A 57671-nucleotide genomic window follows, 5' to 3' on the forward strand; every position below is an offset into this window, starting at 1 on the left:
ACTCGAGCATCCATTCCCGCAGCATCTTCCCCGGCATTCGCTCGTACAATAATCCCTGTCGTTCGTCCACCTCTACCAGCTCGAATACGCCGGGAGCGGGAACACCTGCCGCTTGAACCGCACTTCCAACCTTCGCTTCATAGCGAATCCAATCGAGCGGATAGCCTGGCTGGTACAGCTTCACCACCCGGTCCCGGTCCGGTCCCCACTCATACACTTCCGCGACTCTGCCTTCTCCGATTTTGGCTCCTAACATTTCGGACTCCTCTCCCGCAACTTGATCCGTCATTCCCTCGTCTAAAAAATAACAAGAGAGGGGGCGGTTCCATTGGCAATTCGTATGAAAATGTTACGCGCAATCAGTCTTATGGCGGTCCTGACCAGCGTGCTGGTCCTCCTGCTCACCGGATGCAACGATCGGCCCCCGATGCTTACGATCAAAGGCGGCAAGCAGTCCGTGCTCGTCAAGCAAGGCACATATAGCTGGCGTTACCTTACCCGACACGTCATCGCCGATTCGCCCGACCCGGCGAACATGATCAAGCTTCCGGACGAGGCGACTCGTCTAGCGCCTGGAACCGAGCTCAGCCTCCTGTTCGGGCGCCAGCCGAAGAAGATGATGCTTTCTCGCTGGGAGGGCCAAAAGGAGCTCGGCCAGGAGCCGCTCGACAAGAACTCCTACACTCTGCCGACGGAACCCGGCACTTATTTGTACTCCATTCGAGCCGAATGGAGACAAGGAAGCTCGATGTATGCTTTTGCGGTAAGGGTTGAATAACATGACATTCGTCGTCGCGCGTAGGGATTCCTTTTAATTTGTAGCATGCTGGCCCCAATGGCTTTAGTTTGATTTCGCCTACTTACATCCAGACCGATTCATTCAAGCCGGGCTGTAGTTCGATTCTGCCGAGTTAGAAGCCGAGTTGGCGGGATGGTTGTCACATAACAATCTTCCAATTAGGGAAAATTGAACTACGGGCATAAAAGCTACACTCGGGCATGTCTATAAGCTGGCAAAATGGAGTTGCATCCATCACACGAATGCTAGAAAGCCCACCAGCACCCATGCCAAAAATAAAAAGCCGCAATGCTCAGGGCATAAGCCCGCTTTGCGGCTGCTACTTTAGCTGGTATGCGATTAATTTTGCATGACGAAATCTTTGTCCACCGACGCCGTCTCATCGTCGAACATGCGCAGAATTTCGTAGCGCGTGTTGCGCTGCGCCGGAATTTTGCCCGCTTCGCGGATGAGCTGCAGCGTCGAGCCGATGTTGACCTTGTGCGTCGTCCCGGCGGCCGATACGACGTTCTCCTCGATCATCGTGCTGCCGAAGTCGTTGCAGCCGTAATGCAGCGACTGCTTGCCGACCTCCGGCCCCATCGTCACCCAGGACGACTGGAAGTTCGGGATGTTGTCGAGCATGAGGCGGCTGATGGCGACGGTTTTCAGATACGCCTCGGGTCCGAGCTTCTCTGCCTTCAGATTCGTATTGTCCGGCTGGAACGTCCAGGAGATGAACGCCAGGAAGCCCTTCGATGGATAGCCGTTCCGGATGCATGCGTCCTGCGCGTCGCGGATGCGGAGCATGTGCAGCACGCGCTCCTCCATCGATTCGCCGAAACCGATGACCATCGTGCCGGTCGTGTTCATCCCGATTTTGTGCGCGGTCGTCATCGCTTCCATCCAATCGGTCCAGGAGCCCTTCTGCCGGCTGATCTTGCGGCGCGTCCGGTCGTCCAGAATCTCGGCGCCGCCGCCCGGCAGCGAATCGAGTCCGGCCTCGTGCAGCTGACGGATGACTTCCTCTAGCGACAGGCCTTCGGACACGTCCTTCATCTTCCAGATCTCCGCCGGGGAGAACGAATGCATCGTAATGCCCGGGAACCGCTTCTTGATCTCCCGGAGCAAATTCGTATAGTAGCTGAACGGCAAGTCGGGGTTCGTCCCGCCCTGCATCAGAATCTCGGTCCCGCTGACATCGATCGTTTCCTGAATCTTCTGGAAAATAACCTCGTCCGGCAGCACGTACCCTTCTTTCGAGCCCGGAGGCCGATAGAACGCGCAAAACCGGCAGTACACGTCGCAAATATTCGTATAGTTCACATTCCGCCCGATCACGAACGTCGTCACCGGCTCCGGATGCCATTTCAGCATGATCTGGTTGGCCGCGGCCCCCAGCTTCTCGATCTGATCGCTCGCGTACAGCTCCAGCCCGTCCTCCAGGCTCAGCCGCTCGCCGGCTACCGCCCGCGCCAATATGCGGTCCACTTCACTCATCGTCGGTTCCTCCCTCGATCTCGTCTCATTCGTCTATCGTAACACAATCGCCCCCCCGGAGTCATTAGCGCAGGGAGCCGGGATATGACAGCATTGGTACAATTGGCGTAACGCGTCTCTTGCGAAGAGGCCGCGTTGTGGCTATAATAGCCTGTAATTGGAAATCCTACAAAGCATCGAAGAGAAAGAGTAGCGGGATCAGGGTCTTTCACCAGAGAGCTCCGGCAGGTGAGAAGGAGCAAAGTTCCGTCCGGCGAACATGGTCTCTAAGCTGTGCACCGAACCTTGCGCGAGCAGGCAGTAGGCTGCAACGGGCGCTCCCGTTACCGAGCTAGAGTATAACCGTGCTAGGAGGGGATTCCCTGCCTTGACGGCGTACTTGAAGAGGTCCATGCCGCGAGGCGTGGGCGAATGAAGGTGGTACCGCGTGAGTAATGCTCTCGTCCTTTTGTGGATGAGGGCTTTTTTGTTGTTCCCAAAAAAATGAACGGAGGGATGAGCAATGACGATTTTTATTGGCGGGGCTTGGCCCTATGCCAACGGTTCGCTGCACTTGGGCCGGGTGGCGAGCTTGCTGCCGGGGGATGTACTGGCGCGGTACTACCGGCTGAAGGGAGAAGAAGTTTTGTACGTGTCCGGCAGCGATTGCCACGGGACGCCGATCGCCATTCAAGCGGAACGGGAGGGCGTAACGCCCCAAGCGATCGCGGACCGGTACCACGAGGAGTTCGTCGACGGGTTCCGCCGGCTCGGTTTTACCTACGACCTGTATACGCGGACGGACGATCCACATCACCACGCGGTCGTGCAAGAGCTGTTCCTCGAGCTGCTGAACCGCGGCGTCCTGTACCGCAAATCCGTGGAGCAAACTTATTGCGAGTCGTGCACCCGCTTCCTGCCGGACCGCTATGTCGAGGGACAATGCCCGAATTGCGGGCAGCCGGCGCGGGGCGATCAATGCGACGCCTGCTCTACCCTGCTCGATCCGCTCGACCTGCTCCACCGGACGTGCAAGCTGTGCGGCCATCACCCGACCACCCGGGAGACGGAGCATTTGTTCCTCGCCCTGTCCCGGTTCCAAGAGCAGCTGGAGCGGGAGGTCGAGCAGGCGGCTCAGGCCGGCGGCTGGCGCGACAATGCTCTGCAGCTCACCCGCCGGTACCTAAGCGAGGGGCTGCAGGACCGGGCGGTGACCCGGGATTTGCCTTGGGGTGTCGATGTGCCGGTACAAGGCTTCGAAGGGAAGAAAATCTACGTCTGGTTTGAAGCCGTGTGCGGCTACTACTCCGCCAGCCGGAAGTGTGCGCTCGAGCGAGGCGAGCCGCAGGCGTGGGAGCGGTTCTGGTCGGACGATACGACCGCCTACTACGTGCACGGGAAGGACAATATCCCGTTCCATACGCTCATTTGGCCGGGCATCCTGCTCGGCGCAGGCGGCCTGCACCTGCCGGACCGGATCGTCTCGAGCGAGTATCTCACCCTGGAGGGCAGCAAGTTCTCGACGAGCCGCAACTGGGCCGTCTGGCTTCCCGATCTCCTGGAGCGGTACGACCCCGACTCAATCCGCTACTTCCTGCTCATCAACGCTCCGGAGAAACGGGACAGCGATTTCTCGTGGCGCGAGTTCATCTACAGCCACAATGGCGAGCTGCTCGGCGCGTTCGGCAACTTCGTAAACAGGAACCTAAAGTTCCTCGAGAAGTCATTCGGAAGCCAAGTCCCGGAGGGGCGCACGGACGAACGCATCTGGCAAGCGCTCGCGGACTTGTATGCCGAGGTCGGCGTCCTCATCGAGGCTGGCAAGCTGAAGGAAGCGCTCGAGCGTCTCTTCGCCTTCGTCCGCAGCGCCAACAAGTACTTCGACGAGCGCCAGCCGTGGGCGAAGCTGCACGAGGACCCTGCGCATTGTCGGGATACCTTGTACACCTGCGTGCAAATCATCGCCAATCTGGCGCAGCTGCTGGAGCCGTTCCTGCCGTTCGCCTGCGCGAAAATCCGCACGTATCTGGGCATCGCCGCGCCGTGTTGGGGCTTCGCCGAAGTCTCGTCCGGCACGCCGTTGGCGCCGTCGGCCCCGCTGTTCGAGCGGCTCGACGTCAGCCGGATCGAGGAGGAAGCCGCGCGGCTGCGCGCCGGGCCAGTGGGAGGCGAGTAAGCCTCATAGAAAAGGAGCTAAAGGGGAACGGCAATCCGCTATTCGTTCTAAAAGCAGGGGTTCGAGAACGTGAGCGGAACGTGGTTCCCTTAATCCCCTCCAATCCGGGGTAGTCGGCGCCGAATGTGTGTAATAAGGGAATGTGGTTCCCATCGCCTCTTGAAATCAGCCTTTATCCGAAAATAACGGATTCACGTTCCACTATAAGTAAACCCATTAAAAAATCCCTCGTCCGCACGTTTCCGTGCAGGCGAGGGATCTTCCGGTACAGCCTAATTTCTCGTCACAGCGAAATTATCGAAATACACATTGCCCGCCGACCGCTGGTTGAAGATGCGGAAGGCGCTGATCTTCGGGCTCGCGGCCGAGTACGACTCTTGAGCCATCTGAGTGAGCGTGCCGTTCTTCGGTCCTGAGCGGAACGTCACGGTATTCGTGGTGAAATCCAGATCGATCTCCAGCGTATACCACGTGTTCAGCTGAAACCCGGGGATCAGGTTGCGATAGGTGCTCGTCGTGCCCAGCCGGTATTTCAGACCATTCGCGGTATCCGTCTGGATCTCCAGGAAGTTCGAGCCGGTATAGAGCAGGAGCTTATCCCCGTTGAAGTTCGCCTCGCGCATGTAATCAAACTTGAAATGCGCCGTCGGCCCTTCGGCAAGGAAGTCGTAGACGAAGTTCCCCGCTGCTCCGTTAGGCACGCTCAAGCTAAGGTCCGGGCCGCCCGGGACCGCCGCGACCAGCCACGGCGTCGGCCAGGCATCGGGATAGGCCGAATACGGCTGCCCTACCGTGCCGTCGTTGAAATCGACGAACAAGTCCGAGGACGGGCCGCCGACCGTCACTTGCAAGGAGGCCGATAGCGGCGATTCGCCTTCCGCACTGACGGCGCTCACCTTGTAGTAATACGTAGTATCCGACAGGAGGCCTTTGTTCCTGAAGGATGTGCCTGTGATCGGACCGACTTCCAGCTTGCCATACGGCCCGTTCGGGCTGTCCGCCCGGTAGAGCGTGTAGGAAGCCGCTCCGGCGACCGGGCTCCAGCTGAGCGCCACTTCGTTCCGACGGGCGGTCGCGGTCACGCCGGACGGTTCCGCCGGCCCGTTCCAACCCGTGACGTTGTCGAAGTAGACATTGCCGCTCGACCGCTGGATGAAGACGCGGAGGGCGCTGATTTTCGGACTGGCCGCCGTATACGACTCCTGCGCCTGCACAGTCAGAGGCCCGTTCTTCGGCCCCGTTCGGAACGTGACCGTATTCGCGACGAAGTCCAAATCGATCGCCACCGTATACCACTCGTTCAATTGAAAGCCAGGAATGAGATTGCGGTATTCGGTCGTCGTGCCCAGGCGATAGCGTAATCCGTACACAGAGTCGGCGACCGACTCCAGGAAGTTCGTCCCCGTGTAGAACAACAGCTTATCGAGATTGAAGTTCGCCTCGCGCATATAGTCTAAGCGGAGATGCGCGGTCGTGCCCGAATTCGTGAAATCGTATGTGAACGTCCCGATCGCATTCGGCGCGACGCTGAGGCTCTTGTCCTCCGAGCTCGGCGTCGGCGACACAGTCCATGCCGTCGGCCACTCGGCCGGCGCGACATAAGGCTGCCCGTCGGTTCCATCGTTGAAATCGACGGAGATCGGCTGCAGCGGCGTCTTCGTCGATGCGATCGCATGCAGCGACAATGCCGACTCGCCGCCGGCCGTAACTGCGGTGACCTTGTAAGCATACTCGGTCGCGGCGATCAGCCCGTTGTTCGTGAAGGCGGAAGCCGTCAGCGCGGTTGTCGTCAGCTTCGTATATGCGCCGTTCGAGCTGGCCGCGCGATAGACGTGGTAACCGGTCGCGCCCGCTACGGGCGTCCAGTCGAGCCGGATCGAATCCCGGTCCAGCGCCTGCGCCCGTAGTCCGCTAGGCGCTCCGCTCACGGCAACCTTCGGCACCGCAGGTACGACTCCCTCCGGGAAAGTGCCGATCGTGAGCTCGTTCAAATATTTCTCCAAGTTCGTATAACCGTCTCCGGTGAAATCGGTTTTCCCGTCCAGCGGGCTGTTCGGATTCAACCCGTGCTCCCGCTCCCACACGTCCGGCATCCCATCTCCGTCCGTATCTGCAGGCACCTCACCCGTGTGGAGCACGGGCCATTGTAGTGTGACCTTCGTCGCATGCTTTTCATCCAGCAAAGCTTGCTCCTCGGCCGTCACGCTGTTCGCCGTATAAATGACGGTCCCCGTCCCATTGATGACGTCGTTCACGATAGCGCGGTCGACCTCATCCCGTTTGAGGCTGGCCCCGGCGTAGTCCAGCACCTTGCTGTACGCTGCGTCAGGGCTGTCCTGCGGCGAAGGGTTCGGCATCGCATACGGCGTCGAGACGAACAGCTGCGGGTTTTTCTTGATGCCGGCGAAGTTGTTCGGGTGGCTGGCGGCTGACAAGCTGCCGTCCCGGTGCACGCTCTTGTTGCCGGTCAGGGCGATGCTCGACCCGAGCTCCGCCTCGGCCATCCGGTCCTGGTCCTGGGTGCTGAGGCCGGCCTTGTAATAGTTGTTCACCATGTTCCCTTGCTGGTTCTCGCCGTACATACTCTTGTAGCCCCAGTCGTAGATCACGTTGTTGCGCACATCCATCGACTTGCCGGAAAACCGCGGGTTGCGGCTGTCGTTGTGGGCGAGCAGGTTGTAGTAATAGGTGGCGTTGTCGCCGCCCCAGATGCCTCCATAGCCGTGGAAGCCTTTGCCCGCCACGTTCGAGAACACGATCGTCTGGGCGATCGTGCTGTACTGCATCGTGAAGTCGGTGTTCTGATAAAACGAAGCCGACTCGTCGGTCCCCCAGCTCGCCGAGATATGGTCGAACATGAGCTGTTTGCGGAACCGCCCCGTAACGCCGTCCATGTCCACCCCGGCTTCGTCGCCGGTGCGGAATCGGAGGTATCGGGCGATTAGGTTATCGCCCTGGAACACGACGGTATGCTTCTTGAACGTAATCCCATCACCGGGCGCGGATTGACCGGCGATCGTCAGATTGGATGCCGTGACGAACAGCATGGATTGCAGCTCGATCGTCCCCGACACCTGGAACAGAATCGTCCGGTTGCTCTGGCTCACCGCGTCGCGCAACGAACCCGGCCCGGAATCGTTCAGATTCGTAACATAGTAGACGTCCTGACCGCGACCGCCGGTGGCGTACTTCCCGCCCCCTTCCGCTCCGGGAAAGGCGGGAATCGTGCCGGGCACGACTTCAGGCCGCAGCGGCGGCGGATCGAGCGGCGTGCCGACCGCCGGCCCGACCAGGACGGAATACATCTGGCCGAAGCCGATATGGCCCGTCGCATTGTTGCCGCCCAACGCAACGGTGCCGGCCTTGTACGTACGCGAGTAGACGCGATATACGTTCGTCGCCGTGACCGTGCCGTTCGCGTCCTTCACCTGCGCTTCGAGCGTATTCCCCGTGTATGTCCACCCATATTGAGGGGTCAGCCAAAAGTCAGCGGAGAACGGATCGGTAAACGCGTCGTCCGCGTGCATCGCGACGTAGATCGTCGCGTCCGTATCGATCGTGAATGTAAGGAACGGGTTGGTCGGCTCGTTCTTATGCTCCGTTCCGCCGCCGGTCTGGATATAGGACAAGCCGGCATAAGGCCCTACGTTGGTAAAGGTGGTGGCGGGATCGTTGACGTAGACTTGCCGGCCGGTCTGCAGATCGGAATACACGGCATACGTGACCGGAGCGAACCATTCGTTGTTCAACGTGAGGTTGCTGATGCCGATCGCCGACGCACGGGCGGGCATCGCGGGCAACAGCTGCAGCGCCAGCAATATGGCGAGCAGAAGAGCAATCGATTTCTTTTTCATCATGTTCCTCCTCCTATTTTTTGTGCCATCCTGGATCGTATGCATCTCATCCAACCGCGTCGTCTGCCATCCGGCCACCTCCTTTTCCACCGAAGGAGCGTTCTTGTAAACGCTTGCTTTTCGCCCCGTTGGTTTTGATCATACTCCCGCGCGATCGAGCGGTACCAGATCCATCTGCTTCGCCCACCGTACGATTTTTTAGAAAAGCCCTTCTCGTGCCTGGATTCTAAGGAATCGTACCCTCGTTATGAGGTGTACCTTGTACGTCCGAAGGGGCCTTTGTAAGATGTGGGTGAAGCGCTACCATAATCAGCGGAAGGAGAAGAGGCATTGGACGGAAGAAAACGAGGCGCTGTCGGAAGGAGACGTAACCCATGAACAACGCGGCGCCCCTTGTTAGCGATCGGGGGAGAGCACGAAGCAACTGGAGATCGGCGGTCCGAAAAGGGTGGGCGCGCTCGAAGTATCTGCATTTATTGGCGTTGCCGGGGGTCCTGTTCTATCTGATTTTTAATTATGTCCCGATGTATGGCGTCCTGATCGCGTTCCAAGATTTTCAACCCCTCAATGGGGTATGGGGCAGCCCATGGGTCGGCGTCGACCAATTCGTGAAGTTTTTCCAGCATATGTACTTTTGGCGGGTCATCCGCAACACGCTGCTGCTGAGCGTCCTGGAGCTGGTGTTCGTGTTCCCGCTGCAAATCCTGTTCGCCATCCTGCTGAACGAGGTGAGGAACCGCTTCTACAAACGGTTCGTACAGACGGTTAGCTACCTGCCGCACTTCATCTCGCTGCCGGCGATCGTGGGGATGCTGTTCATGTTCCTCTCGCCGCAGGACGGACCCTTGAACATGCTGCTGGTGAAGGTGTTCCATATGGAGCCGATCAACTTCATGGGCGTGTCCGAATGGTTCCGGCCGCTGTATATCCTGTCCGACATCTGGACGCAGCTCGGCTGGGGCGCGATCATCTACTTGGCGGCGCTCACGAACGTGAACCCGGACATGTACGAATCCGCCTCGCTCGACGGCGCGAGCCGGGTGAAGATGATCTGGCACATTACCTTGCCGGCCATCCAACCGACCGTCATGATCATGCTGCTGCTCCAGATCGGCAAGATGATGTCGCTCGGCGCGGACAAGGTGCTGCTCATGCAGTCGCCGGTCACCTACGAGGTGTCGGATGTGATCAGCACATTCGTGTACCGGCGCGGCCTGGAGTTCGGCGAATACAGCTTCGCCACGGCTGTCGGCTTTTTCAACTCGCTTATTAACATTTTCCTGCTGCTGACCGCGAACTGGATCGTCAAGAAGACGACCGACAACAGCTTGTTCTAAACAGCCCACCAAAGTGACGTATTGCTTCGATGCGCATTCCGAGTACTTTGGCGGGGACCCAAAATCTTTAACCCACCAAAGTCTTTGACGAAAGGAGGTGCCCCCATGATCCGAGACCGCTCGCTATCGTCGAAGCTGCTGGACGTCGTCGTGCACGCAGTGATGATTCTGGTGCTGATTGCTACGATATATCCTGTGCTATACGTGCTGTCCGCCTCACTCAGCAGCCCGACGGCTTATAATCTGGGCCAGGTGTCGATCTTCCCGGTAGATGTTACACTGAAGGCATACCGTCTTATCTGGGAAGCGAAAACCGTAGCCCGCTCCTTTCTGAACTCTGTGGTGTATACGATGCTCGGCACGGCGATCAGCATGGTGCTGACGACTTCGCTCGCTTATGCGATCTCCCGCAAGCGCTTGACGCTGCGAGGCTTCTACATGGTGTTCGTGCTGATCACGATGTATTTCAACGGCGGCATGATCGCGAATTTCTTGCTTGTGAAAAACTTGGGCCTGTACAATTCGATCTGGGCGATCGTTCTGCCCACGGCGGTGTCGACGTATTACCTCATCATCATGCGATCCTATTTTCAAGCCATTCCCGAGGAGCTGAATGAATCCGCTTACTTGGACGGGGCTAACGATCTGGTCATCTTCCTCCGCATCACCTTGCCCTTGTCGATGGCCGCGCTGGTCACGATCGGGCTGTTCTACGCGGTGAATTACTGGAACGCTTGGTTCTCCTCGCTGCTCTATCTGAAGGACCAGGACAAGTATCCGCTGCAGATGGTGCTGCGCCAGATCATCATTCGCTCGGAGCTGCTCATGCAGTCGATCCGGGCCGGGGAGGCGTCCGCCAGCGAGATGGCTTCCACGGACGTCACCTCCGTCAAGTACGCGACGCTCTTCGTCTCCATCGGGCCGATGATGATTTTGTATCCGTTTATTCAGAAATATTTTGTCAAAGGCGTCATGATCGGTTCGTTAAAGGGCTGATGCCTTCACATTAGAAATGGGGGAGTCCCAGTGTTCAAAAAACCGTTTGCACTCTTGATGTCCATCGTCCTGCCTGCCACCCTTGTAGTCGGGTGCTCGGACAGCGCCGATCCGGCCTCGCCGTCTCCGTCCTCCACGCCTACAGCCTCAGCCGGCACGAAGACGAGCGGCAAATACGACAAGGAATTGACGATTACGGTGTCCCGGGCCATTCTGGACGCTACGAACGTAAAGGAAGATTTGGAAGCGAAGATGCTGAAGGAGAAGTTCAATCTCGTGTTCAAGGCGGAGGACTACAGCCGCAACGATTGGCCGACCAAGACGACGCTCTTGCTCTCCACGGGAGACGGTCCCGAGTTCATCCCTTACTCCCGCGACCAGTGGAAATCGGTGGAGTGGATGTCTTCCGGCTTCCTCCGCCCTTTCGAGCTGGACGAGATCAAGACGAAGCTGCCTAATTACCTGAAAATCTGGACCGACGAAGAATGGGACACGGTGTACAAGTCGACCCGCTTCTCCGACGGCAAGCTGTACTTCCTGCCTTCCAAGCGGACGATTCCCGTTCAGACGGCGTGGCAGTACCGTAAGGATCTGTTCGACAAATACGGTTTGAAATTCCCGAAGACGCCGGACGAGATGCTCGCCGCGCTCAAGACGATCAAGGACAAGACCGGGCTGATCCCGTTCGTGTCGCCGGGCAACGCCTCGAGTCCGCTGTGGGCGGTCAGCACGTTTTTCCAGATGTTCGGCTTCCCCGATCTCTTGCTGAACTGGAACGCCTACGTCGATCCGGTCACGAAAGAATTCCACGCGTACCCGCTCGCTACCGACGAGAGCCGCGAGATGCTGGTGTTTTTGAACAAAATGTACAAAAACGGCTTGATGATGAAAGATTTCGCCACCGCCACGGCCGACCAGACGAATAAGCTGATCGCCCAGGGCAACAACGTCGTCATGCAGACGATCACCGAGCCTACCTACAACAACGGGCTGCAAAAAGCGGCCGCGCCGGACGTCAACTGGGCCTGGGTCGACAACTACGACCATCCGTCGAACAATCCGCAGAAGACGATCTACAAGAAGGAAGCGTATTATTCGTTCTGGGGACCGGCGATCAAGAAAGGCACGAGTCAAGAGAAGGTCGACCGCCTGTTGGATTACTTGAACTGGGCGGCGTCTGAGGAAGGCCAACTGTGGTATACGTACGGCAAGGAAGGGGTAACGTACGAGAAAAAGGACGGCTTCCCGACCTACCTGCCGACGATGAGCACACCGATCAACGCCCAAGGCGACAAGCTGCCGACCTACGGCATCAACATCGGGCTGATTGGGCTGGGCGGCTTCATGACGCTGCACAAGGCGTTCGACGAAACGTTCAATAAGGCGAAGCTGGACATGAGCAAGGTCATCCCGAGCAAGCCGAACTACTACGGGCCGATCGAGCCGATCTTCCAGTTCAACGAAGCGGACCGCAAGAAGCTCGTCGGGCTGGAGACGAACCTGAACGGCGTTCGGGACGAATATTGGCTGAAATTCATCACCGGGGCGCTCGACCCGACCAACGATTCGGACTGGAAGAAGTTCATGGACGCGGCGAACAAAGCCGGGCTGCCGGAAGTCGTGAAGCTGCGGACCGACGCGTACAACAAAGCGAAGTAAAGCTGCAGCGCGTAGGCGCTACAGCTGCTTGTAGGACGATGGGGATACCCCCATCGTCCTTTTGAACGCCCGGCGGAAGGAGTGCGTGCTGTTGTACCCGGCCTGCGCCGCGATGCTGTCAATGGACAGCGTGTCCTCGGCGATCAGCCGGCACGCGAGCGAGATGCGGAGCTTCTCCAGATATGAGCTGAACGTCTCGCCGGACTGCTCTTTGAAAAACTGGGACAAGTAGGATTCCGACAAATTGAAGTGGGACGCGATCGCATACAGGCTGAGGTTAGCATCCTGAAAATGCTCGTCGATGTACCCCACGATCTTGTCCATAAGCCGCGTATTGCGGCTTTTCTTGTTCCTCTCGATCGACCGGCAGAGCTGGAGGAAGGGCAGGAACACGTCGTGCAAGTCTTGGTCGAGACCGATGAATGCAAGTATCGGCCCATGCTCAGCCGCTTCTTCGGGCAGCTGGCGGCCGAGCTCGTCCTTCAGCTTGCGCTCCGTCGCCTGGAGATCGGCCAGCAAGTGCTGCTTCGTGACGGTGGAGAGCGACCGGACCACGAAGTTCTCGTGATGCAGATGCTGCAGGATATGCTCGAGTTCGGCGGCGTTGCCCGCCTTGACCACGTTCATGAGGCGGATCTCCACCTCCGTCGGGTAATAGTAGCCGGTATGCCGCTTCTTCATGTGCGCGTACCATACCACGGCCGGTTCGTCCCCGCCCACCGCCTGGCTGTCGGTCACGGCCTGCTTCGCTTCCTGGAACGAATAGTGCACGTCGAACAGCTCGTCGTAGATCTCCCCGACGCCGATCATCGGCGCGATGACGTACCGCTCCCGAATTTGCTCACTGATCCGATGGAAGAGCGCTTCAAGGGCGGCGGCGAACGCCGGCTTGTCCGCGAGGTCCGACCGGATGAGGATGGCGAGCTCGTTCTCATGCATTGTATGAAGATAGCCGTTCCCCTGCAGGTGCTCGCGGACGACTCCCTCCATCAGCGCCCGGAGGATGCTCTGCTCCTCCAGGCTCTCGGGGTTGAGCGCTGCATTGTGCTTGTAGATGTGCAGCACGGCGATGGCGAAGCCGCTCCCCCGCAGCTCGAGCCCGACGTGGGCGAGCATGGCCTGCATCTGGGCGCGGTCCTCGAACTCGCCCTTGAACAGCCGCTCGATGAACACGGTCTTCAGCGTGTCCGCCTGCCGCTGCAGCGCCTGCTGCATCGACTGGTTGTTGTCGATCAGCCGCGCGATGCTCTTCTGGAGGTAATCGACCTCGTTCGGCTTGTCCGGAAGCCCTGCCAGCTCCGGTTTGCCGCCTTGGTCGTTGCCCCAGAACGTTCTTAGTACGGAGACGATTTCCTTCCACGGCTTGGAGTGCCGGTACGCCATCCATAGCGAGATCACCGTGCCGACGACGAGCGTGCCGGCGGCGACGGACAGGGCGATCGTCCGGATGTAGTAGACATTGCCCATCACTTGCTCGATCGGCACGGAGGCGACGTAGGTCCAGTTGTTGTTGCCCGACCGGGTATAGACGAAGAGGTGGTCCTCTCCCGCGATTTGCGCATGCATGTAGCCGTGCCGGTCTGTCGCGCTGCGGATCGCCGCCGGGATGGGTACGTTCGCGTCGCCGGTGAGCACGGTCCCTTTATCGTCCAGGATCGAGAATGTATGGCCGTTCTCTCCGTCGATGCCCGCGAGCTTCAGAATGTCCTTGTCTTCGATCGCGAATACGACCACAGCTTGACTCTCCTGATTGGCACCTAACGGCAGCGAAGTCATGTAGGTGATCACCGATGTGTCGACCCCGTTGATGCGGGCTGGGCGGGACGGGAGCACCTCGCGGAGATGCGACTTGTCGAACAGGAGGGCATGCCATTCCTCGTACGACATCCGGTCGTAGTGGAACACGTCGTTATAAAACTCGCGCGTCGAATCGGTCGTCTGGACCTTGGAGAAGACTAGATCGCTGTTCTTCAGCGCGATGAACACCGTGTTAGTGAATGCGCTTCCAGTCAAGGCCAAGGAACGAAAGTCCTTGTAATAGTTCCAGACGTCGAACAGCACCGGCGAGTTGTCGAGCGGCGCCTGCACGTTATAGAGCCCGATCAGCCGGGAATCGAAGGAGAGCTGGATCGAGGCTTCGTCCATGTCGTTCCACTGCTTGTCGAGCATATCGCGGGTTTGCTCCAGCACGGACAGCTTGGCCTCTCGGGATTGCGTCTCCACGATGTTGACCGCTTCGTAGTATGTGAAGCTCGACAGCCCGATCGGGATGATCAGCATGAGCAGGAACGAGACCAGAAAGCGCTTGAAAATGTTGCTTTTATTGGGCTTCCCGGGCAACCGCATCCGAACCACCTCAGTGTTGTAAGTTGCTCCCATGCTAATTTATCGGTGCGGGCTTGTCAAGGGTTTCGCTCGGGCCATCCGCCCCGCCTCCCGGCCAGTAACACGATTTATCGGCCTTTCAGGCGGTGCGGACGGGAATGTGGGCTGGCCGCCTGTGTGCAGGTAGGTGGGCCAGTGGCTGGCGTGGGCTGGTGGGTGGCGCAGGCGGTATCTGCGATGGCTGCATCCGTGCTGGCGGCAACAGAAGCCGGGTCTTGTTAGGCAAAGTTAACTATTAAGCTAACCTGCCTTACAATTATTGGACCGAAATCGTACATTTCGCCGTCCTAGTAAGTTAAACTTAACTATTAAGGAGGGTGACATTCACTATTAACGAAGCTTTGCCTTACAAACCGGCAGAAATGGCACAATGGACGTACAAACTTGTAAGGTTACCCAGCTTAATTGTAAGCTTTGCCTTACAACACGCTTTCCGCAACTTCCCCTACTCATCCAACGTACTCGGCAAACCGTGCAAGTACATCTCCAGGCAATTCGACGCTTGGACAAGCGCCTCCATCGTCGCCGGATGGGGATGCGTATAAATCGTCGGATAGTCGACCTCGTCGTAGTGGCTTCGAATGGGAAATGCCAAACGCTCGGTGTCCGTGGAAAATTGTGCGTCTACACCGTCTTTGTTGCCCCGCGCGTCCAGCCGCACCCATCGGTCGAGCGAGCGGAGGTACACCGCATTAAGCGCATGGATGACGTAGCCCGTGTCCGGCGTGTCGCCCAGCGTCAATCGCTGGTAGCAAAAACCGGCCGGAACGCCTTCCCGCCGCAGCAGCGCGCAAAGCAGATTGGACTTGGCGTAGCAAATCCCTTCCCGCGCCGCCAGTACATCCGAGGCGATCCGGGTGACCCGCGGGCTCTGGATATCCCACGAGTGCGACACTTGATCGCGCACGAATTCAAAGGCCGCTTGGACATAAGCCAGTTCGTCCGGCGCCTGCTTGCGAAGCACATCGGCTATGGCGCCGATCGACGGATGCGAGTAGTTCACATCCTCGCTCTCAAGCAAATAATCCGCATGATTCTCGGATGCAAGCCGCAGATTCACTGCCCATCACTCCCCTCTACTTGTCTCGGTACACTAAAGCCTTCCAGGCAAACCGGGGCAGCAGCAGCTGCCGCCGCCAACGCGAAGGCTGGTTCAGCAGCCGGAACAGCCATTCGATGTTCAGCTTCCGCCAGACCATGGGCGCCCTCGGGACCGTCCCCGCTACCACATCGAGGCTGCCGCCGACACCGATGGCGATCTTGGCGTGCAGGACCCCCTTGTACTTGTGAATCCACCGTTCCGCATAAGGGGCCCCTAGCGCTACTACCAGTACATCCGGCTTTAGAACCCTGATCTCTTCGACGAGCTCACCTTCTTCCTCTTGCTTGAAGAACCCGTGGTGCCGCCCAAGGATCGAGACGTTCGGGTAATCCCGCCGGATCACGTCCGCGGCCAGTGCGCTGGTCGTTTCGTTCGCTCCCAGCAGGTAGAAGGACCAGCCCTTCTCATTGCCCCGCTCGAGCAGCCGGTACAGCATATCGCACCCGGTGACGCGCTCGGGCAGAGGCGTTCCGCGCAGCCGAGACACCATGACGATGCCGATCCCGTCGGCCGTCAGTAAGCCCGCCTCATCGACAATCGTCCGGAGCGATGCATCATGCTGGCAAGCCATCGCAATTTCCGGATTCAGCGTAATGACGTGGCACAGCTCCTGACCGTCCTGTTCGATCATTTGCTCGACCCGTTCGATCGAGCGGTCCATCGTGAGCTTCGGCACCGGAATGCCCAAAATGTTGACATGCGTATCCATTGTGACCCACCCCACCTCTTTATGTATCAGTTCAAATAGTCCAAGATTCGTTCCAGGATCGCGCCGATGTTTTCGACCGTATCCACGATCAACTCCCCTTCTACCGGATCGATGCTCAGATCCCCGTAATGCCGTTTCAGCTCCTCGAAATCGGTAATCAGCTGATTGGGCCGGGGAGCGAGCTTTCGCGCTTCGAATCGCTCGGCCCAGATCCTTTCGTCCGAGCACACGCACAGAATCGACCTCAGCGATATGCCCTGCTCCCTTACCCACTCATCGAACCGCCTCATATCCTCAGCGCGATTGAACGGGAAGTCCAAGATGACTCGGCCGTGGAGCAGCCGGTTCGTTTCCAGCATGTTGTATAAAATGTCGTACGACATTCGATTCCGCAGCTCATGACTATCGTTGTAGCCCGCTACCGCGTCGTAAATGTCGTCCTTGCGAATGATCGGGACATGAAGACAGGCTTGCAGGCCGTTGGAAACCGTCGTTTTGCCCACACCCGGGCGTCCCCTCAGCAGGATAACCTCAGCCATAATCGAGCCTTCCTTTCAGTTAGGTTATGTGGGTTTTTCCTTATGTCAAAGTGATGATCTCGGTATCAAAAAACCGTTCTTGGAATTCAATGAGTGCACTTATTTGTTCAATTGAATAATACTTATTGGAAACAACAAGCTTGTCTTCGAAGTCATTTTTTCTCTTTACAACGGCGATTACTTTTCCTTCGTATGTTTCTATTGGTTCAAATTCACCGAGGATACTTGTTTATTGAGGTAACTCTCTAACATGCAATGTGCCCCCTACCCATGACTAATCCCTCTATGTTAAAAAGAGAGTAGCATACACAAACCCGACTGCCAAGAGGCAGCCGGGTTCGCCTAGATCCGGATTATGCATAGATCTCGCTAATAGGTATCTTCCGCACCTTCAGCCTTGCGAGGCAGATGCCGTCCTCCGCCTCCCCCGCACAATACGCGAGCAGCACATAGTCGCGGGTCGCGTGGATCGCGGTGTAGCAGCAGCCGTTGCCGTCCTCCTCGCGCTCGACGGCGAAGTGGCCGCTCCAGGTCCGACCTTCGTCGCGGCTGATCGCCCCGATAAGCGGCGTGCGCCCCCAGCTGTGCTTCTCTAACCGGCGGGTATTGTAGGCGGGGATCGGGTTCCACACCGCGAACAAGTCGCCGCTCTCCGGCAGCCGCTTCATCGAAAGGGGCGAGCAAGGCGAGGTGAACGCGGAAGGCATCGGCGCACTCCACGACTCTCCGCCGTCATGCGAAAACGTCTCGTACTGGAAGCCGAGGTCGGTGCGTGCCCACCCCCACAATGCGCCGCTACGCAGCTCGATCACGCCTGGCTCTTGCATGTCGCTCTTCGAGTTCGGGGCGCCGATGGTGAGGAAATTACGCGCCTCTCGCCAAGTGACACCGTCATCATCCGAGTAGAAGAAGAACGTAATCGCCCGCCCGTCGAACGAGCCCCACTCCGTCTTGCTGCTCGTCTTCATCCGGTGCAGCCCGGCCGGGATCAGCAGGCGTCCCGAGGACAGCCGGATCACCCGGTCGTTGTTCGTCACATAGTATCCCATGCCCGGGACGCAGCAGACCGGGTCCCCCCATGTATTCCCTTCGTCAGCCGACCGGCGCAGATGCAGCCGCATATCGTGCCAGCCGTAGCGGATCAAGTAGAACAGACCGAGATCGCCGTTATTCAACCGCAGCAGCGAGACGCTCATAATATTGATCGCATCGTGATCCTCCGGCCGGGCGACAATCGTATCATCGGACCACGTCTCCCCTCCATCGGACGAATAGCGGACCGCAATACACGCCTTGGCATCATCGTGGGCCGAATCTCCGATGAAACGGCTGTACGCAAACATCGTCCGCCCGTCCCGCAGCTCGAAGAACGCGCCCTCGCTATTCCTCGGATTCCCTTCCACCGGGGGTAAATCCAGCACGATCTTTCCCTTTTGCTCCATGTTTCTTCTCCCTCTCCTTCTTTTCTACTCCTCCCCCACAGACGGGCGAGTTAAAGGTTTTGACCCGATTCATTCGAAGAGCGGTGGGCAAGGGAATGGTACGGAAAGTTTACGGCCGCCTTTGAAATCAAGTTGAAACATTATCAATTCTGATTAAATCAACTTGATTTCAACAGCGGTGGAGTACCATCCCTTGCCCGTAGTGATTAGAATGACGCTTCTTTTAACCTTTGAGCGAGCCCGTCAACACACCCTTAACAAAATGCTTCTGCAAAAAAGGGTACACACACAAAATCGGCAGCGTCGTGACGACGATCATCGCCCCCCGCAGGCTCTGAGCCGTCGGCTTGTGAGCCACCCCGTTCAACATCTCCGCATCCAGATCCTGACTCGAGAACGAGAGTACGATACGGCGGAGCAGCACCTGCACCGGCATCAGCTTGGAGTCGTTGATGTAGATCGTGGCGTCGAACCAGGCGTTCCAGTGGCCGACCGCGTAGAACAAGCCGATCGTCGCGAAGGTCGGCAGACTGAGCGGGAATACGATGCGGGCCAAGATCGTGAGCGGCCGGGCTCCGTCAATCGTGGCGGACTCGATCAGGCTTTCCGGGATTTGGCCAAAAAAGTTTTTCATGATCAGCAAGTTCCAGGCACTAATCAAGCTTGGGATGATCATCACCCAGAACGTATTGATCAGATGCATGTACTTCAGCAACAAGTACGTCGGGATAAGCCCGCCGCCGAACAGCATCGTGATGAACACGAGCGTGATGAGCGTATTGCGCCCGGGCAAATCTCTACGCGATAGGCCATACGCCAGCATAGCGGTGAAAAGCAGGTTCAGCGCGGTCCCCACGACCACCCGCAGAACGGTGATGCCATAGGCGTGGTACAACAGCGACCCTTCCGACAGCAGCACGCGATAGGCGGTGAAATCGAGCTGTTCGGGGATCAGGATGAAGTTCCCCCGGCGGATCAGTTCGTTCTCTCCCACGAACGAAGTCGACACGATCGCCAGGAAGGGCGCGATGAACGACAGAGACAGCAGCGTGAGCAGCGTGTAATTGAACAGCTGGAATGTCATCTCGCCTCCGCTCATGCGGGACCGGATTTTGTGCACGGCAGCCATCGTTACCAGATCCCCTCCTGTCCAAGCTTCTTGGCGATATAGTTGGCCCCGATCACGAGAATGAACGCGATAACCGACTTGAACAGCCCGACCGCGGCCGCGAACGAGTAGTTGACCTCGACTAGCCCCTTCCGGTACACATACGTGTCGAGAATATCCGCGACTCCATAGACCGGCGGAGAGTACAACAGGAAGATTTGCTCGAACCCGGCATCCATGATGTGACCGATCGACAAGATGAGCAAGATCACGGCAATGTGGCTGATCCCCGGAAGGGTAATGTGCCAAATTTGCCGGAACCGCCCGGCCCCGTCCACCTTCGCCGCTTCATACAACTGCTGATCGACGCTGGCGATGGCGGCCAGATAGATGATCGTGCTCCAGCCCACCTCTTTCCAAATCCCGGAGACGACGAGCACCGAGCGAAAATACGCCTGATCGGTCAAAAAGGGGATCGGCTCCACGCCCAACCGCAGCAGCAGCCCTTTGACGAAACCGTCATCCACGCTGAGCAGAGCCGTCATAAGTCCGGCCACGATCACCATGGACAAGAAGTGCGGCAAGTAGGAGATCGTCTGGACCACTCTTTTGAAAATCGTATGCCGAACCTCATTAAGCAGCAGAGCCAGGATGATCGGGGCCGGGAACCCGAAGACGATCCGATAGAAGCTGATGGCGAGCGTATTGCCCATAATGTCCCAGAAGTAATAAGAGTGGATGAAATTGCGAAAATGCTTCAGCCCCACCCAATCGGCCGTCAGCATCCCGTGAAGCCCGTCGAACGGCGCCACTTGTTTGAACGCTATGATAACCCCGTACATCGGACCGTAATGGAACACAAGAAAATAGAGCATGCCCGGGATGACGAGTGCATAATGCAGCTTGTGCTTGCGGAATCGAGAGAAAATACTGACATGCATGACTGAATCACTCCGTTTCGTCTTGCCGGACCGGATAACTCCGGCCGCGAGAGGCGCTCATGAGGCGCCTCCCGGCCGGAGCGGGCGCTATTTGGTGCCTTTCACCCGGTTATATTCCGCCGTGTAAGCTTCGATCCATTTGTCCAGGCCGGCCTTATTCAGCTCGTCGAGGAACTTGCCGTATTCCTCCATAGGCCTTGCGCCGGTGATGAACTTGATCGTCTCCTGCTCGATCATCCGGGTAATATCGCCCGAGGTCGGCACCTTCTCGTTGATTGCTTTCGTGTCGAAGCGGAATTCCACATCGGCCAGCGCGGACTTCTTCACCCGGTCCATGTTCGTAATATACTTGCGGATGTAATCGAACTGCGGCCCGAACGACGGGTCGTTCTTCTCATACTGCACGGTGTAGGCGAACGTCAGGCCCGGAATCAGATCGCCCATGTAGTCGGTGTTCAAGCCTTCGATAATGCGCTTACTCTTGTCCGTATACTTCCAATGCTTGCCTTCAATCCCGAAGAACAAGAGGAAGTAGTTCTCGATATCGGAATGCACCCAATCGATCAGCTTCATAGCAGCTTCCGGGTTCTTGGCGTTTTTGTTGATCATGATGCCGCTAGTGCCGACCGCTCCGAGCGAAGTGATGTGGCCGGCCGGGCCTTTCAGATCGGCTGCCACCGTGTATTTGGCTTCCGGTACGTTTTGCCGGAGCAAGTATTCGTTGGCGGTCACCGTCGTATTCCACAGCACGCCGCTCGCCACCCGGTTCTGCTTCACGAGCTCGATCTGGCGGGTCCGGTTGGAGGAGAACGCTTCTTTGAAAATGTAGCCCTTTTTGTACCAATCCGCCATCTTCGCGACGAAATCGCGGTAGCCCGGATGTAGCTGAGGCGGCTTCACTTTGCCGTCCTTGTCGAGCCAATTGCCGTAGCCTACGTCCATAAACCCGGCGGCGAACCCGCCATGCAGCGAGGCGAGGTCGGTCAGGAGCGGAATCGTCTGCCCGGAGCCGGCCGGATCCTGATCTTTGAAAGCTTTGAGTACCGCCTCATACTCGTCGATCGTCTTGGGCATCGACAGATTCAGCTTCTTCAGCCAATCCTCGCGGACGAGCACCGTGTTACCCGCAACCGGCGCACCCGTCGGAATGCCCCATATTTTCCCGTCCGACGTAGTGAGCGCATCCCAAGCCATCTTCCAATCGTTCGGCCACAGCTTGCGGATGTTAGGGCCGTACTTATCGAGCAGATCGCCGATCGGACGGACGGCGCCATTCGCCTGATGAACGCCCATGCTGCCGGCGAAAATATCGAGCGGCTCGTTTGAACCTAGCAGCACGTTCAGCTTGTCGGCCTCCGATCCCTTCGGCGGAATAATCGGGACGATCTCGATGCCGATCTTGTCCATGACGACCTTCTTGACTTCTTCCACCGCCTCGGGCTTGCTCACCGTATTATTGTTGGCGAGGTTGCCGAAGTTGGCGTAGACGTACACCTTCTCGATCTTTTTGGCTGCGCTCGCCTCCGGCTTGGCCGAGGTCGTCGCGGGTTTCGTTCCGTCTCCCGACGAGCAGCCGGCGACCGCTCCGGCCAGTGCGATCGCTGCGGCGGAGGTGATGCCGATTTTTCTAAGAATCATGCCCTTTGCCCCTTTCGAAAACGTTCTCAAGTTTGCAGGGACTGCGTGTCGCGACACCGCACCATGCCCTGCAGCTTCAGTATGAGAGCAGGGGGGCGATACCGGAATGCCGGGTTGATGCCTTGCATCCCTCAGCGATGACATATCGCAACAGTGTGGTATCCGGTTCATGGTTGTGGTATCGGGGGTCAGGCCGGTTACAGCTCGCTGCGCGCCTTGCGGTATTCGCCGGGCGTCATGCCGATGCATTCGCGGAACAGCTTGATGAAATAATCGCTTTTCAAGTAGCCGACGCGCTCGCCGATTTCTTTGATTTTCAAATCCGTCTCAAGGAGCAGCGCTTTTCCTTTCTCCATCCGGACCTGCGTCAAATAATCGGAGAACGAGGAGCCGCAATGCTCCTTGAAAATCCGGCTCAAGTACGAGGGACTCAGCTGCAGCCGGTCCGCCAGCTCCACAAGCGACAGCGGCCGTTCCAGCTCGCGATGAATGATCGACATCGCTTGCTCCACGTAGCGATTGTTCTTCTCGCGGAAGGCCGTGCCGAAGCCAGAGGCAAGTCCCTGCACCAATCCGCGCAGCCATTGGACCGCGTCGTGCAGATCGTCCTTGTGGAGCAAGGCGGCATATAAGCTTCGCTTCTCTCCCGCGATCACGGCCAGATCGAGGTTCATCCGCTCGGAGGTTGCAACGAGGCTGCCCAGGAGCCGCATAAGGGCGTATTGGATTTGCCGCACGTGTACCCGGCCTCTCTCCCCGCCGAGTTCCCTCACGATCTGATCGAGCAGCCGGAGCGCTTGCTCGGCGTCACCGTTTAAGATATACGTATTCAGCGACTCCTCCTTATCGGACGGGTAGCGGAAAACGGCCGTTCCGTCCAGGAGAACGTCCTCGATATAGATCACTTGGCCGGAGCCCACGATCCCCCGGTAGCGGAGCGCTTCCAGCGCTTCCTCGTAAGCCCGCCCGAGTTCGCCCGCATTCAGGCAGTGCCGGCCGATGCCGATCGAGCAGCCGATGGCGAGCCGCTCGTCGAGCGTGCCGATCAGCCGTTCTGCGGCGGCGAATAAGGCAGAGAGGTCCTGTGCATCCACATTCACGATCACGACGAGCGCATCGTCCGTCGTCTCCGCCATCATTCGTTTCCAGCGGTCCGGCAGCACCTCCGCGATCGTATCCGCCAGATGGACTTTGGCCAAGCTCTCGCTCTCCGCATCGGCCGGACTCTCCGAGGATCGTTCCCAGGCGAGGACCATCAGCGTCAAATGCTCCCAGTCTATGTCGAAGCCGAGGTAGTGCAATCGTTCTTCGATATAAGCCCGATCATAGCCATGCTGCCGCAGCAAGGAGCGTACGAAAGTGTCCTTATACGCGGGCAGGCTCTCCTTCAGCCGGTGGCGCAAGCTCCACCGATCCTCGAACGCGTCCTCCAGACTGCGCCGGATGACGTGCCATTCCCCCTTGGGCGATCCGCCATAGCGCTCGTCCGCGCTCTTGATGAACTGCAGCACGCGGCGGATCGGGGCATAGAGATGCCGGGCGAGCAGCAGGGCGAGCAAGCACCCGGCCGCGGCGAGGACGAAGCAATACCAGAGGATCGTGTTCCGAACGCCGGCGACGCTCTTGTACAATTCGGTGAGCGGGGTCGCGAACACGAACGTCCACCCCAGCGTCTCCGACCGAACCCAGGTCACGAAGAGACGCTCTCCGCCTGCCTCCGCTTCGAGCGAGCCCTGCGGTTCCAGCTCCGGCCGTTGCCACATCGGGCTGCCGCCGATCTCCCGGTTCACCGGATTGGCGTCGTCGTACAGCATCGGCGTACCGCGGGAGGACATCACAATGAAGGGGCGGTCTCCGATCCGATTGCCGCCGATATGGACCGGTTTCCGGACGAAGCTCTCGTAGATTCGATCCGCGTCGAGATTGATGACGAGCACGTTGCCTTCTATCGAGGTCTTGTACACGAGCGGGATGACGTTCAGGGACGTGCCATCCGGTGTTTTTGCCGAACGCATATCCAGGATCATCGGCAGCGCCGGGTCGCCCTGGGGGAACCGGTTCCAGCCTTCGTCGTAGAATCGATCCGGCTCGTAGACGAGCAGATCGGACGTCATGATCAATCGTTTGCCGCTGTCGAAGTAATAGACCGAATGGATGAAATCATTGGACAGCTTCAGAGCGCGCATGTTGTTCAGCGCCTGTTTTTTCCCCCGCAAGTACGATTCCAGCATCGGCAAATCCTCGTCCCTCAGCTCCCCACTCAGCGTCTCGTAATACGAGCCCCGGGGGAACAGCTCAAACTGGCGCATCGTAGCGCCCTCCAGGGTCAACTGCCGGAAGCTGCTGCCGATCTGATCGATCATAAGCTCCATGGCGTTGGCCGTTTGGTTCAAGTAATTGCCGTTCGCCTCCCGCAGCTCCTCCTGAATCGTCGTTTTGGCATTCTGGTAGTAGACGAGACTGGAGGCCAACACAGGGAGGAGGCACAGGATGAGAGCCACTACGATGACCTTGAAGTAAAAATGCCGTGTTCGCACAGTACGGAACCAGTTCATGATGGGCATCACCTCATACAAAGGATGGGAGGGGGAAAGGACCGGAACAGTAGGGAAAGAACGACAGGATGGATGGATAAACAAATGGAACGCAAGGTACCACTTAGAACGGTTAGATGGGTGAAATGGATAGAACGCATGGTACGCCTTGCACATAGAGCGAATGGTGCGGCATAGATCGAATGGTACGGGATAGAACGCATAGAACAACAACCTCATAGAACACAACCGCACGGAACACAACTGCAGAGAACGCAGAGAACACATAATACGGACAGTACGCGTAGGACGCATAGGACGCTTACAAACTCTTAGGACGGACAGTACGCATATTACGCATAGAACGCATGAAGCGCATTGAACGGATGCAGGGGAAACACGGATAAAACGCTCCCGTTCGTGAAAACGATTACAAAAAGTTGAAGCACTATATGCATATGATGGTTCGACCAAATTGACGACTGATTTTAGAGTAGCCGATTCCGCCGAAACGTGCAACCGGTTTAGGGGCCCCCGTGTTGGAGAGGGTGGATCACCATTCGCCTCACAAGGCTCGGCTCCATCTACCTACACCACCCACAGACACTTCACGGCTCTTCTCATTTTACATCCGCCCCATATCGGCTATACTCCCTTCCCATCCGCCCCATACCGGCTCGGCTCCATTCACACCCCGTCTTGCACCGGCTTTACTCCCTTCTCATCCGTCCCATTTCGGCTCGACTCCTTCCACATCTCCGAATTTAGTTTCGTTTTGCCTGCTTAGAGTCGAGCTCGAACCGTTCTGAGCTGTGCAGTTCGATTTTGGCGACTTGGAGTATCGCATCGACCGAGCAAGGTTCCGAATCACCGCTCCAATTGGGCGAATTCGAACTGCAGTTTCTTTTTGCTCCTCCAGTGGGTATGTAAGTTGGCATAATCAAACTGCGGAAAGGGGCTATTGCCCAAGCTAAGCGTGGGGAGCGGTACTTGAAGCAGGCTGTAAGGCTAAGTAACCTATTAAGCTAACCCCCTTTACAATCGAGAAGCAAAAGTGGCTCTCCCGGCCGTCATTGTAAAGCAAACTTCACTATTAGAGACGGTCGCCTTCACTATTAACGTAACTTTGCCTTACAAAACGGCTCTATAGTGAGGAAATGGAATGGATTTTGTAAGGTTACCCCTCTTAACTGTAAGCTTTGCCTTACAAGCAAAAAACCGCCCGGAGTTATCCGGACGGCTTCTCACTTGAAGCGAACAACTGCTTGGCGTACGCCAAATCCTCCGCAACGTAGCGGTCCACGTGCGCCTCCTCATCGTACTCGGCGGTCAGGCACACGACACCGCTGTAGCTACGCGCCTGGAGATACGCCGCCACCGCGGGCCAGGAAGCCATCCCTTCGCGGCCGGTCGTGAACCGGAGCTTCCACTCCGCATGCGGCGCATCCGGACGGTCGGCCCGGACGTAGCACGCGTTCTTGAGGTTGACCATACAGAGATGCAACCAGACCATGTCAAGCCCGATCTCCGGCCCTTCCCCGCGCAGCCCGTCGTGCCCCGCGTCCCAGATCGCCCCAAAGCGGAGCGGATCGGTGTGTTCCAGGAAGCGAAGCAAGCCGGCGGACGTTTTCACGCGGGTACGCCCGACGTGCTGCTGGATGCCGACCTTCACCCCGTACCGCTCACAAAGCGGGTGAAGACCCTCCAGATACGCCCGGATGCGCTTCTCCGATTCCCAGTAGCCTTCCCGGAAATCGATGTCCAGCATGATGCGGATGACAGGGATGCCTGCCTCCGCGCAGGCGGCAAACACCGGCTCGTCGGTCGGCCCGGCGATGCTGTAGATCCGCAGCCCCGCGTCCGCGAACTCGCGACTCCAGGCGGGGAGCAGCTGCATGACTTTCGAAGGCTCCACCTGGAAGCCGTCTCTCACGGGCAGCTCAATACCGTCGAATCCGAATGCGTGCACTTTCTCCGCCAACCGAGCCGCCGGTTCCGACGGCCACGGCTTGGTGAAAACCGAAAACTCAACTCGGCTTCGCTGCCGCTCCATCGTTCTTCGCCTCCTCCGTCCATTCGATCTCGTCCCAATCCCGCTCGGCCACCGGCTCCAACAATGGTCCATAGGCTCGCGTATTGCGGGTCTTGAGCAGATAAGGCTTGATCATCTCGCAGCCGCCCTTCACCGCCCGGATATTCGTCAGCACCGGCCGGTCTAGGTCGACCTCGACGACGCGATGTGTGCCGTATTCCTCGACTTTGCACAGCACTTCTCCGTCCGGCGCGATTAGGCCCGTATAGACGAAGTAATCTCCATGTACGGGGGAATGTAGGCAACACGGGGCAACATAAACGGAATTGTCCAGCGCACGGGCTCGCGTCTTGATCTCCCACCCGGGATTCAGCGTATCGCCGAACAGCGGGTACAGGATAAGCTCCGCCCCGCGCAGCGCCAAGATCCGGGCCGTCTCCGCATAGTAATTGTCGAAGCAGATCATAATGCCCACGCGGCCGAAATCCAGGTCGAACACGGGAAAGTCCGTGCCCGCCGTCAGCTTCTCCTTCTCCCGCCGCGTCAGGTGCACCTTCCGATACCGGCCGATCTCCTGCCCGCTCCGGTCCAGAATATATGAGGTGTTGTACAGGTTGCCGGCTTCATCCACCTCGTTGTCCCACGGGACGACATAGGCGGCGTACTTGCGGGCCAGCTCGGCACACCGTTGCTTATACACCTCCGAATACCGGGCCACGAGCTCCCGCCTCGGAATATGCCGCACATTCTTGTATTGGTACGTCTCCGGCATAAACACGAGATCCGCCCCGTCGCGCAGGCAGCGCTCCGCAAGCTCCAGCAGCTCCTCCAGGCAGGACTCGACTGTCACCTCAGGGCCGTACTGGGCATCGACTTGAATGAGTCCGAGCTTCACCTTGCGGCCGCCAGAACGTTCCGATTGACTACGCATCGCTCTCCCTCTCCTTTGTCAGCGGAGCCTAAGCCATTACGGCCCAGGCTTGCGCTTTGATTTCGTATCTCGTCGTCTCGCCCCGCTCTGCGCGCAGCACGTCCAGCAGCACTTCCTCCATCAGGCTGAGGCACCCTTCCACGGTCATGCCGGCGATATGCGGAGTGAGCAGCACATGGTCCAACCCGAACAGCGGATGATCCGGCTGAGGTGGCTCCTGCTGAAGCACATCAAGCGCCGCAACGAAGCGACCTGTGGCGAGCTCCGCCGTCAGCGCGGCCTCGTCCAGCACCGCTCCCCGCGAGGAGTTGATGAAGATCGCGCCGTCCGGAATGAGGCGCAGCAGCTCGGCGGTCAGGAGACCTTTCGTCTCCGGCAGCGAAGGCGCGTGCACCGAAATGATAGGGCACTGCATCACGTCCTCGAGCGACACGATCACGACCCCCAGCTGCTCGGCCGCAGCGGGGGACAAAAACGGATCATACACCCGAATGTGCACACCAAACGGCTGAAGCAGATCGATGAACGCCCGGGCGGTAGAGCTCGCCGACACGATGCCGACAGTCTGGTCCCGCAGCTCCCGGCCGAGTGCGCCGTTCTTCCAGAGGCCGCTCCGTACCTGGGCGTCCATCTGCGGGAACCGCCACAGCAAGTGCAGGAGGGCCGCCAGACAGTACTCGCCCACGGACCGGGCGATACGCGGCGCCGCCGAGAACAGGCGCACCCGCCCCGACTCGAGGACGTTGTCCGGCACGCGGCGCTTGAGTGTCCCGGCCGCATGTGCGATGTACCGCAGCCGTGGAGCCTCTCGCAGCAGCTCCTCGGTCAGCAACGGCGAGCCCCAGCTGGTAAGAATCAGCTCCGCGTCGGAGAGCAGGGGAGAGAGCTGCTCCGGCGTATAATCGGCGCCGGTCTCGTTCCAGACCGGATCGCACTCCTGTTCCAGCAAGCGGCGGCAAGCCGTCGAACAAACCATATCCAGCCTGGCAGCAGGCGGCAGAACTAAGGCTTTCAGCTTCCGACTCATCGAGCGTCACTCTCCTTTTTCACTGTAGGTCTCAAGGTCAGGCGGTAAATCACCACATCCCGGCCGGATACCGTCACCGGCAGGCTCTTGCTTCCGGCATGCGGTCCCGGCACGACTGCCGTAGCATTTCCGCCAGTCACATTGACAACCGAATCCACCTGCATAGAGGCGTCGGTCCATTCAACCTCGGAGCGGATTTCCGCGTCGGTGTAGTTGAAGACGAAGAGCAGCAGGCCGTCCTCGCCCCTGAGCGTGCAGGCCTTCAACTCAGGATGATTGACGGAGTAGCGGGAGAGACCCAGCTCCTCGTTCAGCCCGCGCAGCCACTGCAGCACACCCGGTTTAGGCTCCCGATAGTAGCCGTACCAGAGCATGGTTGAGATGTAGATAATCCGCCCTCGGCCCACAGGGGAGATGAGCACGGCCGGATCTCCGTCGCTATAACGCCCTCGGACCTCGACCTCGGGGCTTTCCAGCTTCAGCAGCTTTCGTTCAAAGAAGCCCGCCAGCTCGCCGCCGTCGGCTTCGCCACCCTCCGAATCCAGCGTAATGTCCAGCCCCAGAGGATCGATATCAATCAGCCGATAGCCGAGCTGCGCGTTCAGCGCCCCGCCGGGCGAGTTCTCGTTCAACCAGCCGTCCTCACGTAGCTCGCCGAACTTGCCGTCCGCCACGACCGTGCCGCCCTGCTCGGCATAACGCTGCAGTGCTGCGGCAAGCTCGGGCCCGACCGCCAGCTGATTCGTGAGGAACAGGGCGCGATACGCGTCCGCCCGCCCATCAATTACGTCTTCAGGCGTCACATATTTGACCGCGATATTCAGCTCATACAGGCACTCGAACAAGCCCGCCAGCGAGTCCAGGTAGATGCCGGCTTCGTGCGGAACCGAAAGCGTGAAGGCTTTGGTGAAATCGTGCGTCAGCTTGTCATACACGATGGCGACACGCGGCACTTCCGGCTCGTAGGAGGTAAACGCATCCTCGTGGGCCTCAAGCACCCGCGCGATTTCCTCGGCCGCATGCGCGCGGGGAGTTGGCCGCCCTGCTGCATCCACCAACCCTCGGCCGGCGGTTTGAAGGCCCTTGAGGAACGGATCCCATTTCCAATAAATGAGTCCCTTCGCTCCATGGGAGATCGCTTCCCAGGTCCACCATTTGAGCTCATGCGGGTACACGAGGCTGTTCGGATTGAACATATTGCGGTGATGGCTCTGCAGCTCGGAGATCCAGAACCGGCCGGACTTCACGGCCGAGTGGACGCCGACGAACGTTTGCCAGCGCTTGTAGGCCGGGGTGCCGGCCAAATTCTCTTTGGGATAAAAGGAAATGCCGTACTCGTCCACATTCGCCGCCGCATTCCAGTCGTCGTGAGGGCGGGAGTAGAACTGGTCGGTAGCCAGCATCGAATTGATGTTATCCGCGATGGTCGGCCGGTCCGGATCCTCCTCCTTTACATAGCCGCGCCATTCGTTCAGGATCATGCCGACATTCGCTTTGCGGAACTGCTGCCAATCGACGAGAGGCATGACGCTCGGCCACAGCCAAGTGGTGTACTCCACCTGCTCCCAGCCCTCATACGCGCGATCCCATACCTCGTTCAGCCGCTCAAGACTGCCGTACTTGCTCCGCAGCCAGTCCCGGAACACCTGCAGCGTGAAGCGGTCATAAGAAGTGAACATCGTTTCATTCCAAATATCATAGCCGTACAGGGCCGGATAGCTCTTGTACGCGCGGGCGATCGAAGTAAAGTTGCGGCGGATGAGCGTCTTCACATCCGGGTGGTTGTAGTTCAAATATTCGAACACGACACTATCGCGCTTGGCGGTGCCGTCCGCTTTCCGGGCGTAGTACTCTTCCCGCATCAGGAAATCCGGAGCGTATTCAAGCGCGGTGATTTGCCCCGCCAGCTCCATGATCACCTTCATCCCGAGCGACTCCGCATGCTTCAGGATGTCGATCCCGGTCTGGAACGGATAATTCGCATTCGCCTTGCTCTCCCACCAAAAAACCGCCGGCCAGACGACGACGAAATTCATGCCGCAAGCATGCATCGCCTCCAGCTTGGACCGAATGTCCTCCGGGGTGAACTCCCGTTGAATTTTTAACACCGCTCCATAAGGAAATGAGTTCATGTTTGTGCTCCTTCTGTAAGTCTCCTGGATGTCCAAAGTCCGAATCAAGTCAAAATCGTCCAAAGCCGCGCCATCGCAATCGCCGGATTGTGGCCCGAATAATCGCGGCACGGCACATTGTAATCGGTATACGGCTTGCGCTGCAGCTCGAGCTGCTCGCCCCGATGCGGGTGGTAAAACTCCCAGACCGTACCGGTCCGGTCGTACTGCTCGGCGGTGGCGTCGAGCGCCTTCTCCAGCAGCTTCACGGCAGCGTCACGACGCCCATATCGGGCACATCCGCGGGCAGCCCAATACGTCATGCTGTTCCAGGTCGGGCCGCGCCACATCCGCAGCTCGAAGCCCGGGTCCTCCAGACTGACGGCCGGAATCGGGTGCTCGGTGAAAAAGCGGCGCGGATTCAGCAGATGCTCGTCAATGACGGCATTCGCCTGCTCGGCGCGGGCCGCACCCACGACGACCGGCCACATGCCGTCCATCGTCTGGCGGCGCAGCTCAGGCGCCCGCACCGACCAGCTGTCGTAGAAGAAGCCTGCATCCGGCGCATACAGCTCCTCGCGGATGAACGCCCCGAGCTTCTCCGCCCGCACGGTCCAGCGTTCCGCCTCTTCTCGGCGTCCCAGCAGCTCCGCCCATAACCCGGCATACCGGTACATCTGATACACATGACAGGTGGCGTCAATGCAGGCGAACGCACCGGTGCGGATCGAATCGTAGCGCACCCCGTCGTCGATGCCGCTCTCCCACGAATGATTCAGAATATCGGTATAATAATAACCTTCGCCCTCCGCCTTGCGCTTCGTTTCGAACCAGCCGATCTGACGGATCAGCGGCTCGTAGCAAGCCTCGATCAGCGTCCGATCACCGTGAAGCTCATAATGATCGTGCACGGCCAGCGGCCACACAGGCGGATTGCCCACCGTCGTGCTCCACCGAACCTGATTCTGCCACAGCCAGATCGTGCCGGGCACGTGCCCGTCCGCTCCCTGCAGCGCCAAATTGTTCAACAGCTGGTGCCCGGCATGCTCCGGCTCGTAGGGCAAGGAATCGAGCACTTGGTGGATCAGATCCCAATGCCCGAAGGCCGGACTGGCAAAATAACCGATCCCGATCTCCTCCCACGGATACGGGAACGGGGCGCTGGCCGGATGCGTGTTCCTCTCGTGCAGCTCCGCCGCATACCGCAGCATCGGTCGCCATTCCGGCTTGCCCAGCCGGGCCGTCTCTCGAATCAATTGTTGCATCGTACCCTCCGTATAGACCCGGCAAGAGGAGGACCCGCGGCGCTTCGCGCGGATCCTCCTGCCGGTTGATCTTAGTGCCCTCGACCGAGCTTGATGGCCACGAGGGTGACATCCTTGTGATCGACCACGAGATCGCCGTTCACATCGGCCGCCTTCACGGTCTCCCAGTTCGGGTTGGTGCTGGTCTTGCCTAGGTTCGAGACGACCTGGAGCAGATCCGTTACATTCACCTTGCCGTCGCCGTTCACATCTTCCGGAAGACGCTCGATGAGCCGGTCTTCGAACGCGGCCACGGCAGCCTGCAGGGTCGCGACGGCGGCGTCGATCTGCGCTTGAGTCGCAGCCGGATCGTCCGCCACCGCCTGTGCGGCGGCGATTGCCGTCTGCAGCGCGCTCTTGGCGCCCGCCTCGTATTGCCCCGGCAGCGTGCCTTCCACCGCCGCGTCGTACTTGGCCTGGGCGTCGGCGATCGCCGCCACCAGCGCCGTCTTGCTGATCACAGCCACCGTGAACGTGGTGACCGCCGGAGTGCCGATGCCGCCGTCATACACGGAGGCGGTCACGGTATACGTGCCGTTCGTGAACGGGACGCCAGCGATCGGCAGCGACCATGTGTCGTCGACGGGGTTGAAGTTGAAATACGCGCTCCCGTAGGCCGGCGCGGAAGACTCGAACCGGTTCGTCGCCGGATTCAAGTACTTCTGCGTCGCCTGCTGCAGAATCGACACCCGGATATCGGCGATCGCCGCATTGTTCGAGTCGGCGTCGACCGCCGTGCCGGAGACGACCGCCGGCAGCTCCGTCAGGACAGCGCCGTCCGCCGGTGCCGTGATCGCCGCCTTCCCGTTGCCAAGCGTCGGGACGGCCTTGATGATCGGGAGGTACAGCACATTCACAGTGTTCCCGTTCGGGCCGAGCGTCACCGTCGAGCCGGCCGGGTAGCGGCGGTGGAACAAGCTGTACGTGATGATCGACGGGCTCGACACCGTGAGGTCTTCACCCGTGTCGGTCCAGTCTGCGAGCAGCCAAGCCGGCTTCACGGTCATCCGGTCGTCGAACGCCAGGTACACGTCGGACTCGACGGCCACCTTGAAGCTGGACAGCGGATTGCCCGTAAACGTCTTGGAATTGTTCGCCACCATGATCCAGTCGCTGCCGACGATATCGGCCGGGATCGTCTCGAACCGGAAAGCTCGGTCCGTATACGTCAGATCGCCGGGCTGCAGGTTGGACATAATAGCCCATGTCGCGGCACCCGAAGCGCCCGGAGCGACGGTCAGCTCCGAAACGTTCTTGGACGGCACCGGCACCGGAGCCGGTTCTTCCTCCGGTTCGCCGTCCTCCGGCGCGATGAGCGGCGGCTCGGCGCCGCGCCCTTCCACGTAAGCGGCGTAGGACTCGAGCCATTCCTCCAAGTTGGTGTAGCCGTCCCCGTCCGCATCCGCGCCCGGGTTCTTGGGGATCACGAGCTTCCGCTCATGGAACGGGACAACCGGCCAGCCGCCGATCTCGGCGAGCGAATCGACCACCTTGCCCGTGCCGTTCCTGGCGTTCTCGACGATCCGCGTCTCGTAGGGCAGACGGTCGGCCGGCCTCGCTCCGGCGGACGCCAGCACCCAGTCCATCACTTGATCGACCGGCTTGACGACGAGGCCCTCGTTCCAAGCCGGCTTCGAGGAAGCCTGAACGGACGACAGCGGCACCGAGGACTTGTTCGTCGTCAGGTCCCATTGCGAGCTTTCTTGGAAGCCCAGCAGCTTGTTGTTCTCGAGATACACTTGCCCGCCGGAGACGAACGTGTTGGAGATTTCAATAACCCCGCGCTCGGAAGCCCAGCTGGCCAAGGAAGGCCCGTTCCTGAAAACATTGCCGATCAGCGTATTTTTCGTGGGCAATCCCCGCTGGGCGGCGAGCCGGTTGAACGTGTTGATCCGGTCGTAGAATACGTTGTTGACCTCGACGTACTCCTCCGACATTGCATAGGGGAGGCGACCCTCGGCATGGCTGAACAAGCTGCCGTACATCGTTACGCGTGAGCCCGCCTGGTTGTCGAACACCGGACCGAACCCGTGAGGCGCCGGCTCCGTCGCTCCCTCGTCGATATGGATCGAATCGTTGAGCGGTTCGGCGCCGATTACATTCTTAAACGTAATGTTCCCCGTCGGTCCCCAGGCCTCGAACAGCTCGTCGACTGACCATGTGAACGTGCAATGGTCGATCACGATGTTGTCGGGGAAGCCGCCGGCCGCACTGCTGATCTGCAACCCGTCGCGGTTGTTGGACGGAACCGGGCCCGGCTGATCGCCCGGCGCGGCCCGCAGGTGCTGCAGCAGCACGTCGTGAGTCAGAATGCGGATCGTCGCCCCGCGCAGGAAAATGCCCGGCGATGGGGCCGTCTGACCGGCGATCGTGACGTACGGATTCGAGATGTCCAAGTAATTGTTCACCTCGATCGTGCCGGACACGTCGAAGATGATCGTCCTCGGCTCGGTCTGGTTGATTGCGTAGCGCAGCGTGCCGGGCGTATTCGTATCCGCCAGGCTCGTCACGCGATAAACCTTGCCCCCGCGTCCCGCCGGGGTATCGGTCCCATACCCGGCCGTGTTCGGCAGCACCGGGAGGGCGTAGACGGGGACACAGAGCAGGAGCAGGGTTGCGCTCACGAGCATAATCACCGATATTCTTCTAACGGCTTGAAGATAAGAGAGCTTCAACTGTGTCACCCCATCGATAGGATTATTTCACGGCAATGATGTATTGCGCGAAGGAAGTGTGCCCGTTGTTGCCGAGCGACACCGTCGAGCCGGCCGTAAAAGATTTGCGGTACAAGCTGTACGTCACCCCGTTGCCGGCGATTTCCAGCCCGGTATCGGTCCAAGTCGACAGCCACGACGGCTTGGTCGTAATCGCGTCATTGTGGGCCACATACACATCCGCATTGGCCGTCACCTGGAAGGAGACGAGCGTCGTCCCGGTGTAAGTTTTGGAATCCTGAGCCGGACGGATCCATTCGCTTCCCGCTACACTGGCATCGACCGCCGAGAAGACGGTCGTCCGGTCGCCGTAGGACAAATCGTTCACCTGCAAATTCGTCTGCAAGGACCAGTCGGCGGCGTTCGCCGTGTCGTTTACGGTCAGTCCGCTGATTTTGGATACCGGCTTCACGATCACCACATATTGCGCGTACGAAGTATGGCCGTTGTTGCCCAGCGACACGGTGGAGCCGGCGGCAAACGTCTTTTTGTACAAGCTGTACGTCACCCCGTTACCCGCTACGTCCGTCCCCGTATCGGTCCAAGTCGACATCCACGAAGGCTTCGTCGTGATCGCGTCGTTATGGGCCACATACACGTCCGACGCGGTGTTCACCTTGAACGACACGAGAGTCGTGCCCGTGTAGGCTTTGGAGTCTTGAGCCGGCCTCAGCCAATACTGGCCCGCTACGCCGGGAGCCACGGAGGAGAAGGTCGTCGTCCGGTCGCCGTAGGTCAATTGGCCGGTTTGCAGATTGCTTTGAACGGACCAATCGGCGATGTTCGCCGTATCGTTCATTTGAATGTCGCTGATCGGTCCGCCCGAAGGAATCGTCGTCCGCCCCTCCACCTCGGCCGCCATTTGATCGAGCCATTCCTCGAGATTCGTATAGCCGTCGCCGTCATCGTCCGCGGTGCTGCTCGGCACCGTCAGCGCCCGGGTGTTGTTCGCCACGACCGGCCAGCCGCCCGCTTCCGTCACCGTGTCGACGATCGTGCCCGTTCCGGTTACCGCCTGGTTAATGATCCGGGTTTCGTACGGCAGGCGATCCGCCGGCCTGGCTCCGGCATTGGCCGCCACATAGCTCATCACGTCGCCGACCGGCATCGCCGTCAAGCCTGTCGGCCATACGCCCGGCGTCGACGCCTGCAGCTGGGCTTGGGTCAAGCTCGTGTTGTTTTCGACCAAATCCCACTGGGAGCTGATGGAGAAGGAGTGATTGACAATCGCGTTGTCCGACAGGTATAACTTGCCGCCAGACTTAAACGTATTGACGATATCCAGCGGCTTTTTCCCTACCGCCCAGGCCGGCAGAGAAGGCCCGTTTTTGAACACGTTGCCCACGATGACGTTTTGCGTTGGGATGGTCACGTCAGTGCGGTGCGAATTGAACCGGTTGAACGTATTGCCCCGGTCATAAAAAACGTTGTTAACCTCCACGTACCCGTCCGACTCCGAATAAGGCATCCGGCCCTCGGCATGACTGATCAGGCTGCCATATAGCAAGGTGTCGGAATTCACCCGATTGTCGAACAGCGGGCCGAAGCCGTGCGGTCCCTCGGGATGGATCGAATCGTGAAGCGGCTCGGAGGCGATGATGTTACGGAACGTAATATTGCCGTAGTCGTTGTACGTCTCGACGAGTTCATCCACCGACCAGGTGAAGGTGCAGTGGTCGATAACGACGTTTTCGACGCGTCCGTTCAGGCCGTTGATGGAGATCGCATCCCGCGATGTCGGCGCGACCCCGGTAGCGGAGTCGCCCGGAGCGGAGCGGATATGCTGCATCAGCACATCGTGGGTCAAAATCCGGATGACCGCTCCGCGCAGGAAAATACCGGGGGAAGGCGCGGTTTGCCCGGCAATGGTGACATAGGGGTTCTCGATGTCCAAATAGCCGTCCACGACGATCGTCCCCGACACCTCGAACACGATCGTCCGCGGTCCGCTCTGTTCAAGCGCATACTTGAGCGTGCCCGGCGTATTCGTATTGGCCAGGCTGTTCACTTTGTACACCGTCCCGCCCCGGCCGGCGGGCGTGTCCATCCCGAAGCCTGAAGCCCCCGGGATGACCGGCAAGGCGAAGGCGGAAGCGGCGGAGAAGAGCAGAAGCATCAGGGCAAAAATGCCGGCCACTGTCCATTTGGATAGCAGTCGGGTTGTTAGTGCGGTCCAGGGTGTCAGCTTGGCGGCTACAGGTCGTTTCGTCATGGTTTCCATCGTTCTGTCCATTGTTCTTTCCATCATTTCACCTCATTGGAAGAATGGTTTAGATCGGGAAGACTGACCGGTTGTGCATACGCTTTCAACAAGCTGTCATTTTTGCGGGCCGCTTAAACCTTTCACCCCCTTTCCGCGTACTTGTCCCCTGCCTACATCAACCTCTCCAGGAAAAAAATCGTAAACGTAACGCTCAACATGCTTGCTATTGTGGAGAACAAGACCGCATGGGCGGAGAAATCCGCCTCGTTGTCGTACTCGATGGCGATCAGGGCGCTGATCAATGAGGTGGGGGCGGCGCAGGATAAGACAAGCGCCTTGGCGATATCCCCTTCGAAGTCCATCAGCTTGACAAGTGCGAGCCCGATCAGCGGTCCGGCCAGCAGCCGCAGCACGCCGGAGATGGCCACATCCTTGAGCCGGATGTTCAGATTCAGCGCAGCGAGCTGAACGCCGAGGGTAATCAGCGCGAGCGCGACCGTACCTTGCGAGATGTACTGGAACGGCAGCAGCAGCGTCTCCGGCAGCTGCAGACCGGTAACGCGAATACACACGGCGGCCGCTACCGCGAAGATGCCGGGATAGAGCAGCACGGTGCGGATCGCCGCCCAGCCGGTGCCTTTGCCTGCATTCACACTGTAGATGCCGTATGTGCCGGGCAGCACATTCTGCACGACCGACACAATGATTTGCACCGCGAGCGTATTCGGATTGCCGGCGAAGACGAGCTGGTTGAGCGGGATCATGTAGTTGCCGCTGTTGTAGAACAAGACGCTGTTGCGCATCGCGCTGCCCATGCCGCGCCCATACCCGCGCAGCCGGATGACGAGCTCGGCGAGCAGTCCGGAGAGGATGACGAACAGCAGGGTGAAGGCGATCACCTTCAGCACGATCCCCCAAGCGATCGTGACATCGAGCAGCATGACGAACATGAAGGCCGGCATGAACAGATTGAACACGAGCTTGGAGAGCGTCTGCGCGTGGAAGGCGTACCGTTTGCCCATCCCGAAGCCGATGGCGATCATGATGCCGACCGGGATGACGTTGGCGAACAAAATATGAAAAAAGTAGCTCATCGCTGATGATTCCTTTTGCGTTTGTGTGTTCCCGTTTGCGTGTTCCGAAAAGGCGCTTAGAGGATAAAGCCTCCTTCTATGGAATTCCAGGCATCGTTATATTCGCGCCCGGAGAAGACGAGCACGAACTCCCAGCCGTCGTTATCCCACCATTTAGGGGAAAAGCTCAAGTATGAGACGAGCTTGCACGGCCATTCGTCCGGTACGAAGCAATCGGAATAATAAATCGTCCGCCACGGCCCCCAAGGCTCCTCGGCCTCGTAGATGCCCCAGCCATAATTGCGGGCGGTATGCTGAGCCGTCAGAATATAGCGCTTCAGGCCGGGATTGAACACCGCATTGACTCGCATCGTGCCGTTGGCATCGTAGAAAACCGGGCGGCGGCGTTCGGGGTCGGACGTCCAGACCGGGGCATACGCCTTGTCGAGGCCGGCGAAAAACTCATAGTGCTGCCTCGAGCCCAGCTTATCCTTCGGCACTCGCAAGAGCGATATTTCTCCCGGCACCTGCAGCTCCCAGACGAGGCTCTTCACCTCGGGGGCATAAATGTACACGTACTCGTCTCTGGCCCCGTTGTAGTCTTGGCCGAACTGCAGAAAGGTGGGGACGAAAAAGCCTCTCGAGCGGTCGAAGGAGTCGACGTCGAACCGGACCTCAGTCGCTTCCCAAGCAGCGCCCCGATCGTGCGACCGGTACAGCTGCTGGAATTCGAAGCAATCCTCGGAGGCTTCGCCACTGCGCCACATGTAGAACGTGCCGTCGATCGAGATCAACCCCCAGGACTTTCCGGTGAAGGTCGCCGGATTTTCGGCTTCGACGCCGCCCCAGACGTTCGCCGTCTTGTAGTCCTTGCGGCCGCCTTCAATACGGGCTACCCCCATGCTGACGCGTCCCTCGGCATTGGTTCCGCCGAAGCCGCCGCCGTCTCCGAAGACGGTATACTGATGGCCGTCGTCCGCCCAAGTGAGCGGCCAATTATCGCTTCCCGGCGCGAGCCGGATGCGGCTCGACCAGTCGAACGTGATGCCCTTGATGAACTTGCTCCGCGGATAAGGCGGATATAGCTTGCCGGCCGGCATGGCGGTTCGCCTCCCTCGTCTAGAATCGGACCAGGCTGTCGATCCGGACAGGCTGTCCAGTGCGGATCGAGTGATTGCCGGCGATGCCCGTCAAGATGGACATCGCGCCGTCGATATGGGAGGCGGCGCGCCGGAAGCGGTCGGGCGGCGGATCGCCGAACAAATCGCGAGTCAGCACCGGATCGGCGCCGTCATGGCCGCCGTCTCCCTCCTCGAATGGGACCTCGTACGGAGCCGCATGCAGCGGGAACACCGTGATCGTCTTGCGGGGCGGCGTATCGTCCTCGGAGCCGTCCGGACGCAGGTACGAGCGCTCGAACGCCTTGACCTCGAGCCGGCCCTTGCTGCCGTTGAAGCTGACCGTGAAGCCCTCCCAAGGCAAATAAGCGTTTAGCGCATAGGTCAGGATGGCCCGGTTCCGGTAACGCACCATGACACCCATCGTGTCTTCGATGGTGATGCCTTCGCCGAAGACGCTTTGATCGCGTTGATAGCCGTCCTCCGGCTCCGCGTCCAGGTACAGCTCCTTATAAAACGGATCCTGGTCCAGGTGCAGCGCGAACGGATCGCCTTTGGCCGCTTCGCTGCCGTAGGCCCGGTCGTAGAACTGGGTAATGCCGCGCTTCTGTGCATTTTCTTTGCCGTAGAAGCGGAGATCGCCCATCGCAAACACCGATTCGGGGTGGGTATCCAGCCAGAAGTTCACCAGGTCGAAGTGGTGCGTGGACTTGTGGACGAGCAGCCCGCCGCTGTTCGTTTTATCCCGGTGCCACCGGCGGAAGTAATCGGCTCCGTGCACGGCGTTCAGCAAATATTCGAAGTGAACGGAATGCACTTCTCCGATCGTGCCGTCCATCAGCACCTCGCGGATTTTCGTATTAAACGGCGAGTAGCGATAATTGAAGGCCACACGCAGCCGGCGGCCGGTCCGTTTGACCGCGTCGATAATCGCCTGGCACTTCTCTTCGTCGACGGTCATCGGCTTTTCGCTGATGACGTCGCAGCCGAGCTCCATCGCGCGGATGATATACGTATGGTGCGTATAGTCGACTGTAGTGACGATGATGCAATCCGGCTTCTCCCGGCGAATCATGTCCTCAAACTGCTCCGCCTTGTAGGCGGGAATCGCCGGATGGTCGAACCTGTCGGTCAGCTGCCGGTTCGCATAGTCCATGCGGATCCGATTCGTGTCGCAGAAGGCGACGAGCTCCGTCGTCTCCCGGTAATCCCGGGCGAGCGAGCCGTAGAAGAAGATGGCGCGGTGGCCGGTGCCGATCAGGGCATATCTGGTTTTACGCATGCAATTCCCTGCTTTCCTCGGGGTTCTCTGTCCGTGCTTTGCAAGCCTCCACAAAAGCGCGGAACAGCTGGAGTGCGGCCGGATCGCCGGCACTCAGGTTCTCGGGGTGCCACTGGACGCCCAAGACGAACCGGTGCGCCGGGCTTTCGATGCCTTCGATGATGCCGTCTCCGGCGACGGCGTTGATCCGGTACCCGGGCGCCGCCTGCCGGACCGCCTGGTGGTGGAAGCTGTTCACGGGGATGGCGGCGCTGCCCAGTATCCGCTCCAGCAGCGTGCCGCTCGCAATGTTGACGCGATGCGACAGGTGGGCGCGCGGCGCGAGCTGCTTGTGCTGCAGCGCGCCTTCGTGCTGCCGCTCGATATCTTGCAGCAGCGTGCCGCCTTCGATGGCGTTCAGCAGTTGCAAGCCGCGGCATATGGCGAAAATCGGCTTGTCGGCCGCCAGAAACCGGCGCGCCAGCTCCGCTTCCACGAAGTCACGCTCCGGAGAGAGCGTGCCGAGGCCGGGCAGCGGCTCTTCTCCGTATACGTTCGGATCGACGTCTTCCCCGCCGCTCAGCAGCAAACCGTCGGCCAGTTCGGCTACCCGGTCGAGCCAGTCGGGAGAAGACAAGGCCGGTACGGCCAGCGGCAGCCCCCCCGCCCGGATCACCGAATCCGTGTAGTCCCGGTGCAGGAATGTGTGCCCGTTGTCGAACAAGGAAGTGACCGCAATCAGGGGCAAACTCACGATTCCGCCTCCTTCGCGAGCTCCAGCGTCATTTCGCGGACGCACATCGCATCGTAATCGATCGTTTTAAACCTGCGGCCGGAAAAGACGAGGTACAGCTGCTTGCCGTTCTCACGGATCCACTTGGTGGGGAAGCGGTACGCATGCGTTTTGCCAAGCCCCCAATAATCGGTGAAATAAACGGTGCTCCAAGGGCCGTAAGGCGTCGGCGAATCGAAAATGCCCCAGCCGCCTTCGTGATTGCAGGCGGAGACGAGCCAATAGCGCTTCGTAGCTTCGTGGTAAATCGCTTCGAGCCGGTGGCAGTGGTTCGGGAAGGTGAATACCGGTCCGCGCGCCTCTACATCGGGCGTCCAGATCGGCGCGCCATCCTTCGTCAGCCCTTGGAAATACTCGTACGCAGTTAGCTCGCGAATCCGTCTGCGGTCGACGCGTGCGAGTACGATGTGGTCATATTCTTCATAAGCGCTGCTGCCATCTGGAGAATAGACGTACACATAATCGTCCGGCGCCCCTGCATAGTTCGGACCGTAGTTCACGAAGGTCGGGCAGCCGAAGCTCGTTGTGAATGTGAAGCCCCACTCCCACGTTATGCCCTTGTCCTCCGACCAGGCGAGCTGCGAGTTGCCGGCGTTCCGCGCTAGCATATAGAGCACGGCGTCCACCATGACCAGCCCGCTCGCCTTAGGCCCGGAGGCGCCGTCGCCCTCGCGTTCGCCGGTTTCGGTGCGCAGGTTGACGCCTTCGAATTCCTTGGGCTCACCGTGAATGGTGGCGAAGCCGAGGCTGAGCTTCTTTTCGGTATGCGGCAGGAAGCCGTACCCGTCGCCGTAGGAGGTGTACATCTCGCCGTCTTCCGCCCAAGTGCAAGGCCAGTTGTCACTGTCTTCTCCCCGGATGCGAATCCGCTCGGCCGGCTCGAACCGGACGTTCCGTACGGCATCGCTCGCCGGGTACGGACTCTGGTGGAGCAGCAGCCCTTGAATCGGATCGCACAGCTCCTCTTTGATCGCGAGCCAAAAGTCGTCGTCCGTAGGCGGTCCGCTCAGCATGAAATCGCCCAGCCGGACTATGACCAGGTCGAGGCTCGGGATAACGAGGAGCACCTGGTGACCGGCTCCGGCTCCGAAGAAGGCACAATCCGGGATGCTCGGGAAGACGGCGCAATGATTGGAGAATCCGCCCACCGATGGAGTCGGCAGGAACGCCTCCGGGAAGCCCGGCTGCGTGATGGAGTGGAACGTGCAGGCGAGTACCGGCTTCAACACCTGCGGCTTAATCAGCGATTTTCCGTTCCACTGCCCCTTGTGCAGCAGCAGCTGACCGATCCGTCCTACCGCTCGGGCCGTGTATTCGCCGCCGCCCCAAGCGGCATAGACGTTCAAGCCGTCGATCGTGAACGGCTTGCCGTAGCCGATGCTCCACTCGGAGTCGTCAATCCCAAGCGGCTTCATAATCCGTTCCTGCAGCAGTTCCCGGGTATCGGAGTAGGGCGATCCTTGAAGCGCGGCGGAGATGCAGTAGGACAGCGCGGCTATGCCCGGATTGCTGTAGATGTAGCGCTTGCCCGGCACTTCCAGCATCGGCGCGAGGTCCAGCGCGCACGTAATCGGATCTAGTGCATCCGGACTCGGGTCTTTCTGCCAAAACATCCGCTGCCAGTCCCCGACCGCGTCTCGCATGGAGCTGTCCGCGAGTCCGGACGTATGCGTAGCGAGCTGGCGGAGCGTGATCTGCGACTTCAACGGATCGTCCTTCCATCGCTCGATGTACTGGCACGCCAAATCGTTGTAAGCCATATAGCCCTCGCTGACCGATACGGCCAGCGCCATGCCGCCGACCAGCGTCTTGGCGAGCGAAGCCGAGTAATGGCGCCGCTCCGCCCCGAAGTCTTGGGCGTACCACTCCTTGATGATCTTGTCATGCCGGATGACGAGCACGGCTCTCGAGCGGCACTCCGCCAGCCGGTTCACGTACCGGTCCAGCATGGAGGCGTCGATGCCCAGCTCTTCCGGCTGCTCATACTCCCATGGTTTCATTGGTCTATGCTCCTCCCCTTGCCGTCACTTGGTGCGCAGCAAGCGGTTCAATGTCGTTTCGATTGCGGACGATTGGGCCTTCACCTGCAGGTCCACCGGATACTGCGGCCGATTCGTAACGACCTCGGTGCTAATCCGGTACATCCGCTTGTGAATGTCGCTGAAATTTTTGCGGAAATATTCCTTCTGAACATCGGTGTACGGCGTGCTGATCGGCCTGGCCGCGGCATATCCGCGCCGGAGCCAATCCTCCGTAATTTCGTTGCCCCATTCGTCGTCCACCGCTTTGACCTCAGGCGGACAAATATCGGCATAGGGCAGGAACACCTGACAGGTGTAGCCGGTATCGACCATCTGATTGCTGACGAACATCATCTGATGCAGATCAAGCCAGTACTTGTAGCGGAACTGCGCATCCAATCGATGAAACAGCTTGAAATAGGAGGACAGCTGGCTCCGGTTCGGCTCGACGTAACGGTATTCGTCGATCGGTTCATAGACGATGCCGATCGGATTCGGGATATGGGCTTCCTCTCGCGCATCCCACAGATCGACGCGCTTCCAAGAGCGGCCAGGCTGCTCCGGGTCTTCGCCGAAGATCAGGCATCGGAACTCGGCCGGGGAGTAGCGGGAGCCGTCATAATACAGCTCGGGGGAATTCTCCCGCCCGAACGGGTTGGCAATCGGATTGAACGTGACGATCGTCTCGGCGAGCACCCGCTCCCGGTCGAACGTGCAGGCGTTCCCCTCGAGATCGTACCCGGTCAGCAGCTGCTCGAGCATGTCCGCCATGCCCGCCGTCGTTCCCGGCTCATGAGCGTGGGGCTGCGAGACGTAGAGCGCCTGCTTGCCCTCGCGCGGACGGCTGAAATCGCTCACGCTCAAAGCGTAAACGGGGTGCCCGCTGTACGCCTGGATCGATTCCACTTGGAACCGGTCGCCTCCGGCCTGCCGCCACTCGCTGATTTTCTGCTCCAGCTGCGCTTGCTTGGCGATAAAAGGGATCATGCTTTTGCTTCATCTCCTTCTCAGTCCCGATTTGTTGTACGAGAGGGCGTTCTGGGTTAACCCGGACCAGTTCTGCCTACTGCAAAGTAAAAAAGTTACTTTAGAGCTTCCAATCGGACCGGTTCCCCTACTGCAAAGTAAAAAAGTTACTTTAGAGCTTCCAATCCGACCCATTCCCATGCTGCAGAGTAAAAAAGTTACCTTAGCGCGCCATATCGACCCATTCCCCTGCTCGCAAAGTAAAAAAGTTACCTTAGAGCATCCAATCCGACTCATTCCCATGCTGTAAAGTAAAAAAGTTACCTTAGAGCAGCCAACCAGCCCGCCCCGCTAGTGCACTAGTGCAACCCGCGCGGGTTGTAATACTGCGCGAGGCTCGCCTTTTCCCGTGCATCGAGCCGGCGCGGCGCGCCGACGGCGGCCAACCGGCCGTCCCGCACGGCCGGATCCGCGTCCCGCGCCGCCAGCCTGAGGGCGAGCGCATCGCGCCACGCCTGCAGCCGCTCGGCCTCCTCCGCGCGCAGCGCCAGGTCCGTCCGCTCCATCGGATCCGCTTCGAGATCGAACAGCAGCTCGACGCCGTCCTCCTCGAACCAGATGTACTTCCACCGCCCGTCGGTGAGCATCAGCGAGCGAGCGCCGACCGTGCCGAACTCGCCGAGCAGCGTCTCGCGGACGCTGCCTGCGGACTCCGGCTGGAGGAGCGGCACCAGGCTGCGCCCGTCGAGGTCGTCCGGCACCGGCAGCCCCGCCATCTCCAGGCACGAGGGCAGCAAGTCCTGCAGCCCGACCGGCGAGGCGTTCGTCTCGCCGAGGCGCCAGCCGCCGGCAGGCGCCCCCGCCGGTCCGGCCGACTTCGAGGGCGGCACGACAATCAGCGGGATGTTGCAGGCGCCGCGGGTGAAGCCGGCCTTGAACCACAGGCCGTGATCGCCCATACTGTCCCCGTGGTCGGAGGTGAACACCAGCCACGTGCGCTCCAGCATGCCCGCTTCGCGGAGCGTGCCGAGGATGCGGTTGATCGCCCGGTCCACTTGGGTGATGGAAGCATAGAAGCCGCGGTACGCGAGATCCGTTTGCTTCTCCGTAAATCGCTCGCTCCCATACGCAGCCGCTTGCCGCTGCTGATACAGCGAATGCCGCTCGGCCCAGTCGCCGATGACCGGCTTCAGCATCTCGTCGCGCTCATACATATACAGATCGCGCATGAGCGGGGTGAGCGGCGGATGAGGCGCCGTGAAGGACGCCCACAGAAATAACGGGCGGGTCCAGTCCCGGCGCTGAATCGTCCGGCAGCTCTGGTCGGCGATCCATTCGGTCGGATGCAGATGATCCGGCAGATGCCACGGCGACATCGCATACTCGTTGTTGGCGATCCCGTGTGCGAACGCTTGCCCGGCATACCCTTGCTCAGCGAGCCATAGCTCATAATCGTCATAGCCGCGCTTCTGCGGCGTCCCGGCACCAAACGGACGGCCTTCCTCGCACAGCAGCATGCTGTCGAAGCCGTAGTGGCACCGCTCCGGATATACGTGCATTTTCCCGACTACACGCGTCTCATACCCACCCTCGCTCAACAGCGCAGGCAGCGTTTGCGTGGTAGGCAGCGGAAAGCCTTCCACGTACCGCGTGATGCCAAGCGTATGCCCCTCCTGCCCGGTCATGATCGTGGCGCGGGCCGGGATACAGATCGGGGTGCCCGAATAAGCCTGCTCGAAACGGACGCCCCGAGCGGCCATGTTGTCGATGTGAGGCGTCTGTACGAGCGGGTGTCCGGCGCAGCCCATCAAATCCGCCCGCATCTGATCGACGGTGATCAGAACGATATGCGGCCGTTCGACCGAAGACTCCATCGGCTTCATCATCCCTGCCCACCTCCAATGCCGCCCCCACCGCTCAGTCGGCTCATATCGGCGATCAGGATCTGCCGCCGCCCCTCGGGCGTGCCGTTGAAGCAGACATAGCGGTCGTCCGCACTCCAGACCGGATGCGGATCGCAGCGCAGCTCCGCCGGGATCGCCGTCCCGCCGAGCGTCCAGATCCAGCATATCGCTTCTTCCTCGCCGCTCTTAGCATCGACGAGCCGGATCGGCACCTCATGCCGCTCGTTGACACACGACTCGCCGGTATAAGCGTCGGTGAGAATGTACCGTCCGTCCGCGGAATAGCTCGGATGCCCGCCCCCCAACGCCTGCGGCGCCACGATGCTGAAGCGGTCCCCGCCGTCGCTGAAATCCACGAACCGCAGCGCATTCAACTGGATGTTCATCAGAATGGATCGTCCGTCCGGATGCCAGTCCGGGTGGTGCGAGCCGTTCAGCCACAGCTCATAAGGCAGAGCGACCCGGGCGTCGCGGCCCTCCATATCGAAGGTGATGATGAATCGTTTTTGCGGACGGCCGTCGTCATACAAGCAGCGCACCACCTGCATGATCCGGTTCTGCTGCCGGTTGATCTTCGTATGGAAAAACGTAAACCGCGCGCCCTCGAACGGTTTCTTGTCGGGCAACAGCTCGTACGCGTCGCGCAGGCTGAATACAAGCCGCTTCGTATTCGTCGCCACTTCGACCTGCCACAAGCCTTCATCGTCAGGCGCTCCTACCACCGGCCGGCAGTTACAGTCATCCGGCATCGTGGCCCCATACCCGTTTTGCGACGCATTGATGAGCGACAGCGAAGGACTGTACAAATAAGCGCCGTCCGGCGAAACCTGATACACCGGCCCCGCCATCCGGCGCTTCTCCTTCGTCTCGAGGTCGTATTCGACCGCAAACACCTCGCAGCCGGCCTTGTCGTTGAAATAAAGCAGCCTGTCGCTTCCCCAGCATACATGCGCGCCTACCTGCAGCCCCCAGCCCTTCGTCTCGGCGATCTCTTCGATCGTCCCGCGTTTCAGGTCGATCAGGCAGACGGTCGCCGCATCATCCGGACCCGGAATCCGGTCCTGGAAGGGGAGTTTCAGGCAGGCCAAATAATCGCCCGACGGACTCCAGGGACGCACATCAAAAAACGTATGGATGTAATCACCGTCCTCCGGCGTTACGATCGTAACCGTATAGGGGCATTCGTTCGGACGATACGGGCGGAATGGCACTTCACGCTTTTTGCTCATTTGCTCCAGCCTCCCCTCGGGCAATCTATTCCCAAGCGATCGCTTGGAACGTTCCCGTCTCCGCCGACTGCTTCGCCTTCAGGCACATGAGCGCGCTCAACAGTCCATGATCGAGCGTGCTGATCGACCGCGCCTGCCCTTTCATGATGTTGTAGAAGTTGTTCAAGAGCTCCGTGTCGCCGCCGAAATGGTCTGAACCTGTCTCCACGTCGTACGTCTCTACCCTCGGCGTATGATGCATGTAGACCTTCACTTGGCTGGTGAAAAAATTAAGCTCCAGCGTCCCCTTGTACCCCACGAAACGGGCGCCCCGTGTGCCGGCCTGACGCCGGACAATAAAGTTCTGGGAATAATTCATATGCATGCCGCTCGCGTAACGGACGATCGCACTGCCCGAGTCCTCGTTCCCGGTATCCTCGGCGAAGCAGCAGTACAGCCAAGTGTCTTTTTTCGGGCCGGTCAAATGGATCGTGCTTTCCTCGCAAGTATACTTTTCCTCGCAATCGGCGCATTTCAACCCGGCCGGTTTGTTGCCTTTGAACACCTGCTTGGACGTCATCGCACATACGCTAACGGGCTCTTGATCGACGATAAAATTGATGTAATCGAAATCGTGCGTCGCCTTCTGCAGGAACAGCCCGCCCGTTTCCTTCTCGTCCCTGTACCAATTGTGGAAATAAACGCCGCCGTACGGGGTATTATTCGTCGCCTGGACGTGCTCGATCGTCCCCAGCTTGCCGGAATCCACGATCTCCTTCGCGAGCAGCGCCAGTCTCGACATCCGCATCGGGAACGACACGACGACGTCCGACTTCGCCTGCTCCCACCCCGACTTCAGCCGCAGCGCATCCTCCATGGTCGTGGCCACCGGCTTCTCCAGGAACAGCGGGATGCCGGTCGACAGCACCTTCAGCGCCATCGTCGTATGCAGCGAGCATCGGGTCCCGATCAAGAGACCGTCCGGCCGCTCGCGCTCGAGCATATCTTCCACCGTTTCATAGAAACGGACATGTTCCAACTCACTATAGTTCTCTCGAATGAACTCGTTTCGGATATCGACGATCGTCGTCACCTTACAGTCCGGGTGCAGCTCCTGCAGCTTCCGGATCATGTTGCGAATGCGCGAGCCATACCCGATGACTCCTAATTCCATAGCTGTTGTCCTCCCCCGGTTACCGGCTATTCTTTTAAGGAACCGATCATGACGCCTTTTACGAAAAACCGCTGCAAGAACGGATAAATCAACAAGATAGGCAAAATGGTCACGATAATGATGGCGTATTTCAGCTGAGCCGCGAACAGCGCCCGATCGATCTGATCGGTCATGCCTTCCATCATGGAATCATTGTTTTGGACGAGAATCTTCATGAGGTACAGCGACATCGGCTGCAGCTTCGGATTGGGCAAATAGATCATGGCGGAGACATAGCTGTTCCAGTGGCCTACGGCATAGAACAAGCTGAGAACCGCGAGAATCGGCTTGGACAGCGGAATGATGATCCGCATCAGGATGCCGATGTCGTTGGCTCCGTCGATTTTGGCCGACTCGGTCAAGCTGTCCGGAATGCTCTGAAAAAACGTCCGGGTGATGATGATGTAGAAAGCCGAGGTCAGCCCCGGTAGCAGCACGGCCCACCGCGTATTGTACAAGCCCAGCTCCTTGATCAGCAGGAAGCTCGGAATGAGGCCGCCGCCGAAAAACATCGTAATGACAATGATGACCATAATCGGGTTGCGGGCGAAAAAGGTCCGGCGCGACAGCGGGTAAGCGGCCAGCATCGTAAAGAGGATGTTAAGCGCCGTGCCGACGACCGTGTAGAAAACCGTGTTGTAATAAGCCGTCCAGATTTCCTCGTTTTCGAATACTTTCTTGTAGCTCTCCAGCGAAAAGCCTTTCGGATACAGCCAGATGGTGTCGGCCAGCACATATCGCGGATCGCTGATCGACATGCTGAGCACATAAACGAACGGATACAGCGTAATGATGATGACGAAAATCATGACCAGATAAATCAAGATGTCCGACACGGATAGGGTCCGGTGCCGCCTAGCAACAGATGCCATTTAAATCCTCTCCCCTTACCATAAAGACGTTTCGGACAGTTTGCGGCTAATCCGGTTCACTGCGACCAGCAGGATCAGGTTGATGATGTTGTTGAACAAGCCGATCGCCGTCGAGTAGCTGTAATTCGCCTGCTGGATCCCTTGCCTGTACACGAAGGTGGAGATCACGTCCGCCGTTTCGTAGGTTGTAGGGTTATAGAGCAAAATAATTTTCTCGAAGCCGACATCCATCAAATTGCCCACGGCCATAATGAACAAAATCGCAATCGTCGGCAGGAGACAAGGCAAGGTGATGTGCCACATTTTGCGCCAGCGGCTTGCTCCGTCTATCTCCGCGGCCTCATACAGCTGCGGATCGATCCCCGCGATGGCGGCCAGGTAGATGATCGAGCTCCAGCCGAAGCCCTGCCAAACCGAGGAGGAGATGTAGATCGTCCGGAACCAGCCGGATTCGCTCAGGAAGTTGATCGGCCCGAAGCCGAACCAGCCGAGCATCTGATTGACGACGCCCCCGTTCACGGTGGTGAAGTTGACGATCATCCCCATGACGACGACGATCGAGATGAAGTGAGGGAGGTAGCTGATCGTTTGGACCGACTTCTTGAAAATGCCTTCCCGAACTTCATTTAAGAGCAGCGCAAATAAAATAGGGACCGGAAAGCCCCAGAAGAGCGAATATACGCTCAGCAGCAGGGTGTTTTTCAGCAATCTCCAAAAGTAGACCGATTGAAAAAAGTGCATAAAATGATCGAATCCGACCCACGCGCTGCCCAAAATGCCCTTCATCGGCGAGAACTTCTTAAAAGCGATAATGATGCCGTACATAGGGATGTAATGAAACACGAAATAATAGAGCAAGACCGGCAAAATCAGAAGCAGCAAGTACTTGTCTCTGTTCAAAACCTTGGTAAAATTCCGCATGCTGTTCACCTCGGATTGCCGGAGGGCCGGCGCGCGGAGCGGATCCGCGCGCCCTTACCCTGCTGAAAGGCATAATTACTTTTTGACACGGTCGTATTGCTTTTGCTTGATGGCGGTCAACTCGTCGTTGCCCAGCTCCTTCATACGCTTCGTAAATTTATCCCAGTCGATCGGCTCTTTGCCATAAATGAACTTGAGCAGCGTTTCTTCCTGGTACGTATTGATGTCGGCGCTGAGCCGCTTCTCCTCGTCGGCCTCTTCCGGCGTAGGCAGGATGTACTTCAGCGGCGTGTTGTCGACCAGATATGGCTCGATGCGCTTCGCTTGCTCCAGCAGCTGCGGGTTCGGCTGCAGCAGCGCTTCCGGCTGGCCGGAGAGCGGTCCTTTTTCGGCGCGGATCCAAGGCGTATTCGGGAAGGCGCCCAGTGTCCGGAGCGCGCTGACCGCATCCAGCTTATCCGGATTGTTCAGGACGTAGTCGGTAAAGACCGGTTTGCCGTTCACCATTTTGTAGCTCGTGCCTTCGATTCCGTACGCTACGAAACGTTGGCCCTCTTCGCTCGCGTAGATGTAATCCAGCCATTTGATGGCGAGCTCCGGATTTTTGGCGTCTTTGCTGATCGCCCAGTAGCCGCTGATCGGAGCCGCTTTTTCATAGAAGGGCTTATTCGTGCCGTTCGCCGGCGGTACCGTCATGACCCAATTCACGCCCGGCTTGTTGATGGCGGCATTGAACTTCTGGGTCGCATTCAGCAGGTTGTTGGTCGCCCCGACGACTTCACGTGTAATGTCCGCGAGGATTTTGTCCGTTTTCTTGGACATGAACTCCGGATCGAGCAGGCCGTCCGTGTACAGCTTGTTGAGCCAGACGATGAGCTCCTTCGCTTTCGGGTCGAGCCAATCGTTTTTGATTTTGCCGTTCGCGTCAACCGAATACCCGTAGCTGTATTCCCCCAGGTGCAGCCCAAGCGCGTTGCCGAACAGCGCCAGCCCGCCCCACGTGTATTGGTTCGACAACGGGATTTCGTCCTGCTTGCCGTTGCCGTTCGGATCCTTTTCTTTAAACGCTTTCAGAACGGTGTACCATTCGTCCAGGGTGGTCGGTTCCTTTAATCCCAACTTGTCGAGCCAGTCCTTGCGGATGAGCCAGCCTAGCGGGTCGGTAGTCGCCGTGCCGCTGATGTCGGCGGACAAAGCGTAAATTTTGCCGTCCGGCGCCTTGTGCAAGTTCGCGATCTTCGGATTGTCGGCGAAATACTTCTTGATGTTCGGTGCATACTTATCGATAAGATCGTTTAACGGCTTGATGATGCCGTCGGTGCCATAATTGACGGGTGAGCCCGGCAGCTGCAGAATATCCGGGAGGCCGGATGCGGCCGCGAGCCGTACGTTCATCGCCTGGTTGTACTGGGCGACCGGCGTGACATCCCAATTGATTTTGACGCCCGTGCGCTTCTCGATCTCCTGCCACACCGGCAAGTTCTGGGTGTAGCTCTTCGGCGCGTAGCGGTTGTCCGGCACCCCTACGGTAAGACTGCCCGTACCGTCTTTGACGAGCGGCAGCGTATACGCAGCGCCTGCGTTCGGTGTCGCGCTACTCCCTTGCGCTCCGCTGTCCGTCGGCTTCGGCTCGTTGCCGGACGGCTCATCGGATCCGCCGCAGCCGCTTAGCATGGATGTCAGGAGCACCGCGGCCGCCGTCAGCGCCAACCCCTTTTTCTTTCTAGGCATGTTGTAACCCTCCCTGAATCTTGGATATGGACGAGCGCCCTGCCGCTAGGATGTCCTCGACTCTCGCTCTATCTTTCATTATAGCCATAGGCGTTTTGGGAGAAATGGCCCTAATCCGCGATTTGGTGTCCTGGATTGACAACTTGGCGGGCCGGAGGTATAAAATAAAGACATTCTGTTCACTAAACCGCTTTCATTGGAGGTAGCCCCATGACATATCAACTGCTGATCATCGACGATGAAGAGCATATCCGCGAGGGATTGGCGGATCTCGTGGACTGGGCCGCCCTCGGCTTCCGCGTCGCGGCGAAGCTGGAGGACGGTCATCAGGCGCTCGAATGGCTGGATAGAACCGACATCGATGTTATTCTGTCCGACATCAAGATGACGCGGATGTCCGGGCTGGAGCTCGCCAAGCATGTGCACGAGCATCATCCCCGCACGCGCGTGGTGCTGATCAGCGGGTACAAGGAATTCGAATTCGCCAAGCAGGCGATGAGCTACAATGTTATTCATTATTTGCTGAAGCCTACCAAGTTATCCGATATTATGCACGTGTTCCAGGATGTCAAGCAGCGGCTCGACGGGGACCGGGACCAGCAGGAGCAGCTGTCCCGTGCGCTTCGGCAGACGAGCGAGCTGCTCCCGGCCATCCGCAAGCGGCTGTTCCGCGACATGGCGGCCGGCCGGTGGAACGATGCCCAGGAGACGGAGAAGCTGTTGCGGCTGACGGGGGTGACGGCGAACACGTCGGACTGCCCATGCGCGCTCGTTCGTTTGTCATTTCCTCTCACGGAAGCGTCCCTCGCCGGAGAATCCGTCGAGAAGATGATCCGCAGCGAGCACGCCCAAGTGGCCTATACGGCGATCCAGGCGGAGGCGCACCATTTGGATCTGGTGGCGGTTGATCTCCAGCCTGGCCGGACCGAATCCGCCTTCGACGAAACGGTCCGCGAGCACATGGACTCGGTCGTGCTGCGCATCCGTTCGGTCCTGGACGCGGAGGCCCGGTGGGAGTCCCTGTGCCGGTATGCGAGCCTGCAGGAGATGGTGACCGCACGGCAGCGGCTCTCCGCTGAGGCCGCGGGTGGTACTTCCGCCGGATCTATTCCTGGTTCCTCCGGTCTCTCTGCGTCCGTTGCAGACTCAGGGGGTATTTCCGACGCTGCCTTCTCTTCCGAGCCTTATCCGGAGCTCGAGGAGCATCGCAAACGGTTCCTCTCTTACGTGGCGGCCGGCAATCTGGAAGCATTGCCCGGGCAATACGCGAAATGGCTGGGCGAGTGCGCGGAGCGGCGCGTCCCCGAACCGAACGCGAAGCATATGCTGATCGAGCTGTTCTCTTCGCTGAGCAGCAAGCTGAACGCCATGGAGCTGCCGATCGAGAAGCTGACGAACCGGGCCTTCAGCTACGAGACGATTCTGCGGCTCGACGGCTACCCGGTTATGCTCGATTGGGGCGGCGCGCTGCTGAACGACATCTCCGCAGCCGCGGCGAAGCATGCGTCGGCCGAACCTGCCGTCATTCAAGCTGCCAAGGACTATGTCGCCGCCCGGTTCGACCAGGAGATCTCCTTGGAGAGCGCCGCCAGCCACGTCTATCTCAGCCCCGATTATTTCAGCCGGCTGTTCAAGCAGCATACCGGCACCAGCTTCACCGACTATGTGACGGAGACGCGCATGCAGAAGGCGCTGGAATATTTGCGCAACCCGCAGTTCAAAATATATGAAGTCGGGACGAGCGTGGGATACAAGAATACGAAGTACTTTTTCAAGCTGTTCAAAAAGCATACCGGCTATACGCCCACCGAATATCGGCGCAAGTCGGGTCGTAAGGACTCGCTATGAGAGATCCGCTCAGCCTCTGGGTTATTGTCAAAAACTATCGGTTCCGCAGCGTTTTCATCAAAAACTTTTTTATCATTTTGGCCCTGATTTTGCTTCCGATCACCGGCCTGAGCGTCGGCATCTACAACCTGTACAGCAAGACCGTGACGGAGGAGATCAGCTCCGCGCATCTCAACGCTCTCTCTCGTATCCGCGATATGGTGGATATGATGATCCGGGAAGTGGACGATTTCACCGTTCGCCTGGCGTCGGACGACAACCTGAAATCGCTGTTGGAGCGGGAAGTGACCGGTCTGCCGGACTATGATATGAACCTCAGCATCCGCAAAATTTACGACGAGCTGCATACGTCGAACAGCATCCAGTCGTTCGTGGACTCGGTCTACGTCTACTCGGAGAAGTATCAGTACGTGCTGAATTCCCAACACGGGCGTTGGCCGCTGGACGAATTCTCGGACATCGGCTGGCTGGACGTCTACAAGGAGAAGCGGCCGACGGCGAATGACTGGATCTTCCCCCGCCAGGCGCGGCTGCGCTCTAGCGATACGGGAGGACAGGAGCTGCTCACCTTTGTGCGGACCGCCCCCCTGCTGAGCAGCAAAAAAACGGGCAGCGTCTTGTTCAACATCGACACCGCCCGGTTCATGGATTTGATCAACAACGCGAACAATCATTATATCGACCAGCTCTACATCATCGATGGGAGCGGGACGGTGCTCGCGAGCGACGACTTTCGCTGGATCAACCATCGCATCTCCGACATCATCCCGGATAAGACGCTTATGGCGCGAAATCCGAACGAGCCGGCCTTCCTGTACGACGAAGGGTCGAAGCAGTCGATCTCGCACGTCAACTCCTTGTACAACAACTGGAAGTTCATCTCCGTCGTGCCGCTGAAGCTATACGAGGATAAGGCCCGCTATATCCGCAATTACTTGTTCGTCTCGTCTCTGTTCAGTATTCTGGTGGCGCTCATCCTGTCGCTCGTCATCTCCTGGAAGCTGTTCATGCCGATCAAGCAGATCATGGCCGTCGTCAGCCGCCCCGGCGAATGGCAAGACCCTCCGGCAGGAGTCACAGGCCGCAAGCCCCGGCTGGACGAGATCAAGTATATCACGTCGAACATCCTGCACTCCTTCGGGGAGAAGAAGGAGCTCGAGAACGAGCTGCGCAGCCGGCTGGCCCTGCTCGATCAGGCGTATCAGGTCGCGCTGCAATCCCAGATCAACCCGCACTTCCTGTACAACACGCTGGAGACGATCAACTGGCAAGCGCTCCGGCTGTCCGGCGGCGAGAATCCCGTGTCCGAGATGATCGCGGCGCTCTCCCAGCTGCTCCGGTACTCCCTGGAGGGGGAAGAGAACCTCGTGCCGATCCGGGTCGAGATCGAGCATTGCAAATCCTACATCGAGATTCAGCGCATCCGGTACCCGCACAAGTTCGAGGTGGAGTGGCACATCGACGAGCGGATCAAGGCATGGAAAATCCCGCGTATCTCGCTCCAGCCTCTGATCGAGAACGCGATCTACCACGGGATCAAGCCGAAGCAGGGGGCGGGGAAAATCGTCGTCACCGGCACGCTCGAGGACGAGATGGCCGTGCTGCGCATCGCGGACGACGGGGTCGGCGTCGATCGCGAAAGAGTCGCCTCGATGAACGCCGCGTTGTCGGCGAGAATCTCGCTCGCCGGCACGCACATCGGTATGCAGAATGTGAACCAGCGGCTCAAGCTGACGTTCGGCGAGCGCAGCGGACTCTCGATGACGAGCGAGCCGGGCGTGGGGACGGAAGTGGTCATCCGCATTGCGGCGATTTGAGCGGGCGTGGAGGGCGGGGCGTGGAGCGTGGGGGCGAGTTGGAGCGTTGGCGCGCAAGGATCCGCATCGCGACGATTTAGCCGCGGCGGTGCGGGCCGGTCGGCCTCGGACCGTCTCGGGGCATGGGCCGCCACGATCCGCATTCGAGTGGATATGCGCACATCCAAGCTGGATACCTTGTTAAGCAATGTTAACAATTAAGCTAACCTTCCTTACAATTAGCAGGCCCAAATCGCACATTTCGCCGCCATTGTAAGGCAAAGTTAACTAATAGCGATGGTCGACTATGCTATTAAGCTAAGATTGCTTAACAATATGGCTGCAGTGTAGCCTTATGGGGTAAATATTGTAAAGTTACCCTGCTTAATTGTAAGTTTTGCTTTACAAGGTAAAAAGAGCTGCACGATCTTATTCCGCTTCATACCTTCCCAACCCTGCAAAAGCAAAGGCTGCCGATCTAATCGATCGGCAGCCTCGCTGCTTTGCCCCTCTATTACTTCACCACGACCCGAATCGAGACGCTCTTGCCTCCGAATTTGGCGGTGATCGTAGCGGTGCCCTTTTCATAGGCGGTAATCGTGCCATCCTTCACGTCGGCGGTCGTGTCCCTCGAGGTTTTCCACTCCGCCTTCTCGTTCACGAGACCTTCCGAGCCGTCCTTGTAGGTGGCCGTCAAGGAAATCGTCGTGCTGCGCCCGGCGGTCAGCTCGATCGTCTTCACGCTCGACTTCAGGTACTTGAGCGTGTCGACCTCGACCGGGATCGAGACCGACTTGCCGCCGAATTTGGCCGTGATCGTCGTCTTGCCATAAGCCGCCGCCGAGATCAAGCCGTTCGCCGAGACATCCGCGATCTTGAACGAACGCGTCGTCCACTCGGCATCGTTCGTTACGTCGCGCGTCGTCCCGTCCGAGAACGTAGCCGTTACCGTCAGCTGCGACTCCGTACCGGACTTCATGTCGACCGCCTTCTGGTTCGCCGTCAGCTTCACCGCATAGTCGACTTCCACCGGAACGCTGATCGACTTGGTGCCGTACTTGATCGTGAGGGTCGTTTTGCCCCGTTCGATCGCGGTCACCAGGCCGTCCGTCACTTCCGCGGTCTTCTCGGAGGAGATCGACCAAGTCGCCTTGTCCGTGACGTCCTCCGTCGTGCCGTCGCCGTATGTGGCCGTTACGCCAACCTGGAGGCTTTGTCCCTTCTGCATGATCAGGCTGCGGTAAGTCGCGGTCAGCTTATCCGCCACTTCGATCTGCGCCGAGGAGGTGACGAGCTTTTCGCCGAATTTAGCGGTGATCGTCGCCTTGCCGGTGGCGATCCCGGTCACGAGCCCTTCCGACACTTCGGCAATCGTAGCGGACGATGTGGTCCATTCTGCCGATTCGGTGACGTCGTCGATCGTACCGTCCTTATATTTCGCCAGGACGGTCAGCTGCTTGCGGTCGCCTTCCTTCATGACGAGCGTCTTGTCGCTGATCGTCAGAGTGTCCAGCTTCCCGACGCTGACGGAGATCTTGACCGTCTTCTTGCCGTACTTGGCGGTGACGGTCACTTCGCCCCGCGCCTTCGCGGTGATGACGCCATCTTCAACCGACGCGAATTCGCTGTTGCTCGTCGTCCACTCCGCTTTTCCGGTCACGTCTTCAGTCGCTTCATCCGCATACGTCGCGGTCAGCTTTACTTTTACGACATCGCCCGGCTGGATTTCGAATTTCGTCTGATCCGCTTCCAGCTTGGACGCCGGATCGACATCCACCGCGATTGTCGCGAGCTTGTCCCCGTATTTCGCGGTAATGCGTGCGGAACCCGAATCCAGCGCCCGGATCGTGCCGTTCTTGCCGGTCGCGACCAGCTCCGCATCGGAGCTCCATTCCGCCGCGTTCGTGACGTCTTCCGTAGTCCCGTTGGCGTAAGTGGCCGTTACTT

At 59.1% G+C, this 57671-nt stretch carries 39 protein-coding genes and 1 other annotated feature (2 of these 40 cut by a window edge); of the genes, 7 read left to right on the top strand and 32 right to left on the bottom strand.

What is annotated here, in order from left to right; all coding sequences use genetic code 11:
• Positions 1-256: the 5' end (the start) of a phosphotransferase family protein gene (locus ACI5FR_RS12505; RefSeq protein WP_405454843.1), read on the bottom strand. Its footprint begins 548 nt before the window's first position; 256 of the gene's 804 nt are visible here — the first part of the coding sequence; the start codon lies at positions 254-256; its stop codon lies beyond the left edge, outside the window.
• Between the two features lie 72 nt (positions 257-328).
• Between ACI5FR_RS12505 and ACI5FR_RS12510 the strand changes: the two genes are divergently transcribed.
• Positions 329-778 carry a hypothetical protein gene (locus ACI5FR_RS12510; RefSeq protein ID WP_405454844.1) on the top strand — a complete coding sequence of 150 codons (450 nt, stop codon included), beginning with the start codon at positions 329-331 and terminating at the stop codon, positions 776-778.
• 360 nt (positions 779-1138) lie between these two features.
• On the opposite strand, the gene mqnC is transcribed toward ACI5FR_RS12510, so the two are convergent.
• Positions 1139-2278 (bottom strand): cyclic dehypoxanthinyl futalosine synthase, encoded by a 1140-nt coding sequence (gene mqnC, locus ACI5FR_RS12515; RefSeq protein WP_405454845.1) that lies wholly within the window; start codon positions 2276-2278, stop codon positions 1139-1141.
• Positions 2279-2445: 167 nt separating this feature from the next.
• Positions 2446-2729: a binding site (T-box leader), on the top strand.
• Positions 2730-2780: 51 nt separating this feature from the next.
• Between mqnC and metG the strand changes: the two genes are divergently transcribed.
• Entirely contained in the window at positions 2781-4433 is a 1653-nt protein-coding gene (metG, locus tag ACI5FR_RS12520; protein WP_405454846.1) for a methionine--tRNA ligase, read from the top strand.
• Between the two features lie 272 nt (positions 4434-4705).
• Here metG and ACI5FR_RS12525 read toward each other — a convergent pair whose 3' ends face one another.
• Positions 4706-8290: a fibronectin type III domain-containing protein gene (locus ACI5FR_RS12525; RefSeq protein WP_405454847.1), complete on the bottom strand. Its 3585-nt coding sequence runs from the start codon at positions 8288-8290 to the stop codon at positions 4706-4708.
• 371 nt (positions 8291-8661) lie between these two features.
• Here ACI5FR_RS12525 and ACI5FR_RS12530 point away from each other — a divergent pair, with 371 nt between their 5' ends.
• The 3 genes from ACI5FR_RS12530 to ACI5FR_RS12540 all read left to right on the top strand — a co-directional run bounded on the left by ACI5FR_RS12530 (position 8662) and on the right by ACI5FR_RS12540 (position 12279).
• Entirely contained in the window at positions 8662-9624 is a 963-nt protein-coding gene (locus ACI5FR_RS12530; RefSeq protein ID WP_405454848.1) for an ABC transporter permease, read from the top strand.
• Between the two features lie 105 nt (positions 9625-9729).
• Positions 9730-10620 (top strand): carbohydrate ABC transporter permease, encoded by an 891-nt coding sequence (locus tag ACI5FR_RS12535; protein WP_405454849.1) that lies wholly within the window; start codon positions 9730-9732, stop codon positions 10618-10620.
• Positions 10621-10650: 30 nt separating this feature from the next.
• Positions 10651-12279 (top strand): extracellular solute-binding protein, encoded by a 1629-nt coding sequence (locus ACI5FR_RS12540; RefSeq protein WP_405454850.1) that lies wholly within the window; start codon positions 10651-10653, stop codon positions 12277-12279.
• Positions 12280-12297: 18 nt separating this feature from the next.
• Here ACI5FR_RS12540 and ACI5FR_RS12545 read toward each other — a convergent pair whose 3' ends face one another.
• The 28 genes from ACI5FR_RS12545 to ACI5FR_RS12680 all read right to left on the bottom strand — a co-directional run bounded on the left by ACI5FR_RS12545 (position 12298) and on the right by ACI5FR_RS12680 (position 52080).
• Complete coding sequence (locus ACI5FR_RS12545) at positions 12298-14625, bottom strand: helix-turn-helix domain-containing protein (protein ID WP_405454851.1); 2328 nt, start codon at positions 14623-14625, stop codon at positions 12298-12300.
• Between the two features lie 484 nt (positions 14626-15109).
• Complete coding sequence (locus ACI5FR_RS12550) at positions 15110-15724, bottom strand: transglutaminase-like domain-containing protein (protein WP_405454852.1); 615 nt, start codon at positions 15722-15724, stop codon at positions 15110-15112.
• A 16-nt stretch (positions 15725-15740) separates the two neighbouring features.
• A complete protein-coding gene (locus ACI5FR_RS12555; RefSeq protein WP_405454853.1) occupies positions 15741-16475 on the bottom strand; it encodes a WecB/TagA/CpsF family glycosyltransferase in 735 nt (244 codons plus the stop codon).
• Between the two features lie 26 nt (positions 16476-16501).
• Complete coding sequence (locus ACI5FR_RS12560; RefSeq protein WP_405454854.1) at positions 16502-17014, bottom strand: P-loop nucleotide/nucleoside kinase family protein; 513 nt, start codon at positions 17012-17014, stop codon at positions 16502-16504.
• A 353-nt stretch (positions 17015-17367) separates the two neighbouring features.
• On the bottom strand, positions 17368-18456 hold the full coding sequence (locus tag ACI5FR_RS12565; protein ID WP_405454855.1) for a sialidase family protein: 1089 nt from the start codon (positions 18454-18456) through the stop codon (positions 17368-17370).
• 223 nt (positions 18457-18679) lie between these two features.
• A complete protein-coding gene (locus ACI5FR_RS12570) occupies positions 18680-19585 on the bottom strand; it encodes a carbohydrate ABC transporter permease (RefSeq protein ID WP_405454856.1) in 906 nt (301 codons plus the stop codon).
• Positions 19586-19587: 2 nt separating this feature from the next.
• Positions 19588-20505 carry an ABC transporter permease gene (locus ACI5FR_RS12575; RefSeq protein WP_405454857.1) on the bottom strand — a complete coding sequence of 306 codons (918 nt, stop codon included), beginning with the start codon at positions 20503-20505 and terminating at the stop codon, positions 19588-19590.
• A gap of 87 nt (positions 20506-20592) precedes the next feature.
• Positions 20593-22143, bottom strand: a complete 1551-nt coding sequence (locus ACI5FR_RS12580) for an extracellular solute-binding protein (RefSeq protein WP_405454858.1) — start codon at positions 22141-22143, stop codon at positions 20593-20595.
• Between the two features lie 197 nt (positions 22144-22340).
• Positions 22341-24698: a helix-turn-helix domain-containing protein gene (locus ACI5FR_RS12585; RefSeq protein ID WP_405454859.1), complete on the bottom strand. Its 2358-nt coding sequence runs from the start codon at positions 24696-24698 to the stop codon at positions 22341-22343.
• Positions 24699-25905: 1207 nt separating this feature from the next.
• Positions 25906-26730, bottom strand: coding sequence for a sugar phosphate isomerase/epimerase family protein (locus ACI5FR_RS12590; RefSeq protein WP_405454860.1), 825 nt, complete (start codon positions 26728-26730; stop codon positions 25906-25908).
• The gene (locus tag ACI5FR_RS12595; RefSeq protein ID WP_405454861.1) at positions 26705-27640 is read right to left on the bottom strand and encodes a carbon-nitrogen hydrolase family protein; all 936 of its coding nucleotides are present in this window, start codon (positions 27638-27640) and stop codon (positions 26705-26707) included. Before ACI5FR_RS12595 ends, ACI5FR_RS12590 begins: the two co-directional genes overlap by 26 nt.
• A gap of 28 nt (positions 27641-27668) precedes the next feature.
• Positions 27669-28667 carry a hydroxyacid dehydrogenase gene (locus ACI5FR_RS12600; protein WP_405454862.1) on the bottom strand — a complete coding sequence of 333 codons (999 nt, stop codon included), beginning with the start codon at positions 28665-28667 and terminating at the stop codon, positions 27669-27671.
• The gene (locus ACI5FR_RS12605) at positions 28664-30799 is read right to left on the bottom strand and encodes a beta-galactosidase (RefSeq protein ID WP_405454863.1); all 2136 of its coding nucleotides are present in this window, start codon (positions 30797-30799) and stop codon (positions 28664-28666) included. Before ACI5FR_RS12605 ends, ACI5FR_RS12600 begins: the two co-directional genes overlap by 4 nt.
• Positions 30800-30843: 44 nt before the next feature.
• Positions 30844-32043, bottom strand: coding sequence for an MGH1-like glycoside hydrolase domain-containing protein (locus ACI5FR_RS12610; RefSeq protein ID WP_405454864.1), 1200 nt, complete (start codon positions 32041-32043; stop codon positions 30844-30846).
• 71 nt (positions 32044-32114) lie between these two features.
• Positions 32115-34712, bottom strand: a complete 2598-nt coding sequence (locus tag ACI5FR_RS12615; protein ID WP_405454931.1) for a dockerin type I domain-containing protein — start codon at positions 34710-34712, stop codon at positions 32115-32117.
• Between the two features lie 67 nt (positions 34713-34779).
• A complete protein-coding gene (locus ACI5FR_RS12620; RefSeq protein WP_405454865.1) occupies positions 34780-37041 on the bottom strand; it encodes a hypothetical protein in 2262 nt (753 codons plus the stop codon).
• A gap of 128 nt (positions 37042-37169) precedes the next feature.
• Entirely contained in the window at positions 37170-38093 is a 924-nt protein-coding gene (locus ACI5FR_RS12625) for an AEC family transporter (RefSeq protein WP_405454866.1), read from the bottom strand.
• 56 nt (positions 38094-38149) lie between these two features.
• Positions 38150-39172 (bottom strand): glycoside hydrolase family 183 protein, encoded by a 1023-nt coding sequence (locus ACI5FR_RS12630; RefSeq protein WP_405454867.1) that lies wholly within the window; start codon positions 39170-39172, stop codon positions 38150-38152.
• A gap of 19 nt (positions 39173-39191) precedes the next feature.
• Positions 39192-40472 carry a Gfo/Idh/MocA family oxidoreductase gene (locus ACI5FR_RS12635; protein WP_405454868.1) on the bottom strand — a complete coding sequence of 427 codons (1281 nt, stop codon included), beginning with the start codon at positions 40470-40472 and terminating at the stop codon, positions 39192-39194.
• Complete coding sequence (locus ACI5FR_RS12640; RefSeq protein WP_405454869.1) at positions 40465-41205, bottom strand: gamma-glutamyl-gamma-aminobutyrate hydrolase family protein; 741 nt, start codon at positions 41203-41205, stop codon at positions 40465-40467. Before ACI5FR_RS12640 ends, ACI5FR_RS12635 begins: the two co-directional genes overlap by 8 nt.
• The gene (locus ACI5FR_RS12645; RefSeq protein WP_405454870.1) at positions 41202-43244 is read right to left on the bottom strand and encodes a serine hydrolase; all 2043 of its coding nucleotides are present in this window, start codon (positions 43242-43244) and stop codon (positions 41202-41204) included. The genes ACI5FR_RS12640 and ACI5FR_RS12645 overlap by 4 nt, the downstream gene beginning before the upstream one ends.
• A gap of 24 nt (positions 43245-43268) precedes the next feature.
• The gene (locus ACI5FR_RS12650; protein ID WP_405454871.1) at positions 43269-44252 is read right to left on the bottom strand and encodes a M14 family metallopeptidase; all 984 of its coding nucleotides are present in this window, start codon (positions 44250-44252) and stop codon (positions 43269-43271) included.
• Positions 44253-44590: 338 nt separating this feature from the next.
• Positions 44591-46117 carry a sulfatase-like hydrolase/transferase gene (locus ACI5FR_RS12655; RefSeq protein WP_405454872.1) on the bottom strand — a complete coding sequence of 509 codons (1527 nt, stop codon included), beginning with the start codon at positions 46115-46117 and terminating at the stop codon, positions 44591-44593.
• Positions 46114-47364 (bottom strand): TolB family protein, encoded by a 1251-nt coding sequence (locus ACI5FR_RS12660; RefSeq protein WP_405454873.1) that lies wholly within the window; start codon positions 47362-47364, stop codon positions 46114-46116. Before ACI5FR_RS12660 ends, ACI5FR_RS12655 begins: the two co-directional genes overlap by 4 nt.
• 25 nt (positions 47365-47389) lie before the next feature.
• Complete coding sequence (locus ACI5FR_RS12665) at positions 47390-48517, bottom strand: Gfo/Idh/MocA family protein (protein WP_405454874.1); 1128 nt, start codon at positions 48515-48517, stop codon at positions 47390-47392.
• A 26-nt stretch (positions 48518-48543) separates the two neighbouring features.
• The gene (locus ACI5FR_RS12670; protein ID WP_405454875.1) at positions 48544-49428 is read right to left on the bottom strand and encodes a carbohydrate ABC transporter permease; all 885 of its coding nucleotides are present in this window, start codon (positions 49426-49428) and stop codon (positions 48544-48546) included.
• Between the two features lie 15 nt (positions 49429-49443).
• Positions 49444-50349, bottom strand: coding sequence for an ABC transporter permease (locus ACI5FR_RS12675; RefSeq protein ID WP_405454876.1), 906 nt, complete (start codon positions 50347-50349; stop codon positions 49444-49446).
• 75 nt (positions 50350-50424) lie between these two features.
• A complete protein-coding gene (locus ACI5FR_RS12680) occupies positions 50425-52080 on the bottom strand; it encodes an extracellular solute-binding protein (RefSeq protein WP_405454877.1) in 1656 nt (551 codons plus the stop codon).
• Positions 52081-52290: 210 nt separating this feature from the next.
• On the opposite strand from ACI5FR_RS12680, the gene ACI5FR_RS12685 reads away from it, so the two are divergent.
• Together ACI5FR_RS12685 and ACI5FR_RS12690 are read left to right on the top strand one after the other, a co-directional pair.
• Positions 52291-53928, top strand: coding sequence for a response regulator transcription factor (locus ACI5FR_RS12685; protein WP_405454878.1), 1638 nt, complete (start codon positions 52291-52293; stop codon positions 53926-53928).
• Positions 53925-55745: a sensor histidine kinase gene (locus tag ACI5FR_RS12690; RefSeq protein ID WP_405454879.1), complete on the top strand. Its 1821-nt coding sequence runs from the start codon at positions 53925-53927 to the stop codon at positions 55743-55745. Before ACI5FR_RS12685 ends, ACI5FR_RS12690 begins: the two co-directional genes overlap by 4 nt.
• A 493-nt stretch (positions 55746-56238) precedes the next feature.
• Here the strand turns inward: ACI5FR_RS12690 and ACI5FR_RS12695 are convergent, their stop codons facing one another.
• Positions 56239-57671, bottom strand: partial view of an Ig-like domain-containing protein gene (locus ACI5FR_RS12695; protein WP_405454880.1) — the 3' end only. The gene runs 1951 nt beyond the window's last position; 1433 of the gene's 3384 nt are visible here — the last part of the coding sequence; its start codon lies beyond the right edge, outside the window; it ends in the stop codon at positions 56239-56241.

The organism is Paenibacillus sp. HJGM_3 (assembly GCF_045062745.1).
GTDB lineage: Bacteria > Bacillota > Bacilli > Paenibacillales > NBRC-103111 > Paenibacillus_AA.

Bases quoted from the DNA above. Each gene is read 5' to 3' on its own strand.
- ACI5FR_RS12565 (WP_405454855.1), bottom strand. From the start codon at position 18,456: ATGGAGCAAAAGGGAAAGATCGTGCTGGATTTACCCCCGGTGGAAGGG.
- ACI5FR_RS12655 (WP_405454872.1), bottom strand. From the start codon at position 46,117: ATGATGAAGCCGATGGAGTCTTCGGTCGAACGGCCGCATATCGTTCTG.
- ACI5FR_RS12555 (WP_405454853.1), bottom strand. From the start codon at position 16,475: ATGGATACGCATGTCAACATTTTGGGCATTCCGGTGCCGAAGCTCACG.
- ACI5FR_RS12630 (WP_405454867.1), bottom strand. From the start codon at position 39,172: ATGCCGGCCGGCAAGCTATATCCGCCTTATCCGCGGAGCAAGTTCATC.
- ACI5FR_RS12660 (WP_405454873.1), bottom strand. From the start codon at position 47,364: ATGAGCAAAAAGCGTGAAGTGCCATTCCGCCCGTATCGTCCGAACGAA.
- ACI5FR_RS12585 (WP_405454859.1), bottom strand. From the start codon at position 24,698: ATGAACTGGTTCCGTACTGTGCGAACACGGCATTTTTACTTCAAGGTC.
- ACI5FR_RS12685 (WP_405454878.1), top strand. From the start codon at position 52,291: ATGACATATCAACTGCTGATCATCGACGATGAAGAGCATATCCGCGAG.
- ACI5FR_RS12560 (WP_405454854.1), bottom strand. From the start codon at position 17,014: ATGGCTGAGGTTATCCTGCTGAGGGGACGCCCGGGTGTGGGCAAAACG.
- ACI5FR_RS12580 (WP_405454858.1), bottom strand. From the start codon at position 22,143: ATGATTCTTAGAAAAATCGGCATCACCTCCGCCGCAGCGATCGCACTG.
- ACI5FR_RS12650 (WP_405454871.1), bottom strand. From the start codon at position 44,252: ATGATCCCTTTTATCGCCAAGCAAGCGCAGCTGGAGCAGAAAATCAGC.
- ACI5FR_RS12530 (WP_405454848.1), top strand. From the start codon at position 8,662: ATGAACAACGCGGCGCCCCTTGTTAGCGATCGGGGGAGAGCACGAAGC.
- ACI5FR_RS12535 (WP_405454849.1), top strand. From the start codon at position 9,730: ATGATCCGAGACCGCTCGCTATCGTCGAAGCTGCTGGACGTCGTCGTG.
- ACI5FR_RS12595 (WP_405454861.1), bottom strand. From the start codon at position 27,640: ATGCGTAGTCAATCGGAACGTTCTGGCGGCCGCAAGGTGAAGCTCGGA.
- ACI5FR_RS12570 (WP_405454856.1), bottom strand. From the start codon at position 19,585: ATGGCTGCCGTGCACAAAATCCGGTCCCGCATGAGCGGAGGCGAGATG.
- ACI5FR_RS12610 (WP_405454864.1), bottom strand. From the start codon at position 32,043: ATGCAACAATTGATTCGAGAGACGGCCCGGCTGGGCAAGCCGGAATGG.
- mqnC (WP_405454845.1), bottom strand. From the start codon at position 2,278: ATGAGTGAAGTGGACCGCATATTGGCGCGGGCGGTAGCCGGCGAGCGG.
- metG (WP_405454846.1), top strand. From the start codon at position 2,781: ATGACGATTTTTATTGGCGGGGCTTGGCCCTATGCCAACGGTTCGCTG.
- ACI5FR_RS12625 (WP_405454866.1), bottom strand. From the start codon at position 38,093: ATGAGCTACTTTTTTCATATTTTGTTCGCCAACGTCATCCCGGTCGGC.
- ACI5FR_RS12605 (WP_405454863.1), bottom strand. From the start codon at position 30,799: ATGAACTCATTTCCTTATGGAGCGGTGTTAAAAATTCAACGGGAGTTC.
- ACI5FR_RS12680 (WP_405454877.1), bottom strand. From the start codon at position 52,080: ATGCCTAGAAAGAAAAAGGGGTTGGCGCTGACGGCGGCCGCGGTGCTC.
- ACI5FR_RS12645 (WP_405454870.1), bottom strand. From the start codon at position 43,244: ATGAAACCATGGGAGTATGAGCAGCCGGAAGAGCTGGGCATCGACGCC.
- ACI5FR_RS12675 (WP_405454876.1), bottom strand. From the start codon at position 50,349: ATGCGGAATTTTACCAAGGTTTTGAACAGAGACAAGTACTTGCTGCTT.
- ACI5FR_RS12615 (WP_405454931.1), bottom strand. From the start codon at position 34,712: ATGCTCGTGAGCGCAACCCTGCTCCTGCTCTGTGTCCCCGTCTACGCC.
- ACI5FR_RS12525 (WP_405454847.1), bottom strand. From the start codon at position 8,290: ATGATGAAAAAGAAATCGATTGCTCTTCTGCTCGCCATATTGCTGGCG.
- ACI5FR_RS12635 (WP_405454868.1), bottom strand. From the start codon at position 40,472: ATGCGTAAAACCAGATATGCCCTGATCGGCACCGGCCACCGCGCCATC.
- ACI5FR_RS12575 (WP_405454857.1), bottom strand. From the start codon at position 20,505: ATGCATGTCAGTATTTTCTCTCGATTCCGCAAGCACAAGCTGCATTAT.
- ACI5FR_RS12600 (WP_405454862.1), bottom strand. From the start codon at position 28,667: ATGAGTCGGAAGCTGAAAGCCTTAGTTCTGCCGCCTGCTGCCAGGCTG.
- ACI5FR_RS12545 (WP_405454851.1), bottom strand. From the start codon at position 14,625: ATGCGGTTGCCCGGGAAGCCCAATAAAAGCAACATTTTCAAGCGCTTT.
- ACI5FR_RS12590 (WP_405454860.1), bottom strand. From the start codon at position 26,730: ATGGAGCGGCAGCGAAGCCGAGTTGAGTTTTCGGTTTTCACCAAGCCG.
- ACI5FR_RS12670 (WP_405454875.1), bottom strand. From the start codon at position 49,428: ATGGCATCTGTTGCTAGGCGGCACCGGACCCTATCCGTGTCGGACATC.
- ACI5FR_RS12665 (WP_405454874.1), bottom strand. From the start codon at position 48,517: ATGGAATTAGGAGTCATCGGGTATGGCTCGCGCATTCGCAACATGATC.
- ACI5FR_RS12620 (WP_405454865.1), bottom strand. From the start codon at position 37,041: ATGGAAAGAACAATGGACAGAACGATGGAAACCATGACGAAACGACCT.
- ACI5FR_RS12690 (WP_405454879.1), top strand. From the start codon at position 53,925: ATGAGAGATCCGCTCAGCCTCTGGGTTATTGTCAAAAACTATCGGTTC.